The organism is Nibrella viscosa, from assembly GCF_039541875.1.
GTDB classification, from domain to species: domain Bacteria; phylum Bacteroidota; class Bacteroidia; order Cytophagales; family Spirosomataceae; genus Nibrella; species Nibrella viscosa.
Genome location: NZ_BAABHB010000014.1, coordinates 57,672 through 115,342, shown reverse-complemented (window position 1 = coordinate 115,342; position 57,671 = coordinate 57,672). Strand labels below are relative to the sequence as shown.

Annotated in this window: 47 protein-coding genes (2 of these 47 cut by a window edge); 30 read left to right on the top strand and 17 right to left on the bottom strand. The window is 53.1% G+C overall.

Annotation, left to right across the window (positions count from 1 at the left end):
* The 12 genes from ABD931_RS24430 to ABD931_RS24375 form a co-directional block, all read left to right on the top strand.
* Positions 1–245, top strand: partial view of a tyrosine-type recombinase/integrase gene (locus tag ABD931_RS24430; protein ID WP_345270645.1) — the 3' portion only. 883 nt of this gene lie to the left of the window's left edge; 245 of the gene's 1,128 nt are visible here — the last part of the coding sequence; the start codon falls outside the window, past its left edge; it ends in the stop codon at positions 243–245.
* Positions 246–303: 58 nt separating this feature from the next.
* Positions 304–576 carry a hypothetical protein gene (locus ABD931_RS24425; protein ID WP_345270644.1) on the top strand — a complete coding sequence of 91 codons (273 nt, stop codon included), beginning with the start codon at positions 304–306 and terminating at the stop codon, positions 574–576.
* A 40-nt stretch (positions 577–616) separates the two neighbouring features.
* A complete protein-coding gene (locus ABD931_RS24420; protein WP_345270643.1) occupies positions 617–985 on the top strand; it encodes a hypothetical protein in 369 nt (122 codons plus the stop codon).
* A gap of 17 nt (positions 986–1,002) precedes the next feature.
* On the top strand, positions 1,003–1,704 hold the full coding sequence (locus ABD931_RS24415; RefSeq protein WP_345270642.1) for a hypothetical protein: 702 nt from the start codon (positions 1,003–1,005) through the stop codon (positions 1,702–1,704).
* Positions 1,705–1,809: 105 nt separating this feature from the next.
* Positions 1,810–2,193 (top strand): helix-turn-helix domain-containing protein, encoded by a 384-nt coding sequence (locus tag ABD931_RS24410; protein ID WP_345270641.1) that lies wholly within the window; start codon positions 1,810–1,812, stop codon positions 2,191–2,193.
* Entirely contained in the window at positions 2,190–2,645 is a 456-nt protein-coding gene (locus tag ABD931_RS24405) for a VRR-NUC domain-containing protein (protein ID WP_345270640.1), read from the top strand. Before ABD931_RS24410 ends, ABD931_RS24405 begins: the two co-directional genes overlap by 4 nt.
* A complete protein-coding gene (locus ABD931_RS24400; protein ID WP_345270639.1) occupies positions 2,629–2,898 on the top strand; it encodes a hypothetical protein in 270 nt (89 codons plus the stop codon). Before ABD931_RS24405 ends, ABD931_RS24400 begins: the two co-directional genes overlap by 17 nt.
* A gap of 38 nt (positions 2,899–2,936) precedes the next feature.
* Positions 2,937–4,157, top strand: coding sequence for an AAA family ATPase (locus tag ABD931_RS24395; RefSeq protein ID WP_345270638.1), 1,221 nt, complete (start codon positions 2,937–2,939; stop codon positions 4,155–4,157).
* 104 nt (positions 4,158–4,261) lie between these two features.
* A complete protein-coding gene (locus tag ABD931_RS24390; protein WP_345270637.1) occupies positions 4,262–5,410 on the top strand; it encodes a BT4734/BF3469 family protein in 1,149 nt (382 codons plus the stop codon).
* A 499-nt stretch (positions 5,411–5,909) separates the two neighbouring features.
* Entirely contained in the window at positions 5,910–6,215 is a 306-nt protein-coding gene (locus tag ABD931_RS24385; RefSeq protein ID WP_345270636.1) for a hypothetical protein, read from the top strand.
* Positions 6,191–6,745: a hypothetical protein gene (locus ABD931_RS24380; RefSeq protein ID WP_345270635.1), complete on the top strand. Its 555-nt coding sequence runs from the start codon at positions 6,191–6,193 to the stop codon at positions 6,743–6,745. The genes ABD931_RS24385 and ABD931_RS24380 overlap by 25 nt, the downstream gene beginning before the upstream one ends.
* Before the next feature lie 1,275 nt (positions 6,746–8,020).
* Positions 8,021–8,548: a hypothetical protein gene (locus tag ABD931_RS24375; RefSeq protein ID WP_345270634.1), complete on the top strand. Its 528-nt coding sequence runs from the start codon at positions 8,021–8,023 to the stop codon at positions 8,546–8,548.
* Between the two features lie 63 nt (positions 8,549–8,611).
* On the opposite strand, the gene ABD931_RS24370 is transcribed toward ABD931_RS24375, so the two are convergent.
* A complete protein-coding gene (locus ABD931_RS24370) occupies positions 8,612–10,732 on the bottom strand; it encodes a prolyl oligopeptidase family serine peptidase (protein WP_370469350.1) in 2,121 nt (706 codons plus the stop codon).
* Positions 10,733–10,878: 146 nt separating this feature from the next.
* Here ABD931_RS24370 and ABD931_RS24365 point away from each other — a divergent pair, with 146 nt between their 5' ends.
* Positions 10,879–14,133, top strand: a complete 3,255-nt coding sequence (locus tag ABD931_RS24365) for a ligand-binding sensor domain-containing protein (RefSeq protein ID WP_345270633.1) — start codon at positions 10,879–10,881, stop codon at positions 14,131–14,133.
* Here ABD931_RS24365 and ABD931_RS24360 read toward each other — a convergent pair.
* A complete protein-coding gene (locus tag ABD931_RS24360; RefSeq protein WP_345270632.1) occupies positions 14,097–15,146 on the bottom strand; it encodes a 2Fe-2S iron-sulfur cluster-binding protein in 1,050 nt (349 codons plus the stop codon). The two genes, ABD931_RS24365 and ABD931_RS24360, sit on opposite strands and share 37 nt — an antisense overlap.
* Positions 15,147–15,162: 16 nt before the next feature.
* Here ABD931_RS24360 and ABD931_RS24355 point away from each other — a divergent pair, with 16 nt between their 5' ends.
* Complete coding sequence (locus tag ABD931_RS24355) at positions 15,163–17,073, top strand: hypothetical protein (RefSeq protein WP_345270631.1); 1,911 nt, start codon at positions 15,163–15,165, stop codon at positions 17,071–17,073.
* A gap of 27 nt (positions 17,074–17,100) precedes the next feature.
* Here the strand turns inward: ABD931_RS24355 and ABD931_RS24350 are convergent, their stop codons facing one another.
* Both ABD931_RS24350 and ABD931_RS24345 read right to left on the bottom strand, forming a co-directional pair.
* A complete protein-coding gene (locus tag ABD931_RS24350; RefSeq protein ID WP_345270630.1) occupies positions 17,101–18,093 on the bottom strand; it encodes a c-type cytochrome in 993 nt (330 codons plus the stop codon).
* Between the two features lie 257 nt (positions 18,094–18,350).
* On the bottom strand, positions 18,351–20,855 hold the full coding sequence (locus ABD931_RS24345; protein ID WP_345270629.1) for a heavy metal translocating P-type ATPase: 2,505 nt from the start codon (positions 20,853–20,855) through the stop codon (positions 18,351–18,353).
* A gap of 153 nt (positions 20,856–21,008) precedes the next feature.
* Between ABD931_RS24345 and hemN the strand changes: the two genes are divergently transcribed.
* The gene (gene hemN / locus ABD931_RS24340; protein ID WP_345270628.1) at positions 21,009–22,373 is read left to right on the top strand and encodes an oxygen-independent coproporphyrinogen III oxidase; all 1,365 of its coding nucleotides are present in this window, start codon (positions 21,009–21,011) and stop codon (positions 22,371–22,373) included.
* A gap of 27 nt (positions 22,374–22,400) precedes the next feature.
* Here the strand turns inward: hemN and ABD931_RS24335 are convergent, their stop codons facing one another.
* Positions 22,401–24,362, bottom strand: coding sequence for a glycoside hydrolase family 97 protein (locus ABD931_RS24335; protein ID WP_345270627.1), 1,962 nt, complete (start codon positions 24,360–24,362; stop codon positions 22,401–22,403).
* A gap of 261 nt (positions 24,363–24,623) precedes the next feature.
* On the opposite strand from ABD931_RS24335, the gene ABD931_RS24330 reads away from it, so the two are divergent.
* From ABD931_RS24330 to lpdA, 4 genes are all read left to right on the top strand, one after another.
* On the top strand, positions 24,624–27,398 hold the full coding sequence (locus ABD931_RS24330) for a 2-oxoglutarate dehydrogenase E1 component (protein WP_345270626.1): 2,775 nt from the start codon (positions 24,624–24,626) through the stop codon (positions 27,396–27,398).
* A 114-nt stretch (positions 27,399–27,512) separates the two neighbouring features.
* The gene (odhB, locus tag ABD931_RS24325; protein ID WP_345270625.1) at positions 27,513–29,153 is read left to right on the top strand and encodes a 2-oxoglutarate dehydrogenase complex dihydrolipoyllysine-residue succinyltransferase; all 1,641 of its coding nucleotides are present in this window, start codon (positions 27,513–27,515) and stop codon (positions 29,151–29,153) included.
* A gap of 220 nt (positions 29,154–29,373) precedes the next feature.
* Positions 29,374–30,993 (top strand): hypothetical protein, encoded by a 1,620-nt coding sequence (locus ABD931_RS24320; protein WP_345270624.1) that lies wholly within the window; start codon positions 29,374–29,376, stop codon positions 30,991–30,993.
* A 114-nt stretch (positions 30,994–31,107) separates the two neighbouring features.
* Positions 31,108–32,508, top strand: coding sequence for a dihydrolipoyl dehydrogenase (lpdA, locus tag ABD931_RS24315; RefSeq protein WP_345270623.1), 1,401 nt, complete (start codon positions 31,108–31,110; stop codon positions 32,506–32,508).
* A gap of 80 nt (positions 32,509–32,588) precedes the next feature.
* Here the strand turns inward: lpdA and ABD931_RS24310 are convergent, their stop codons facing one another.
* Positions 32,589–33,278, bottom strand: coding sequence for a YceI family protein (locus ABD931_RS24310; RefSeq protein WP_345270622.1), 690 nt, complete (start codon positions 33,276–33,278; stop codon positions 32,589–32,591).
* Between the two features lie 54 nt (positions 33,279–33,332).
* Positions 33,333–36,011 carry a TonB-dependent receptor gene (locus ABD931_RS24305; RefSeq protein WP_345270621.1) on the bottom strand — a complete coding sequence of 893 codons (2,679 nt, stop codon included), beginning with the start codon at positions 36,009–36,011 and terminating at the stop codon, positions 33,333–33,335.
* A gap of 684 nt (positions 36,012–36,695) precedes the next feature.
* Between ABD931_RS24305 and ABD931_RS24300 the strand changes: the two genes are divergently transcribed.
* The 3 genes from ABD931_RS24300 (at position 36,696) to ABD931_RS24290 (ending at position 39,076) form a co-directional block, all read left to right on the top strand.
* Positions 36,696–37,766, top strand: coding sequence for a sensor histidine kinase (locus ABD931_RS24300; RefSeq protein ID WP_345270620.1), 1,071 nt, complete (start codon positions 36,696–36,698; stop codon positions 37,764–37,766).
* Complete coding sequence (locus ABD931_RS24295; RefSeq protein ID WP_345270619.1) at positions 37,763–38,509, top strand: LytR/AlgR family response regulator transcription factor; 747 nt, start codon at positions 37,763–37,765, stop codon at positions 38,507–38,509. Before ABD931_RS24300 ends, ABD931_RS24295 begins: the two co-directional genes overlap by 4 nt.
* Positions 38,510–38,608: 99 nt before the next feature.
* A complete protein-coding gene (locus tag ABD931_RS24290) occupies positions 38,609–39,076 on the top strand; it encodes a heme-binding domain-containing protein (protein ID WP_345270618.1) in 468 nt (155 codons plus the stop codon).
* 206 nt (positions 39,077–39,282) lie between these two features.
* Here the strand turns inward: ABD931_RS24290 and ABD931_RS24285 are convergent, their stop codons facing one another.
* The 4 genes from ABD931_RS24285 to ABD931_RS24270 form a co-directional block, all read right to left on the bottom strand.
* Positions 39,283–39,705, bottom strand: coding sequence for a Rieske 2Fe-2S domain-containing protein (locus tag ABD931_RS24285; protein WP_345270617.1), 423 nt, complete (start codon positions 39,703–39,705; stop codon positions 39,283–39,285).
* Between the two features lie 184 nt (positions 39,706–39,889).
* Positions 39,890–41,326, bottom strand: coding sequence for a S41 family peptidase (locus tag ABD931_RS24280; protein WP_345270616.1), 1,437 nt, complete (start codon positions 41,324–41,326; stop codon positions 39,890–39,892).
* Positions 41,327–41,450: 124 nt separating this feature from the next.
* On the bottom strand, positions 41,451–42,272 hold the full coding sequence (locus tag ABD931_RS24275; RefSeq protein ID WP_345270615.1) for a PepSY-like domain-containing protein: 822 nt from the start codon (positions 42,270–42,272) through the stop codon (positions 41,451–41,453).
* Between the two features lie 137 nt (positions 42,273–42,409).
* A complete protein-coding gene (locus ABD931_RS24270) occupies positions 42,410–43,201 on the bottom strand; it encodes an SGNH/GDSL hydrolase family protein (protein WP_345270614.1) in 792 nt (263 codons plus the stop codon).
* A gap of 212 nt (positions 43,202–43,413) precedes the next feature.
* On the opposite strand from ABD931_RS24270, the gene ABD931_RS24265 reads away from it, so the two are divergent.
* The 4 genes from ABD931_RS24265 to ABD931_RS24250 all read left to right on the top strand — a co-directional run bounded on the left by ABD931_RS24265 (position 43,414) and on the right by ABD931_RS24250 (position 48,480).
* On the top strand, positions 43,414–44,022 hold the full coding sequence (locus ABD931_RS24265) for an RNA polymerase sigma factor (protein WP_345270613.1): 609 nt from the start codon (positions 43,414–43,416) through the stop codon (positions 44,020–44,022).
* Positions 44,009–45,595 (top strand): hypothetical protein, encoded by a 1,587-nt coding sequence (locus ABD931_RS24260; protein ID WP_345270612.1) that lies wholly within the window; start codon positions 44,009–44,011, stop codon positions 45,593–45,595. The genes ABD931_RS24265 and ABD931_RS24260 overlap by 14 nt, the downstream gene beginning before the upstream one ends.
* A 154-nt stretch (positions 45,596–45,749) precedes the next feature.
* On the top strand, positions 45,750–48,200 hold the full coding sequence (locus ABD931_RS24255) for a S9 family peptidase (protein ID WP_345270611.1): 2,451 nt from the start codon (positions 45,750–45,752) through the stop codon (positions 48,198–48,200).
* Positions 48,201–48,297: 97 nt separating this feature from the next.
* A complete protein-coding gene (locus ABD931_RS24250; RefSeq protein WP_345270610.1) occupies positions 48,298–48,480 on the top strand; it encodes a hypothetical protein in 183 nt (60 codons plus the stop codon).
* Positions 48,481–48,541: 61 nt separating this feature from the next.
* On the opposite strand, the gene ABD931_RS24245 is transcribed toward ABD931_RS24250, so the two are convergent.
* A complete protein-coding gene (locus ABD931_RS24245; RefSeq protein WP_345270609.1) occupies positions 48,542–48,751 on the bottom strand; it encodes a hypothetical protein in 210 nt (69 codons plus the stop codon).
* Between the two features lie 178 nt (positions 48,752–48,929).
* Between ABD931_RS24245 and moaD the strand changes: the two genes are divergently transcribed.
* Together moaD and ABD931_RS24235 are read left to right on the top strand one after the other, a co-directional pair.
* Positions 48,930–49,178: a molybdopterin converting factor subunit 1 gene (gene moaD / locus ABD931_RS24240; RefSeq protein ID WP_345270608.1), complete on the top strand. Its 249-nt coding sequence runs from the start codon at positions 48,930–48,932 to the stop codon at positions 49,176–49,178.
* A 7-nt stretch (positions 49,179–49,185) separates the two neighbouring features.
* A complete protein-coding gene (locus ABD931_RS24235; protein ID WP_345270607.1) occupies positions 49,186–49,596 on the top strand; it encodes a molybdenum cofactor biosynthesis protein MoaE in 411 nt (136 codons plus the stop codon).
* Here the strand turns inward: ABD931_RS24235 and ABD931_RS24230 are convergent.
* Genes ABD931_RS24230 through ABD931_RS24210 form a run of 5 tightly spaced genes read right to left on the bottom strand, consistent with a single transcriptional unit; the run spans position 49,580 to position 56,050 of the window.
* Positions 49,580–51,418, bottom strand: coding sequence for a D-apionate lactonase family protein (locus ABD931_RS24230; RefSeq protein WP_345270606.1), 1,839 nt, complete (start codon positions 51,416–51,418; stop codon positions 49,580–49,582). The genes ABD931_RS24235 and ABD931_RS24230 overlap by 17 nt on opposite strands.
* Positions 51,419–51,448: 30 nt before the next feature.
* Positions 51,449–52,489, bottom strand: coding sequence for a substrate-binding domain-containing protein (locus ABD931_RS24225; protein ID WP_345270605.1), 1,041 nt, complete (start codon positions 52,487–52,489; stop codon positions 51,449–51,451).
* A 14-nt stretch (positions 52,490–52,503) separates the two neighbouring features.
* Positions 52,504–53,511 carry an ABC transporter permease gene (locus tag ABD931_RS24220; protein WP_345270604.1) on the bottom strand — a complete coding sequence of 336 codons (1,008 nt, stop codon included), beginning with the start codon at positions 53,509–53,511 and terminating at the stop codon, positions 52,504–52,506.
* A gap of 20 nt (positions 53,512–53,531) precedes the next feature.
* Positions 53,532–55,013 (bottom strand): sugar ABC transporter ATP-binding protein, encoded by a 1,482-nt coding sequence (locus ABD931_RS24215; protein WP_345270603.1) that lies wholly within the window; start codon positions 55,011–55,013, stop codon positions 53,532–53,534.
* Positions 55,010–56,050, bottom strand: a complete 1,041-nt coding sequence (locus ABD931_RS24210; protein WP_345270602.1) for a Gfo/Idh/MocA family protein — start codon at positions 56,048–56,050, stop codon at positions 55,010–55,012. Before ABD931_RS24210 ends, ABD931_RS24215 begins: the two co-directional genes overlap by 4 nt.
* A 151-nt stretch (positions 56,051–56,201) precedes the next feature.
* Here ABD931_RS24210 and ABD931_RS24205 point away from each other — a divergent pair, with 151 nt between their 5' ends.
* Both ABD931_RS24205 and ABD931_RS24200 read left to right on the top strand, forming a co-directional pair.
* Positions 56,202–57,215 carry a GntR family transcriptional regulator gene (locus tag ABD931_RS24205; RefSeq protein WP_345270601.1) on the top strand — a complete coding sequence of 338 codons (1,014 nt, stop codon included), beginning with the start codon at positions 56,202–56,204 and terminating at the stop codon, positions 57,213–57,215.
* On the top strand, positions 57,212–57,671 hold the 5' portion of the coding sequence (locus ABD931_RS24200) for a sugar phosphate isomerase/epimerase family protein (RefSeq protein ID WP_345270600.1). It continues 383 nt past the right edge of the window; 460 of the gene's 843 nt are visible here — the first part of the coding sequence; its start codon is at positions 57,212–57,214; its stop codon lies beyond the right edge, outside the window. Before ABD931_RS24205 ends, ABD931_RS24200 begins: the two co-directional genes overlap by 4 nt.

Below are 57,671 nucleotides of genomic sequence, written 5' to 3'. Positions count from 1 at the left end.
TGGCTTATTCGGCCTGGCAGAACCAGAAGCTACAAACGTGGGCGTTTATGGCAGGCATTCACCGGCCTATTACCTTTCATGCGTTCCGGCATACGTTCGCTACGCTTCAGCTTCAGCAGGGAACCGACATCTACACCATATCCAAGCTACTTGGACACCGCGACTTAGCCACTACGCAGATTTACGCTAAGATCGTAGATCAGCAAAAGCGGGACGCTGTAAACCGGCTAAAGATTGACCTGTAAGGGATACGTACTCTATACCCCTCCTTCACTGCTTTCTAACTGTAAACCCCTTCAGATTATGTCACCTGAAAAAGCACTCATTGCCCAACTGCAAAGGGAAAACGAAAACCTCAAAGCAGCGATACAAAAACAGACGGATTACAAAGAAGTCAGAACCCGAGACGAACGGATAGATTTTCTTGAATGGCGGGATGAACTGCTAAACACCCACATTGAAGAGGTCAGAAAACTACGCGCTGAACTAAAACAGGCAGAGGGCCAAAGGAACAGGTTAGAACAAGCCCTTTACGCCCTGATGAGCAGCACCGAAATAGAAAACCGCTTCAACTAACCTCCTTATTAATTATTCACCTTTCAAACTGTCTATAGCTATGAATCAAGTACCTGTTTACGAAAACCTGTTAGCATTCAACCGCAAGCCCGAAAAGCGGCAAATCCTAAGCGTTAAGCTGTACTATCAAGACGGTACGGAGGATGAGCTAAACGTATCAAGCCCGCTGATTACAAACGGCGAAGATTTAGAACGGCAGTACTCGCACATTAAGCAGTACTTAGACGCTTCAGCAAAAGACCTGCAACTATTGGCCTACCATGCAAAGATGATGAGCTATGACGGTACGGACTTCAGACCAATAGGCAGCTATCGTATGATGTATTTTGGCATTAACGGTGAACCGATGGAGGTAAGGCCAGTAAGCGAAGAGGCAAAGGCCGCGCAAGCCCGTTTGTATGGTTATTAATTCTAACATCTGGAGCAATGGAACCGAACAACGGACCTATACTTAGCCCTAATCAGATTGACAAGTTTTACCGCGAGCTTCTGGAACATCCAGATTTAGTATACGAGCTATCACCCTATCATCTATCAAAAATAAAGGAACACGCTAATAGCGTATGTAAAGATATTCATTCTGACGCGTGTAAGCTTGTTACTGCTAATCCTAATTGGCTTTACCCGCCTGAATGTATCAGCCGAATAACATATTGGATGCAAACCTTTCCAGATTACACGGAGGCAAAAACCGTCCTGGGCATTATTGAAAACACGAGGAAAGCCCCTCAGCCGATCAGCCAGCCGCAAGAGCCGACACCCACCGCAGCCAGTGAGCAGAACGGCAAAGCAGACCAGCCGCCAACCTCAGCCATATTCGTAAAAGAAGCCAGAGACGAAATTTATAAAGCCTTACTGCCTTACGTTGATGAGGCCGAACGCCCTGCTTTAAACGAACTCTTAGCAGGCAAGTCGATAGCCGCAAAAATACAGGTAAACACCCGCGCCAAAACGTTCTGTACCATCTTCAAAATAGCCCACAACACAGGCAAGGTAAACCGCGAAAAGAGAAAGCTAAACGACTGGCTTTGCAGGTGGTTTAACTGCCTTGATAAAAACGACCAGCTAGCACCGCTTAACCCTAAAACCGTAAAAGAATACCTGAAAGGAGCCGATACACCCGAATAAGACCTATACCCGCCTTATACCTGTCTGATACCTTTTTGAGTTTTGGGTATTGAATGGTAATCTTTTGTTTCTAGTCTTTTGCGTCGGTACTAACGAACACCGACGATGCTAGTAGACTTTCAAAAACTCGCAGAAGATGTCAGCGGCATAAAGGATATGCTACTGACGCTTACCGCCCGCCTGGACAGCCAACAACCAGCCACCGCCCCGCCCGCTGATGAGATATTCACCGTAGGACAGGCCGCAAAGTTCTTAGACCTGACCACCGCAACAGTTTACGGCCTGGTTTGGGAAAGAAAGATACCCTTTGCCAAACAGGGCAAGCGGCTTTATTTCAGCCGACAGGAGTTAACCGAGTGGGTACGATCAGGCAGGCAGAAAACCTCAGCCGAACTAACCCAGGAAGCCCGCCAACTAATTGAACACCGGCAGAGCCGTAGAACCCGTTCCAAAGAAGCAAAGAGCAAAGGAGGGCTTACTACGGCATGACCCCGCTGCAACACCTCTGCCAGCTAAAGCAGAACCACCAGAAACGACGTTACCCCAACGTACCCGACCACGCCCGCCCAAAGCCTAAATACTCCGATAAAACGGCTAATTCGTTGACCGTTTGCGTAGTGGACTGGCTACAGCTAAACGGCCATTTTGCCAGCCGGTTATCTTCAACCGGAACCTACCGGAACGACCTGCAAAAGTTCGTAGCGTCTCAGCAGCGCAGCGGCCTACCTGATGTTTTGGCCGTTGTTGCTGGAGCCGCCGTATTTGTCGAGATCAAGGCCGGGAAAGACCGGCTTAGCTCAGTTCAGAAAGAAGTTATCGACGAACTGAAACAGGCCGGAGCTAGGGTTTACGTTGCCTCCAGCTTTGATGCTTTTTACGCCTGGTATCAACATGAGTTTACCCCCACCTCAACCAATCCCGCCTATGTTTCTAGAGCTTAACGAAGAGCAGGCCCGCGCCCTGTTTCATATCCTATGTACGGCAAAACGGGTGTATATGGATGAAGTAGAGGCCGGTAAAAAGGGCTTTGACTGGTACGACCCAAACGTAGGACTGCATAACTGCCAATTTCTGATTGCCGCTGTAATGGAATATTTCAGCCAGTTACCCGACCCCGCAGACCGTACGGAGATCCCCCCACAGTCTTACACTATTACTAACCCCAAATCCCAAAACGAAAGGAGGCCCGTATGAGCAGCTTTGCAGCATTACCCACCGAACCCCCTGGAGCTTTGGAACAATCCAAAGGTACGAAACAACCGGCCATGTTCAGCATGACGGATGAGCAGCTAGCCGCAACCGGAAACCTTGACCTTGCAGCCCTGGAGCCGGAGCCAAAGAGCAGTTCAGACCCCGAGCGAGAAAACCACCTGAACCACCTGTTACAGCGGGAACAGCTACTTAGTGAAGCCGCAACAAAGCCCGTTGTCTTTAGCCCGCCAATTATCAGCAGAGCAGATGCCGGCATTATTGGCCGGTCCACGCTCAACATTATTCAGGGTGCATACGGTAGCCACAAATCCCGACTGGCTGAACTCATTGCCGCGCTGATGCTGACTAGCAATCAGGCAAACGACCCGCAATTCCTGGAGTTCAAACGGGTAGCCCTGGAACGCTTTTGCGTCTGCTACATTGACACCGAACGAAACCAGAGCGAGGAACTACCTTTTGCCATTCAGGGTATCAAACTAAAGGCAGGTTACAGCCTGGCAGACAAGCCCGCTGACTTTCGATTCACCAGCATTAAAGATATTGACCGGAAAGCCCGCTTTGATGCCATAGAATCGTTTATCAGCCACGTTCGGCAGCAAACACGCTTACACCTCTTCTGTTTAATTGACGTTGTTACCGATGCCGTAGGAGACTTTAACGACGCGAAAGAATCAATGCGTTTGTACGACTTCTTAGGCAATCTTTCCGACCACTACGACGCTACATTCCTTTTGGTTATTCACCAGAACCCAGGAACCGAAAAAGCCAGAGGCCACACCGGAACCGAAGCCGCCAATAAAGCCAGTACCGTTATGCAAATTGGTTTTGAGAGAGACGGCAGCGGCAACGAGACCAACCTGATACGGCTGAAATTCCTGAAGCTACGACGCGGTAAAAGGCCAGAGCCGGTTTATCTGCAATACTCCGAAGAGGCTAAAGGGTTAGTTCTGGCAGACACCGAACAGATAGCGGCTCATGTCAATTACCGCAAGCACAAAGCCGACTACGAAGATGTAGCCGACCGCCTGACCAGCCTGCTATCAGAGGGACCATTACCCAAAAGTGAGGTATGGAATATCCTTACAACGGAGTTCGGAGCCAAAAACGCTACCATTCGGGAAAGGCTAAAAACAGTCATGGAAGAACAGCCGCCAATGTACGATGAAGAGGACCGCGCCGTTCGATTGACCGACTACAAAGAAGGCCGAAACCAATTTTTCAAACTGACTCCGATTGAGTAGTACAATACTGCCAACTGCTAAACCCCCTATATGGCTTTTGGCAGTTGGCAGTATCAAATCATTATGCCAAAATCCATTTAGCACCATTTTTAGCAGTTAGCAGTATGGAGACTGACGTTTTGCGCCCCACCCTGTTAGATGTGCCAATCAGCTTTTTTGAATATGATCACCAGCGCAGCAGCTTTGCTAATGTACCGGCTCAGCAGACCACCTTACGCCGGATGGCAGCAACCAAGTATTACCGCAGTCAGATTGAAGCTATACGCGCTGAAGAGGATGAGAAAGAGCAGAAGGAGCTAAAGAAGCAACTGCCAGCCTTTACGCCCGTTGCCCTGCTACACCACCGGAAAAAAGACACCAGCTTTGATGAGAAGATACGGCAGCAATGGCCGCTGTTAATGGGAGACATTGACGCAAAGGACAACCCCGGAATTGATATGGCTGAACTTAAACAGCACCTTACCCGCTTGCCTTACGTGCTGCTTTGTGCCTACTCAGTACGCGGTGGACTTTGGTTTGTAGTGCGTCTGCCTGATGGTCAGACACCCGAAACCCTAGAAGCTCATTTCCGCTACCTGCAAAAGCTGTTTAGTAGCTTCTTTGGTATTACGCTGGATAGCAGCAAAGGAGGCAATCCTACACATTTACGCTTTGTCAGCTACGATGCCGCGCCGTACCTCAACGATAGTGCTACGGCAATGGCCGGAACCTACACCCCGCCAAAGCCGCAGCCTAAAGCCGCCCGTACTTACTCCTACACCCGAACCCAGGCAGAGCAGGACAGCGAACTACTAACCCGCCTGGTTCGCTTTGCAGAAGCCGCGCCCGATGGACAGCGACATGAGATACTGCTAAAGGCCGCAACCGTTGCCGGTGGGTTTATCGCAGCGGGACGGATGGATGAGCAGACCGCCGTATATGGATTAGAGACCGTAGCGAGTGAATGGCCGAACTTTAGCAAGTCTCAGAAAACCATACGAGACGGCATACGCTACGGTAAGCTTAAGCCTATCTATCCTGAATACCGGGAACCGCGCCAATACGCGCCCGCGCCGATCAGCAGACCAGCGGTCAACCGTTCAAAGGCAGAGGCACTGAATTACGAGGTAGCCGACACCTACCCGCCTGAATGGGACGAACCTGGCCAGCCTACACACCGGCTTGTACCAAGCCCGCGCCGGAGCCAGATAGCCGAACTATTGGGCATTCCCGCTGATAAGGTGAAGCTATGGAGCCTTGCCCCGATCAGCTAAAGGGGAGGGGCGCGGTCGAAATCTTCACGTTTTTCCGTTTTCCCTAGCCGCTGCCCAACCAAAAAAACACCGTGTCAAAATTCAGGCAGAAAAAATAACGCCTGTTTTCCCTGATTTTGGCCGTTTCTGATGAGTATAGGCCGTTTTCTGTAGCAAAAAGCCTATAAAAAACGCTCAAAAATGGCCGTTTTTTGCCTGTTTTTGGCTCATTTCAGGCCATTTTTAGCCCTAAAAGCAGCCAAAAACAGCCATTCAGCACCCATTCAGCCGGTATTCGTGCCTGTTTTTGGCAGTATGACACAGCCACTTTTCTTTCTTTCCAGAGCGTAAAGCCGGGTGTCCTCTTTTTTTAGGGTGTCAAGCGTCGAGTTTTGACGCGGATTTTTTTTGAGGCATACAGCGGCTTCAGAATTGGTAGCCGCTGGAGATGCAAACACCCGCCCCCTTTGCCTAAGTAAGTAGGGCTTTGTACTTTGTGTAGCACACAACCTGTAAGCTGATGGGACTAGAGATTAGGAACGGCAGACCCTATTATTACCGCAAGGTCCGAAGAGACGGTAAAGTTACCTCTGAGTATGTAGGCAGCGGAACAACCGCCGAATATGCCGCCCTTTTAGATGAGAGGGATTATTACGATAGAGAAGAACAACGGCAGCAGGACCGACAGCAGCGAGAAGCCGACCGGACAGCCGATCTGGAGTTGCTAAATCTGGAACGCACCTTAAACGAGTTATTCACCGCCGTAGCCGTAGCAAGTGGCTACCACAAAGTAAAACGACAATGGAGAAAGAAGCGCCAGAAGTAAACCCACCGGCTCAGATTGATGAGCAGCAGGTAGCAGAACGGTTTTACGACCTGATGAGCCAATGTAATAATCCTGAAAAGCCGGACAAAAAAGCCCGAAAGGAGCTAAACAGGTTGATCACTGATGGAGGTATAGCAGCGAAGATAATGAGGCAACAGCAAGGTCTTTACACCTACACTCTAAACCAGCGGATAGACAAATACGGCGGAACTGATGCCTTTAGAGAGTTACTACTATTCAAATGCAATGACCTGAGGGATAAGCTAGGCTATCAGGCCGCTAACGAGCTTGAACGGCTTGCTATTGGGCAGGTTGTTCTTTGTTGGCTAAACCTTCACCTAACCGAGCTAGGCTATAGCGATGCCTTTTCACGGTCCCTTACCTTGACACTGGGTATCTACTGGGAGAAGCGGTTAACAATGGCTAGTAAACGCTATAACAAGGCACTGGAGACGCTTTCTAAAATGCGTAAGATGAAACTAACCGTTCAGATCAACAACGCCCAAAACCAGATAGTAAACAACGCCTGATAGCATCCAAAACAATACTGCCAACTGCTAAAACCTATATAGGCCCGTTGGCAGTTGGCAGTATCAAAACAGCCTTACTCCTGGTAGATCAGGCAGCACAATAGAACCGGCTCACAAGGCCGGTTTTTTGTCGTATGAAAGAGTTTTTGGAGTCAGTCATACCGGCTGCTAAACTCAACTTGAATTTTATAGCTAAACTAAAGTTTAGTTTAGCGGCAATAGAGGGCTAAAAGCAGACCCACCCGTTTATAATGAGTATCAGACCACCCGACCCACCAGCCAGAGCAGCAAGCATTCAGCAATCAGGCAGGCAACGTAAGGAGTTAGTAAGCGGAGGTAATTTAGCGGCTTCATACACTGGAGACGCTGACACCTGGCAGCGGTCACAACCTCAGCAAAAAGCCAAAAAAGCCGGTGGTTTGTTGCTTTACGTGAACTATTTGTACCCTAATTTTCGTGTACCTCTGTAAAGCTAAGATTAACAGCTAGTTACGACAGTACTACAGTTTATTCAGGCGAAGCCACAAAACAAACAGGTAGCCGGTCATTAACAAAAACCCTATACCACGTAAAAAGCCCCTTTTTGGGGCTTTTTACGTGGTATAGGACCTCATTATTAATTTTCAGGCATAATGTACCGGGCCAGTACCGCCAAGCCTAAAATCAAAGCGTTAAACGCAGCAATAACACCAAGTAGCCGTATTTCTTTTTTGGCAAACGATAATTGACCAAGTGTTTGGTACAGATTGTACCAGACGATACAAAAACCGAGTAGCAATATATTAACAATAAACGCTACCAGTAACATACAGAATTTTTTGCGAAAAAAACGAAAATTCCTGTATAACCACAGCTTTTACTACAAGACCGGTCGACAAGTGCCCTAAGCGGCAAAACAAAACCCGGCATTAAATGCCGGGCCTGTCTCGATTTTGTATTCTATTCCAGTTAGAAAATGACCACAATATACACAACCATAAGCATTTCACCAAACATAAGAGGTTGTAACCTGTCCGGCGCGGCTCTGATACCCCAATGTATCACTTATTAAAATTTATCAATTTGTTGATTTTATGTAAAACATGGCATTACTTGCAATAAGCTATTATAAAACAGCCGGTTATCTACTTACTCAACATACAGGGCCCACCCTTTCCGCTGTTTTCGTGCGGCATTTTATGACCGATTACTAACTGAGGGGATTCTACGCTTGTATCCTCATATTACTTACTTCTACTTTGCATTAAGTTTTAACTATCAACCTTACAAATCACCATGAAAAAGTTTTTCTCTATTGCTCTTTTTAGTTTATCGCTGCTGGTAGCTACCCAATCTTTTGGTCAATATCAGAAAGGAGATAAGTTACTGAATGCCGGCATTGGCCTTAGTAGCTACTATGGCGGTGGACTACCCATTGGCGGTTCGCTTGAGTTTGGGGTAACCGATCAGATCAGCGCCGGCGTTTCTTTTGATTTCGCAACCTGGGGGTATAATTTTGGTGGCTACAGATGGCGATATACATTTCTGTATCCGGGTGTGCGGGGCTCCTACCACGTTAATGAATTGCTGAACCTCAACAATGATAAGCTGGACCTGTATGGTGGCTTGTTTCTGGGCTATGTTATCTCAAGCTACAGCGACAACAGTGGTTTTAGCGGCTCATATTACAACCCCTATGGCAGCACAGTTCGCCTAGGTGCCCACATTGGCGGACGTTATTATTTCAATAACAACGTTGGCGGATTCGCTGAATTAGGCTATGGTGTATCGGCTCTGAAAGTAGGCGTGGCTTTCAAATTCTGATAAAACAACGCACAAAACAGCAGGGGCTGACCGGCACGCCGGTCAGCCCCTGCTGTTTATACCTCACTTACTTGCCTCTTCCGAAAGGCTCTTCACCCCCATATTCCACAGAATGAACGAGTAGATATCGGCCACCTGTTCGATATTCTTTTTGGTGTTGCTGGCGCCGTGGCCTGAGTTGGTATCGATCCGGATCAGCACCGGGTTGGGTCCTTTGTATTTTTCCTGTAGCGTAGCCGCGTACTTAAAGGAGTGCGCCGGCACCACCCGGTCGTCGTGGTCGGCGGTGGTAATTAGCGTAGCCGGGTAGTTAATGCCTTCCCGGATGTTGTGAATCGGCGAGTAGGCGTACAGGGCTTTGAACTCCTCGGCATTGTCGCTGCTGCCGTAATCCGACACCCAACCCCAGCCGACGGTAAATTTATGGAAGCGCAACATATCCATTACGCCCACCTGCGGAATGGCTACTTTAAACAGGTCGGGACGCTGATTTATAACCGCACCTACCAGCAACCCACCGTTTGAACCACCCCGCAGGGCTAGTTTCTGCGGAGACGTATATTTCTGTGCAATCAGGTATTCGGCTGCGGCAATACAATCATCAAATACATTCTGCTTTTTCAGCTTCATTCCCTGCTTGTGCCAGTCTTCTCCGTATTCCCCACCCCCTCTCAGGTTAACCTGCGCATATAGCCCCCCCTGCTCCAGAAAAGGAATCAGCAGCGCGCTGAACGCAGGCGGCAAACTGACATTGAAACCGCCGTAACCGTACAGCAGTGTGGGATTGCTGCCGTCGAGCCGAATTCCCTTCCGAAACGTCACAAACATAGGTACCCGGGTACCATTCTTGCTGGTGAAAAACAACTGTTTGGTTTCATAATCGGTTGGTGTGAAATTGACCACCGGCTCACGAAAGACCGTAGTTTTCCGGGTGGCTATATCATAGCGGTAGATTGTCGGCGGGAACGTGAACGAGGTAAAGGTGTAGAACACAAACGTATCGTCTTTTTCACCGCCAAAGCCGGCCGCTGAGCCAATGCCCGGTAATACTACTTCGTTTTCGAGACGACCGCTGAGGTCGTATACATAAACCCGGGATGTTACATCTTTTTGGTACTCGACAAACAATTTACCTCCGGCGGTGCTGAGGCTCTCCAGTTTTTCCGGCTTCTCAGGTACCAAATCACGCATAGTACCCGTACTGGGCTCCACCAGCGAAACTTTATAATTAGGTGCCCCATTGTTGTGGTATACCAAGAGCCGGTCGCCAATATTATCCACTACGGAATAATTGTAAGCAAATCCGTCAAACAGCTTTTTAACAGAAGAATTACCGGCCTGGGCGTCCTGGTACCAGATTTCGGCACCGTCAGTACCTTCCGAGATGTTCAGAATTAAAAAACGCTCATCTTCAGTTGTCTGTGGAAAAAAGTACCGCAACGGATGTGCCTTGTCTTCATAAAACAGCTTATCCTGCTCCTGCGGGGTACCAATTCGGTGATAATATACTTTTTGGTATTCATTCTTAGCCGCCAATTCACTACCCAGCGGTTTCTCGTACCGACTGTAGTAAAATCCGTTACCCTGCCAGGCCGCTCCCGTAAACTTCACCCACTCCAGTTTATCAGTGATAGGTTTCAGGGTTTGCATATCCATGACATAGATTTCCTGCCAATCGGAGCCGGCTTTCGACAGTGCGTAGGCTGCATACCGGCCATTCTTCGACAAGTTAAACGACATCAGGCGGGTCGTACCGTCGGCCGATAGCTTATTAGGATCGATCACCACTTCGGGGGTACCCTCCAGCCCCTTTTGCCGGTACAGCACCGACTGGTTCTGCAAGCCATCGTTTTTGGAGAAATAAAACCAGTCGCCTTTACGGGACGGGGCCGAATATTTGGGGTAGTTAAACACCTCTTCCAGCCGGTTCTGCAACTGCTTCCGGTACGGAATCTGCTCCAGATAGCCGGAGGTGACCTGATTCTGAGCGTTTACCCACCTGGTGGTTTCAGCAGAGCGATCGTCTTCGAGCCAGCGGTACGGATCGGCCACTTTGGTGCCGTGGTACTCATCGACCTGGTCGGTTTTGCGGGTTTGCGGATAAGAAAGCGGCCCATTGGGTTGGGCGCATGTAACGGAAGCACTCATTAGTAAGGCAGCAGAGATGACGTTTTGTAAATGCATAGGTTAGGTTTCAGAGCCTTGTAACCTCCGAAATTACCAGTCTATAGAGGTATAAGGAAATTTTTAAATTAAAATTCCTCAAAGGCTGCTAAGAAGCGCAAACATTTTGTATAATTCCATTTCTGAAGCGTATCGCCTGCATTCTGATGATGCCCCATATCCCTTACCGGCTGCTTGTTAGTGTAGTAATGCTGTACCTATGGAGCGGGCGGATACAGGCACAGCCGTTTCGGGTCGACCATATCGGGGTGGATGACGGGCTGACCCAGGGATCGGTGTATTATATGCTGAACGACAGCCGTGGTTTTCTGTGGTTTGGCACCCAGGACGGGCTGAATCGCTACGACGGGCATCGCTTCCGGACCTACCGGCCCAACCGAAACGTAGAAGAGACCATCTGGGGTAATAATATCTTCGGTATTGTTGAAGATCCGGCCGGGAACCTCTGGATCGGTACCAATGAGGGTCTGAACCGCTATAATCGCCGAAGTGATAATTTCAGCAGTTTTCACTATCTGCAGGACGATGGTAAACCGGTACCCAACCGCACGCTGCCCTTCTACGTTGACCAGCGGGAACTGCTGTACCTCAGCGATCAGGAAGGGCTCGTGTCGTTCGATCTGCGAACCGAAACCAAGACCCGGCTTGAGCCATCGCTGAAACCGCCGAAAGAATATGACCTGCAGAGTTCAACGCTGCGGACACCCGCCGGCGACATCTGGCTTCACGCTCCAAAAGGCCTGATTCGTTACAATCTCCGGGAGAGAAAAATCTACCACTATTTCAGCGACCAACCCGACAATCAGGTTGGTAAGGCGCAGGCGGTATTTGCCTTTCATATCGATACCAACGATATAGCCTGGCTCGGCACCAACATTGGCCTGGTCCGCCTGGATTACCGGCATCTCCGCTTTCAGGTCTTTGTTCCCAGGCCGAACCAGCCATCAGAACCGGTATACAGCATCGATGAAGACAAACAGGGGCTGCTCTGGCTCGGCACGCAGCACAGTGGGGTGCTGTATTTCAACAAAAACACCCGTCAATTCAGTCAGATCAACGATTTTACCGATGGCGACAAACGGCTGACCGACTTCATCATCAAGAAAGTATATGTTGATGACCGTGACATAGTCTGGGCCAACGTTGACCCCAACGGCATCGCCAAAATTGTGCATGAACCGTTTCTGCTCGGCGGTATGGTTAAAAAAGCGTATACCGGCGACCTGGCCTATAATCAGCAACTGGACGGCTATACGGTCCGCGGCATGGTCGAAGAAATTCCCGGTGATCTTGTCTGGATTGGCACTGAGCTGGGCATCAATGTGCTGGACCGCCGAAGCAACCGGATAATCAGGCGGTATCTGCACGGTGCCGGCCCAGGTTTTCTGCCCAAAGACCGGCCGGTAAAGCACTTGTATCGCGACCCGCAGGGCCGTCTCTGGGTGGGCACTACCTATGGGGTACTGCTGTTTAACCCGGCCCGTCAGACGTTTGAGCCGTATGATTTCCCCAACGAAAACAAAAGCCTGGTGGCAATCAATTATGTCCGGAACATGGTCAGCACCGACGCCAATACGCTGATTACGGCGACCGAAGACGGCTTATACCAGTTAGACATACCAACCCGGTCGTGGCAGGTGCTGCCGGCCCTGCACGAACGCAACATCTTTAGCCTGATGTTTCTTCCGAAGACACGCCGGCTTTGGGTGGGCACTCAGTTACATGGGGTGTTCTGTTTTCAGCTTCCGCCACCGGGATCTCCTCCCACAACCCCCTGGCCGGTACTTCTCCGGGAACTGGAAGGCTATACAGTTTTGCATATGTACAACGATACTGCCCGGCAGGCACTCTGGCTGGCTACTGATCGGGGGCTGGCTACAATGCCCTGGAACCAGAAACCAACCCAGCCAAAGCAACTTAAACTGTATACCGACCGGGATGGCCTGGCCAATTCATTTGTGTACTGTGTGCTGCCCGACACGGACCAGAATCTGTGGCTAAGTACGAACCGGGGGCTTGCCCGGTTCGATCCGGCGAGAGAGCGTTTTAAAAATTTCGACCTGTCTGATGGCCTCCAGGGGTATGAGTTCAACGGGAACGCCTATCTGCGAACGAAGGACGGGGAGCTTTTTTTCGGGGGCGTCAACGGGTTCAACCGCTTCCGGCCGGAACGGTACCAGAGCAGTACGTTCAAACCATCGGTTCATATCTACGATCTGAAAATTAACGAAGAGCCGTTCCGGACCGACACCTACGTAGGCGAAACCTCAGCCATTGAGCTACCCTACTCCGACAACACGCTGTCGCTGGAATTTGCCGCTATCGACTACATCAGTAACGGCCGGAATCAGTACCAGTACCAGCTCGAGGGATACGATAAATACTGGGTGGCCGCCGGCGAGAAAAACTACGTACGCTACGCCAACCTGCCGCCCGATAGGTACACCTTTAAAGTAAAGGCCGCCAACAAAGACAACCTGTGGAGTGATCAATTACAGACACTGGTCATTACCATCCACAGCCCCTGGTGGCGCACCCCGCCTTTTCTGCTGCTGATGGCCATTCTGCTTGGCGTGCTGGCTTACGTCTGGATTCGCCGGCGGGAAAATACTATTCGGGAGCAGCAGGCCGAGCGCATCCGACTTGCCTACAGCATTCAGGAGCAGGTGAAAAAAGATATTGCCCGTGACCTGCACGACGAAATTGGCACCCGGCTGGCTACCCTGAAGCTGTATATCTCGCAGATGAGTCAATACCTTACCGACAATACCGATACCCGCACCATCCGGGAAAATATGGTCGGGCTTATCAATGATACCATCAGCGATGTACGAAATCTGCTCCGGAAGTTAAACCCCCGAACACTTGAACAGTACGGCTATGTAGCGGCTATGGAAGAACTCCTGAACCGGATCAACGCCACCGAAGAGATCCGGGCACACCTGACCCTGAACGAAGCCCCCGACCGAATGCCGGCCGAGGTTGAACGCATGCTGTACCGCATAACTCAGGAACTGATCAGCAATACCCTGAAACACGCCAACGCGACCCGTATAGACATTAGGTTTTCGGCCACCGACAACCGGCTGGTGCTGGAGTACCGGGACAATGGCGTCGGCTTCGATTACCAGCACACCCGCCAGGGACTCGGTATTGGCAATATCGAAAGCCGGGTCGCCATTATCGGTGGCCGCATCACCTGGCATAATACAACTGACACCAGCCCAGCAATGGGGCCGGGCCACGAAAGGCCGGGCCACGAACGGCCGGGCCACGAAAGGCCGGGCCACGAACGGCGGGAGCCCGACACCGGTACCCGCGTAACGATCGACCTTCCCTGGAATCCGCAGGATGACCAGCCTACTCATACCTCAATCACCACGCCTTCACTTTCCGGGTAACCGGTGCAGGTGAGCACCCAGCCTTCGGCCAGATCGTGCGCCGTCAGCACGTCGTTGATGGTCATGTATACCCGCCCCCCTAGGCACCGGGCCGCGCAGGACGAGCATCGCCCACCCCGGCAGCTATACGGCAGCGCAATGCCGTGGTCAAGGGCAGCCTGTAGTATGTTTTTGTAGGCCGGCACATCTATATCGTAGGCCTGCCCCCGGTAACGCAGCAGCACCCGATGGTCGTGGCTCAACTCAGGGGGTGGCGATAAGGTCACGGGTTCGATAACGAAGTTCTCGCGTCGGAGCTGCTCGGGCCGGAAACCACTGAAAAGCAGTGTAAACTGCACCATTCGCATATAATCGCCGGGGCCGCATACGTAGAACAGACAATCCTGCCGGTTGCCCCTGGTCAGGTCCGGCAGCATCTGCTCCAGACGGGTATTATTGAGCCGCCCCCGCAGCCCGGTCCAGTCGTCCGACGGCTGGCTTAGCAGATGCCACAGCCGAAAACGGTCCGGGTATTGCTGCAGCAATTGAGCAAGAGCCTCCCGGAAGATAATAGCCGACTCCCGGGTATTACTATACAGCAGCGTCACCGAGCTTTGCGGCTCCTGGTGCAAAACCTGCTTCAGCAGGCCGAACAACGGGGAGATGCCACTGCCGGCACCCAGCAAAATGAGGTTGCGCCGGTGCTTTGGGCCGGTCTCCAGGGTAAACCGGCCAGCCGGTGGTAGCGCAGGCAGAGTATCGCCAACGCGCAGGTGATCGAGCAGGTAGCGGGATATTTCGCCGTTTATTACCCGTTTGATGGTCACCTGCCAGTACGGATCAACACCGGGGGTAGAACTGAGGGAATAGGAGCGCCGTACCTCGTGACCGTCGCGGTTGAGGATAAACGTAAGAAACTGCCCGGCCCGGTAAGGCGGAACCGGGCCATCGACCGGCTGGAGCCGGAAGCTTTTAGCATCGGCGGTTTCAGGAATAATTTCAATAACACGCAGGTAGAAGAAATCTTCGTTCATCCTGTTTCTTACTTTTGTGACGCTCATTACTGGACCGCCGAAGCGGTTGCATGACGATATGTGTGGCCTGATTGTTTACATGAGACAGATTACCAACCTGCTGCCAATTCTTTTGTTTGCGGAACTCCTTTGGGTGCTTACCGCCGGAAGTATCCCGGCAGCCCCATTCACTACGCCCAACTACCCACATCCCTCCAATACACCTGTCAGCCGCCGGGATACCCTGCCGAATAATGGCACACCCGGCGATACCGGGCAGCGAGTACAACCCACCATCCAGACAGTGGGTCTGTCGAAACTGGCCGTATGCCCCGGTACGTTGATTTCGGTAGCGTATACGACCAACGGCGACTTCCGGGCAGATAATGGATTTGTGGTTCAGCTGGTCGATGCCGAGAACAATTTTATTAACCTGAACGAACCAGCCAAAGCCAACCCGCTGCTGGTGACCATCCCCGCCAACAAAGCGCCCGATCACCGCTACCAGATTCGGGTTGTATCGACGAGCCCCGCCGTTTATGGCTCTGTGCATCCCATCCGGATTCTGCCACCACCCACGGCCCGCGTCGAAATGCCCGATGGCGGTACCGCCACCACCATCATGCCCGGCCAGTCGACTACCCTTCAGGTAGCGCTGAGCGGGGCCGGCCCCTGGTCGTTTGTGCTGTCGGATAGTACGCAGGTAATTAATACGCTGGAGTCACCTTACCGCCTGATGGTGGCTCCGGCCACACCCACAGCGTATAACATTATCCGCGTCAGCAACGCCTGTGCAACCGGTACCGCAACCGGCACCGTGATTGTTAACGTCAGCGAAAACCCGGCCCCGGCCCTGACGCTGAAAGCCCCCGGTGGCGGGTATAAGGTCTGCACGGGTACACCGTTCCAGATGGCGTTCAACGCTACCGGACGTTATACGACCGGCAACGAGTTTGTGGCCCAGATTGAAGGCGATACCGGAAGCTGGACAAACCTGCCCGGCCAGGCAGCCGGCAGCCCACTCACCACGCGCCTGCCCTACGGCATTACGCCCGGTAAAACCTACCGGATACGGGTTGTATCTACCTACCCTACTATTACCAGCGACATTGCCCAGGTAACCGTATCCACCCAGGCAACAGCCATCCTGCGGCCAGACTCCATCCGGATCGAAGACGGCAAAAGTACCGACCTGACCATCGACTTCAGCGGCAACGGCCCCTGGTTCGTCCTGCTGTCCGACGGCACCTACGAGAACGGAATTACCAAAACCCCGCATAAAGTCAGAGTAACGCCGGCCAACCCTACCGGCTATAGTATTACCTCAGCGGGGGGCGCCTGCGGGGTGGGCGAGTTCAGGGGCCGGGCCTTTGTACAGGTCAACGTACCGCCTTCCACCATTACCACCGGCAATCTGAGCAACCGGACCCTGTGCTACGGCAGCGAGATAACCGTTCCGTTTACGAGTACCGGCCGCTTTTATGCCGGCAACAAATGGATTGTCCAGGCCGGCGACTCTACCGGCCGGTTTGTCAGCCTGGCCACCACATACAAGGATGGGGTATTAAAAGCTACAATCAACCCGGCTTTTCTGCGGGATACCGTCAACACGATCCGGCTGCGGGTTATCGCCACCAGCCCGGCCGTCAACGGCACAGAAACAAGCCTGACCGTGCTGGCACCCAATACCGGGCAGGCGCTGGTGATGGGCGAAGCCGCCATCCGGCCCGGTCAGACGGCGCGGGTGCGGGTGCAGTTTAAAAATGGGCTGCCACCCTGGTCGTTCACCCTGTCTGACGGTACAAAGGTCAGCGGAACGTTTATCAACCCATTTGTCCTGACAGTAGCCCCGGTTACTACTACGGAATACAAAATCACATCCCTCAGTAGTTCCTGCGGTAGCGGTATAGCCCAGGGGAAAGCCGTTGTAACGGTAGATACCAACTAAAAAGGTGGGCACCGGCCCACCTTTTGCTTATTTCAACGCCACCGGGTGATCGTCGACCACAAACTTGTCTATCTTATGCGCTACAGGTCTCAGGCTCATCAGATACGAGTAAATGGCCCCTAAATCTTCGTCGGTCATTCCGCTATAAAAGGCCCAGGGCATACTGGTATTAAACTGGTTTTCGCCGACAGCCGTTTTCTTCTCCGCTTCAAAGGTCGCATTGGCAAATTTTTCGATAAAATGCTGGCGGGTCCATTTGCCAATACCCGTCTCCGGATCGGGAGTGATATTGGCCGAAAACGCTACCCCACCCGTTGCCTGTTTAAACGGCATACCACCCGTAAATTCAGTGCCCGCTATCGGAGCACCTTTTTCGTCGCGCTGCACATGACAGTGCGTACAGCCGGCAATATTGACCAGATAGCGCCCATAGCCCAGTTCATTGGACTGATCGGGCTTTTTGGTAAACTTCGCCTGTTTAGGAAAGGTGTTGATAAGCAGGTTCATCGGGAAGTCCCAGTCTGGTTTCTCGTAGGCTTGTCCGGCCGGCGGCAGTGTACGCAAATAGGCAATTACCGCTTTTATATCCTCGGGGTCAGCCTGCCCAAAGGCTTCGTACGGCATAAGCGGAAACAGGGCCGAGCCATCTTTGCGAACGCCGGAGGTAATGGCCCGAAACAGCTCTCCATCGGTCCACTTTCCAACGCCGATTGGCGTGATATTCGGCACCGCAGCATTTTTGGGGTAAGCCGGATCATTCACTGTATAGCCCGTTCCCAGCGGCCCTTTTACCGGATGCAGAAACGTTTTGTCATCGGTTACCGAATGGCAATCCATACAACCCATCACATGATGGGTCAGGTATTTCCCGCGGGCGACCCGTTCAGGCGTTAGTTCCACCTTCATATCCGGAGCCCGATCAACAGCGGGCAGCACAAAACGCAAATAAGCCAGCACACCACCAGCCGCAACAACCCCAATCAGCAGAACGATTCCCAGGATTCTGTATAGTTTTCGCATATGACAAAACGGTTATTTGTAAATCCTAAACAAACCGGGAAGTCGCATCAACTACTAAACACTGCTACTAATTGTACGGACCTGCATACTGCTTACAAACTGATTATTATTGCTACCTATGTTATTAACGCAACTACCGGAACAACACTAAAATTACCGGTTAAAATACAATTTCCAAGAAGATACCGAATTATATTATTGTATACACAAAAAAGAGCCGGATTCATATCCGGCTCGCAGGTAGTAACCAGATGTAATCAGTGCGGGAACAGCTGTGCGCCTTTCCAGCGCATGCCCAGCGTGGCGATAAACACCATAGTGGCGGAGCTGAGCGGCATCAGAATGGCGGCTACTACCGGCGACAGATTACCCGTGACGGCAAAAGAGAGACCGATGCAGTTGTAGATGAGCGACACCGCAAAGCTGAAGCGTATCAGCCGCATTCCGAACTGGCTGTAGGTCAGAAAATCGGGCAGGCGACGCAGCGCACCGGCTTCCAGAATGGCGTCGCTCGACGGGGTAAACTGAATGGTATTGTCCGTCACGGCAATGCCCACATCAGCCTGTTTCAGGGCTCCGGCATCGTTCAGACCATCGCCGACCATCAGCACCCGGCGACCTTTGGCCTGTAGCGAGCGAATCATATCCAGTTTCTGCTGCGGGTGGCAGTCGAACACCATCTGCTCTTTGCCGGAAAACCACGCCTGTAGGTCCTTGCCGGCCGGGCTGCGCAGAATAGCGTCGTTATCACCAGAGAGCAGGTAGAGGGTGTGGTTTGCCTGTAGGCTCGCCAGCATGGTACTAATACCGGCGCGGAACTGGTTGGGAAACCGGAAACAGCCCCGGTAGATATGGTCGATGCTCACGTGTACCACGGAGCCTTCAACCTCATTAGCCTCATTCCCGGGTGAGGGGTGCACAAACGACCGGGCGCCGATCTTAACAAATTGTCCGTACACCAGGCCTTTGATACCCTGGCCGGTTACTTCTGTAAAGTTCTCCACCGGCAGCGTCAGGGCATCGGCCAGGTGCGCAAACAGCTTCCGGCTGAATGGGTGCGCCGACTGCTGTACCAGCGAAGCCACCAGCGAGCGTTCCATTTCATCGAGCGGTACGCTGAAATCTTCAACCGGCCGGGTAGCCATAGCAGAAGTCAGGGTACCCGTTTTATCGAACACAATGGTATCGCAGGCGGCCATCTGCTCCAGCACATCGGCATTTTTGAGGTAAAATTGCTGCTTTCCAAAGATTCGTATGCCATTGCCCAGCACGAAGGGATACGACAGCGACAGCACACACGGACAGGCCACAATCAGAATAGCGGTGAAGGCATTAACCGCTTTGGCCGCATCGGTCAGGTACCAGTAGGTGCCAACCAGAAACGCCAGCGTCAGCACGGTAACGGTAAAATATTTGCCCACTGCATCGGCAAAGGTGCGGATACGGCTTTGGGCTCCTTTCCGGAAGGCATCGTTGTTCCACAATTGCGTCAGGTAACTCTGAGACACCTCCCGCACCACTTCAAGTTCGATAGCTTCGCCAAGCTGCTTACCACCGGCATATAGTAGCGTACCCGGCTTCTTACTTTCCGGCTCCGACTCACCCGTCACAAAGCTATAGTCAATCGTCGCACTCCCCTTGTATAGAATACCATCCGCCGGAATCAGCTCCTGGTTCCGAATGCGTATCCGGTCGCCTTTCTTTAGCGACGCCACCGGCACGGATTCTTCGAGCAGGGGGCAGGGGGCAGGGGGTAATAGCTCTGCTAACTCGGCCCCCACGCCCCTTCCCCCAAGCCCCAAGCCCCCTGCCCCCTGCCCCCTGCCCCGTGCAGGCACCAGCCGCGTAGCCGCCAGCGGGAAGTAGGATTTGTAATCGCGCTCGAAGGACATAAAGTCGTAGGTGCGCTGCTGAAACCATTTACCAATCAGCAGGAAGAAAATCAGCCCCGTGACGGAATCAGAATAGCCGGCCCCGGTTTGTGTCAGTACTTCGTAAATAGTTCGGCTGTAGGCGGTGAGGATACCGACCAGAATGGGCAGATCAATGTTGATCATCTTCCGGCGGAGGGCTGCCCAGACGGATTCAAAATAGCCCCATCCCGAATAAAAGATTACCGGCGTGGCCAGCAGCAGGTTCAGGTAGCCGAACAGCTTTTTGAAGGAAGGGTCGTCCAGCCCCAGGTACTCCGGGAAACTGAACAGCATGATGTTACCCGCGCAGAAACCCGCCACGGCCAGCTTGTACAGCAGCGGCCGGTACGATGGCGTCTCGGTCTCCTTCACCACATCGTTCAGGCTTATCAGCGGCTCGTAGCCTAGCGAGGTCAGCATTTCGGCTACCTGCCGCAGGCTGATGTCTTTCTGGAGGAAGGTAACGTGAACGTGCTTTTTTAGAAAATCGACCCGCGAGGTCTGAATGGCCGGGCTGATTCGGTACAGGTGCTCCAGCAGGTACAGACAGGAACTACAGTGGATAGACGGCACATAAAAAGTCACGTTAGACACCGCACCGTCGGTAAATTCAAGCAGTTGGCTGATGATATCGGGATGATCCAGAAACTCCAGCCGCGCAATTCGGGGCGCTTGACCGGGGGCCGGCATCAGTTCATAATACTGGCAGAGTTGATTGGCATTCAGGACTTCGTACACGGCCTTGCAGCCGTCGCAGCAAAACGCTTTTTTGTCAAACACGATAGGTTGTTCGGGGCAGTCGTTACCGCAGTGAAAGCAAGTCGTTTGGGTTAATGTCGCCGTACTCATGAGGAGAAATTTTGTGCAAGTTCGCCGGATGCCCGCCCGCAACGCATGACGATAATCAGCCGCATAGCTGATACTTGTTAGACCCGATGCGGAACAATGTCAGGGTATAGCGGAGAGCTAAGCGGCAACTTTGCGGGGAGAACAGCCAATCGTATGAACACATCGCTTATTCAGAAGTACAACGTACCTGGCCCGCGCTACACCAGCTATCCCACCGTACCCTTCTGGGACAATACCACCTTCAGTGAAGCCGCCTGGATCACCAGCCTGCAACGGGCCTTCCGAAGCACCAACGGCACGCATGGCGTCAGCCTGTATATACACCTGCCCTACTGCGAGAGTCTGTGTACGTTTTGCGGCTGCAACAAGCGCATCACCCGCAATCATGCCGTAGAAGAACCGTATATCGACGCCCTGATTCGGGAGTGGATGCTGTATTGCGACCTGCTGCCGGAGCGACCGCGCCTTGCCTACCTGCACCTGGGCGGAGGTACCCCCAGCTTCTTTAAACCGCAGAGTCTGGACAAGCTGATGAAAGGTCTGTTCCTCTTTGCCGATCAGGCCGATACCATCGAATACGGCTGGGAAGGTCACCCTAACAACACCACCCGCGAGCACCTGCAAACGTTATACGATCATGGTTTCCGCCGGGTAAGTTTTGGGGTGCAGGATTATGATCCGGTGGTGCAGAAGGCCATTCACCGTTTCCAGCCGTTCCGGAATGTACAGAACGTAACCGAATGGGCGCGGAAAATTGGGTATACCTCTGTCAGCCACGATTTGGTGTTCGGTCTGCCCTTTCAGCGCCCGGAATCCATCCGGGACACGGTAGCCAAAACGCTGGCGCTTCGCCCCGACCGCATCGCCTTTTACTCCTACGCCCATGTGCCCTGGATCAAGGGCAACGGGCAGCGCGGGTTCCGCGACGAAGACCTCCCCTCGGGCGAAGGCAAGCGCACCCTCTACGAAGTTGGTCTGGCCCTGCTGGAAGCCGGCGGTTACCACGAAATTGGCATGGACCATTTTGCCATGCCCCACGACTCGATGTATAAAGCCATGCAGACCGGCGCTCTGCACCGGAACTTCATGGGCTACACCACCACCCGCACCCAGGTCCTGCTGGGGTTGGGTGCCTCCTCCATCGGTGATGTCTGGACGGCCTTTGCCCAGAACGAAAAAGATGTAGACACCTACATGGCCCGTGTTCAGGCCGGCGAACTGCCCCTCACCCGTGGTCATGTGCTCAACCCCGAAGATCAGTGGGTACGGCGGCAGATCCTGACCATCATGTGCTGCTACGGCACCCAATGGGAATTATCTGACTGGACACCGGCCGAGTGGGAGGAGTTAGCGTTAAAGCTGGAAGGTTTCCGGCAGGACGGCCTTATCGTGTACGACGAACAGGCATTGCGTGTCCTGCCCGCCGGTATGCCCTTCCTCCGCAACATCTGCATGGCCTTCGACAAGCGCCTGCACCGCTCCCAGACCCGCGAGCGGCTGTTCTCGCAGACGGTGTAATGTCTCGGCCAGCAGAGATGCTGACCTCTACTTTGTAAACCTGGCCACCCATCCCCCACCAGCCGCCATCGGAATGGCAACAGTCTCACCTTTACGGACGGTTTTGACCTCACGGACGTAATCACTGCCGACACGTTCGGCGTTGGGGCCATCGCGGAAGACTTCTATCTGGTAAGTACCATCGCCCAGAAAATCGAGTTTGAGGGAGAGGTCACGGGCGGTCCAGTCGGTCATGGAGCCGACATACCAGGCATCGCCCTTGCGCCGGGCAATGGTCACGTAATCGGCCACTTTGCTGTCCAGGGGTACGGTTTCGTCCCAGGTCACGGGTACAGCAGCCAGAAACTTCAGGACGTCAGGCTCGCGCTCATAGGCCGTTGGTGCATCGGCCAGCATCTGCAGGGGCGCGTGGTAGACCACAAACATGGCTAACTGATGCGCCCTTGTGCCCTGGCTCATCGGCTGCTCAAAAATCATCCGCCAGTTCTCTTTGTTCATGTTCGTCATGGCTCCCGGCGTATAATCCATCGAACCCGCCAGCATCCGGATAAACGGCAGTGTGACATCATGCTCCGGCGTAATGCCCTGCGGGTTGAACTTGTTCCACTCCAGCCCCTTCACACTTTCCCGGTTGATGTTATTGGGAAATGTACGCTGCAGCCCGGTAGGCTTGTAAGCTCCATGGTAGTTTACCAGCATCTTCCGTTTGGCCGCTTCGCGCAGCAGCCGCTCGTAGAAATTGACCACCACCTGATCGTCACGGTCCATAAAGTCTACTTTTACCCCAGCAATGCCCCATTTGGCAAACTGGTCGAGGGCCGGCTGCATCTGCCGGTCCAGCGTGTGCCAGACGCACCACAGAATCAGCCCAACGTTTTTCTGTCTGGCGTAGCGGACCACCTCGTCCATGTCCAGTTTATTGGCCGGCTTCAGCAGGTCAAACTGATCCGACCAACCTTCATCCAGGTTTACGTATTCAATGCCGTTGCGGGCGGCAAAGTCAATAAAGTATTTGTACGTCTCAGTGTTAAACCCGGCCTTGAACGGAACGCCCGTAAGGTTATTGGCGCTCCACCAGTCCCAGGCCACCTTGCCGGGCTTCACCCATGACACATCGCCCAGTTTGTTTTCCGATGCCAGCAGGTAAACGAGCTGGTTATTCAGCAGGTCTTTGTCGGTCTGCGCCACCGCCATCACCCGCCAGGGAAAAGCCCGCATACCAATCGTTTGGGCCAGATAAGGCTCCCGCTCCCGCACCAGCATATTGAACTTACTATGCCCGCCCTGCTCCACTACCTTCGGGTAGGCCGGCAGCAGCCCCATCAAGGTGCTGGTCTGCGTCGAATCCCGCTTCAGGTACAGGCCGGGGTAATCCAGCAGGTCAGACTCCAGAAAGGCCAATCGTACGCCATTAGGTACTTCCGCCAGAATCGGCAGACTGCTCTGCTGCGTTTGCTGCGACAGCGGTTTATACACATAATTTGACTCAAACGAACTCAAAAATTCGCTGGGGTGAAAATAGGCCGGCCAATCACCCGCCAGCCGGTACTGTACCTCCTCGTTCTGCACCCGGATGGAGTCCCGCAGGTTGGTCGCAAAGCGGTACGCCACCCCTTCGTTATACGCCCGGAAAATAATGGCGAAGTTTTCCCGGAAATCCAGCCGTAACTCATTGAATTGCTCCGGAATAGTCTGGCTGATGCCGTAGGGCGGGGTCACTGTCCGGTTGGCGCTGGCTAGCGTTTGCTTCCGAAACGTACTGTTGCGGCCAAGCGTACGGCCGTCGGCCAGGGTCATTGATAGTGTTGAAGGCTGGAGCAGATCAATGCCGTTATGGCTGACGCGGTAACGAACCTGATTACCCACCTCCACCGTTATATGCAGTTGCTGATTCGGGGATTGAAGCTGGAATGTCCGGTCGGCGGCCGGAACGGAAAAGGCAATGAGCCAGCATCCGAGAAAAGTTAGCACATTCATGCGATGGCGCATAAGAGCAGAAAAATGAAAAATAGTGTAGACAGGCAAATTAAATAGGCCTGCCTTTGTTCTTACTATAGCGTGTTCCGATCAAAAAGTCAGATAGATGCCGGTCTTACCCGCTGTCCGGTGAATACAAAGCAAATCTTGTATTGGTCAAAGGGACAATGGCTTTCATTAGACAAGGTATTGGATAAAAACAGGAAAAATAATGTATGTCCTTCGGTAATCATCTTATAACTTTGTCGGTTAAACAACGCGACGTGTCTTTTTATGGATAAGTACTCGTATATAGCTAATTCTGACGCGGCTTACATTGACCAATTGTACCAATCCTACAAACAGGATCCTGGTTCGGTGGATGAAAGCTGGCAGAAATTTTTTGAAGGCTTTGAGTTCTCTCAAACCTATAGTGAATCGACCAGCAGTAACGGAAACGGCGCACCGGCACCGACCAATGGAGTAGCGGCTGTTAAAGGGGTGCCGGCCGAGGTTGATAAAAACCACGTCGATAAAGAACTCCGGGTTCGTAATCTGATTCTGGGGTACCGGTCAAGAGGCCACCTGCTTTCCCAAACCAACCCCATCCGGAAACGGAAAGACCGCCAGCCGCTGCTCGACCTGAGCGATTTTGGCTTGTCGGACGCCGATCTGGATACTGTGTTTGAATGTGGTAATGAGTTGAAAATGGGGCCGTCTACACTGCGAGCCATCCTGAGTAAGCTCAACAAGGTATACACCGGCCGCATCGGCTTCGAGTATATGTACATCCGGGAGCCGGCCATTCTGGAGTGGTTCAAGGCTAAAATCGAGCGCGAACTGCCGGAGTATAAGCCGTCGCACGACGAAAAAACCAGGATTTTGTCGAAACTGAACGAAGCTGTTGTTTTCGAGAACTTCCTGCATACCAAGTATCTGGGTCAGAAGCGGTTCTCTCTGGAAGGTGGCGAAACGACCATTCCAGCGCTAGACGCCATGATTACCGCAGCCGCCGACCTGGGCGTGGAAGAAATCATGATCGGCATGGCGCACCGGGGCCGCCTGAATGTGCTGGCTAATATTTTGGGTAAAACCTACGATGCCATCTTCAACGAATTTGAAGGCAACCTGCCCGAAGAGGTCTACGGCGATGGTGATGTTAAATACCATATCGGTTACTCCAGCCAGGTTGAAACACCCAACGGCAAGCAGGTAAACCTGAAACTAGCTCCGAACCCCTCACACCTGGAGGCCGTGAACCCGGTAGTTGAAGGTTTTGTGCGGGCGCGTGCCGACGGCCTGTTCAACAGCGACTACGATAAGGTAATGCCCGTGCTGATTCACGGTGACGCGGCCGTGGCCGGTCAGGGAATCGTGTATGAGGTAACCCAGATGTCAAAACTGGCAGGTTATCATACCGGTGGTACCTTCCACTTTGTGATTAATAACCAGGTTGGCTTCACAACTGATTTTGAAGACGCCCGCTCGTCGATCTACTGCACCGACGTTGCCAAGATCATTGATGCACCGGTGCTGCACGTCAACGGCGACGATCCGGAGGCTGTGGTTTTCTGCATGAAGCTGGCGGTTGAATTCCGGGAGAAGTTCAACCGGGATATCTTTGTGGATATGGTTTGCTACCGCCGGCACGGCCACAACGAGTCGGATGAGCCGAAGTTTACGCAGCCAACCATGTATACGGCTATTGCCAAGCACCAGAACCCGCGTGAAATCTACAACCGGGCACTGATTGAGCGGGGTGATGTAGACGCTGAGCTGGCCAGTCAGATGGATACAGCCTTTAAATCCAGCCTTCAGGAACGGCTCGATATGGTGAAGCAGAAAGCACTACCGTACAAGTACCCGAAGATGGAGCAGGAGTGGCGCAGCCTTCGCCGGTCGAAGCCCGAGGATTTCGACCAGTCGCCGGAAACCGGTGTACCGCAGGAGCAGCTCGAAAAAATCGGGCAGGCGCTGGTAAAGATTCCGGAAGGCTTCAAACCTATTAAGCAGATTGATAAACTGCTGAAAGACCGGCAGCAAATGCTGTTTGAGACCCGTCAGGTAAACTGGGGTACCGCCGAACTGCTGGCCTACGGGTCTATTATCACCGAAGACAAGATCGTCCGGTTGAGCGGGCAGGATGTGCAGCGCGGAACGTTCTCGCACCGCCACGCCGTCCTGCACGACAGTGAGACCAACGAATCCTATAATAGCCTGAACCACATCCAGGAACACCAGCAGACGTTCAGGGTATACAACTCCCTGCTGTCGGAATACGGCGTACTGGGCTTTGAGTTCGGGTACGCCCTCGCCAACCCGAATGCGCTGGTGATCTGGGAGGCCCAGTTTGGTGATTTTGCCAATGGCGCTCAGGTCATGATCGACCAGTTTATATCCTGCTGCGAAACCAAGTGGAACCGCATGAACGGTGTCGTGCTGCTGCTGCCCCACGGCTACGAAGGTCAGGGACCGGAGCACTCCAACGCCCGTCCGGAGCGATTCCTGCAATTATCGGCCGAATACAACTGGGTGGTGGCCAACGTAACGACGCCGGCCAACCTGTTCCATCTGCTGCGCCGGCAACTGGCATGGCCGTTCCGCAAGCCGCTGGTCGTGATGTCGCCGAAGTCATTGCTGCGTCACCCGCAGGTAATCTCTCCGCTGGATGAACTGGTCAACGGCCGCTTCCGGGAAGTAATTGGGGATAGCTATGCTGAGGCTAAAAAGGTAAAACGGGTACTGCTTTGCACCGGTAAGATTTACTACGAACTGCTGGAAAGGCAACAGGCCGACAAGCGCGACGACGTAGCCGTTGTGCGTCTCGAGCAGTTGCACCCGCTACCCAAGAAGCAGTTAGCGGAGTTTTTGGGGCAATACAAGAAGGCCGACATTGTATGGGTACAGGAAGAACCGGAGAACATGGGCTACTGGACCTACATGCTGCGGGTGCTGCCGGATGTAAAGATGCGGGTTATCTCCCGCGAAGCCTCGGCCTCACCGGCAACTGGTTACTCCAAAGTCCATGCTAAAGAGCAGGCTGAACTTATCCAGAAAGCGTTTGAATAAATGAAACAGGTTTGAAGTTTGAGGTTTGACGTTTGACGTTGCTCCGCTTATTCAACCACTGGGCAACTCAAGTAAACGTCAAACGTCAAACCTCAACCCTCAAACTCCAAAAGAATGGCTGTCGAAATGAAAGTACCCCCGGTAGGGGAGTCAATCACCGAAGTAACGGTCGGAACCTGGTACAAGAAAGAAGGCGATACAGTGAAGATGGATGAGGTTCTCTGCGGCCTCGATTCGGATAAAGCAACGTTTGAGCTCACCGCCGAAGCCGACGGTGTCCTGCACATTCTGGCGCAGGAAGGCGATGTGCTGCCCATCGGAGCGGCTATCTGCTCCATCGACTCCAACGGAGCCGCCAACGGGGCGGCACCAGCTCCGGCCGCCCAGCGTACGTCGCCCCCTCCGGGTGCGACTACCCAACCTGCCGAAGCACAACCCCAGGCTGCCAAACCAACCATGCAGGCCGTAGCCGAACCCGCTACCGCACCAGCACCGGCTGCGTCGACTATCGAAATGAAAGTACCCTCGGTGGGCGAATCCATCACGGAGGTAACCGTTGCATCCTGGAATAAGAAAGACGGCGATCAGGTACAGCTCGACGAAGTGCTGTGCGAACTGGAATCCGACAAAGCAACATTTGAGCTACCCGCCGAAGCCGCCGGCACCCTGCGCATTGTGGCCCAGGCCGGCGAAACACTGCCCATCGGAGCCGTCATTGCCCGCATTGAAACCGGTGCTGTCGCTGCTCAGCCGGCAGCACCGCAACCATCGGCACCAGCCCAGCCTGCACAACCCACCGAAGCGCCCACCAACGGCCAGGGCAGTTATGCAGCCAGCCACCCGTCACCGGCAGCGGCCAAAATACTCTCCGAAAAAGGCGTTGACCCGCAGCAGGTACAAGGCACCGGCGTCGGGGGCCGCATTACTAAGGAGGATGCCGTTAGTGCACAAGCTGCTGCCAAACCGGCACCCGCACAACCCGCTCCATCTCCTCAGCCTGCCGCTAAGCCGGCCACTCCTGCTCCGGCCGCATCGGCACCCGCGCCATCCGGCGACCGCAGCCAGCGCCGGGAGAAGATGACATCCCTGCGCAAAACCATTGCGCGTCGTCTGGTGGCGGTGAAGAACGAAACGGCCATGCTCACTACTTTTAACGAGGTAGACATGAAGCCGATTATGGACCTGAGGGCCAAGTACAAAGACAAGTTTAAAGACAAACACGCCGTGGGGCTGGGCTTTATGTCCTTCTTCACCCGGGCCATTTGTATTGCGCTGAAGGAGTTCCCGGCCGTAAACGCCATGATCGACGGCGACTCCATTGTGTATAACGACTATTGTGATATTTCCATCGCTGTGTCTACGGAGCGCGGTCTGGTGGTGCCGGTCATCCGAAACGCCGAGCAGATGAGCTTCCCCCAGATCGAGAAAGAAATTATCCGTCTGGCTGGTCTGGCTCGTGATAATAAGCTGACTATTGATCAGATGCAGGGCGGTACCTTCACGATTACCAACGGTGGTATCTTCGGCTCCATGCTCTCAACGCCGATCATCAACGCCCCGCAATCGGCTATTCTCGGTATGCATAATATCGTGGAGCGGCCGGTAGTGGTAAACGGTGAAATTGTAGTCCGGCCGATTATGTATGTGGCCCTCTCATATGACCACCGGATTATTGACGGTAAAGAATCGGTCAGTTTCCTGGTACGCGTAAAACAACTGCTGGAAGACCCAACCCGGATTTTGCTGGACGTATAGTGTCTGGATGCTGTCGGCAATGGGTAAAGTAGCATATGGCAACCTGGTTCGCAATAATTGACGAATTGGGTTGCCATATTATTTTGGTAAAAAGCCACAATTACAGGTACTTAGCAGAAAGTTAAAGAATTTATAACCAATGATTCTGATGAACTTCTCTACGCTAAATCGCCTATCTGTTCTGCTATTGGTTGCTACTGTAGCTCTGTTTGTTGGCCTAATGGGTAGTTATATACTCAATGTGCCGCGAGATGATGATTTTCCCTGCTTTTACCTGTTCGCCCAGCAGTTTAAAGCAAACGCCAGTCTGGATTTAATTTTTGAATCGTATTCCGACCACCGCATTGCGCTTGTGCGCATTTTGGTTCTGTTGTCCGAATACTTGTTTGGCAGCATTCAACTTCAGTGGCTGGGTTACCTTGGTTTGTTAATGATACCCGCCACGCTCTGGATTTTTGTTTCGTTTTTCCGGAGAGAAAACCTGGCCCCCGTTTATCTCCTCCCTATTTTTTTCTGGATTCTCCAGCCGCAGTATCACGAAACGGTTACGTGGGCGCAAAGCCTTTTTTGCCAGGTTCCTAGTGTATTGTTAACCGGTTGGGCCGTGTATGCGGCCCTTTATCAACCAACCATTACCCGCAAGGCAGGTACTTCGGGCTTGCTATGCACCATAGCAACGCTATCGTACGGCAGTGGTCTGTTTGCCTGGCTGCCGGTAGGCCTAATCTGGCTGCTGGAACGTCGGTGGAAGCTCGCCATAACCTGGTTTCTGCTGACCGGCCTTTTGTTTGTCATTTACTTCCAGGGGCATAAGCGGGCCGAATACCTGCACCCGCTTTCCTTAGCTTTTCTGGCCGATAATTATCCGTACGTGATCAAAGGCTTTTTTGCGTTTGTTGGGGCCTTCGTCAGCGGTAGCCTGAACGTCACAAAATGGAGCGTTCTGGTAGGTATTAGCATCACCAGTGTATTTTTAATAAGTGCCTGGCGGTTGTTTACCAAATGGCCGGTCAGGCAGTCAGAAAAGCCTCTGCTGGGGTTGCTGACGCTGTTGGGATATATCCTCATGATTGGTTTTGTTACCGCTGTTGGGCGTGTGTATGGAAAGGACGGTATCTGGACCGTTATGGTTGGGCGTTACCGGTTCTTTACCGTCTGCGCTATTTCCCTTGCGTACGCGATCCAGGTGCTGTTAAGCTCACGCTACAGGCGGGCTGTTCTCGGGATTGGCCTGGTTTGGGGGCTCGCCTTCAATGTGTGGAGTTACATTAGTTATCTGCCGGAGTTAAACGCCAACTATAAAAACTCCGCCACGAGCATTGCCAACTGGCAGTATAATCATTCAGGGCTACTGTACTGGAATCAGGCGGAAGGCGATTCTATCCTGACTCAGTCGATCAGGCATTCGGAATATGACTTTCCCAAAAACCTGTATCATGTCAAACTAATCAACTCGCTACAGCACAGTATCTTTCCGGCAAACACCGGTGATACAAACAGTATGCATATCGATCAGCAAACAATTGTTCGCCAATTCGGGACAACTATGTTTCCCGAAGATGTTTTTACCTTTCGCAATCAAACCTTTGCAGCCTCTCAGCAATATGAGAATGGGTTTTACTTGGTTTTAAAGCAAAATAAAAACACATTTTTAATACCAACTACGCCCCTGACTGACTTTGGACAGAACCTATTTGCGGCAAAATCGGGTTTTTCAGCTACTGTGCGATCTCCTTTGTATAAACCGGGGGTGTATAGGGTATATATGTTGCAGATTAGTTCCGGGCAAAGGAAGTTGATCCCGACCGGCCGATCTATCACCATTCGAAGCTTCTCGTAGCAAAGCGCACTAATCAAGTACCAACATTATGCATACTCAACCGAAAAGCTCTTTTCAAATAGGCGCTTACCAGACAGGTCTCTGTTATATATTTGCACGGCAAAATAAATTTCTATGAATTACGATGTAATTGTGATCGGCTCCGGCCCGGGCGGCTATGTGGCGGCAATCCGTTGCGCCCAGTTAGGCATGAAAACAGCCATTGTCGAGAAATATAAAACCCTGGGTGGTACCTGCCTCAATGTGGGCTGTATTCCGTCTAAAGCCCTGCTCGACTCGTCGGAGCATTTTTTTAACGCGGCTCATACCTTTGCCGAACACGGTATCCAACTGGCAGATCTGAAAGTAGACCTCCCGCAGATGATTAAGCGGAAGCAGGGCGTTGTTGACGCCAACGTGCAGGGTGTGCAGTTCCTGATGAAAAAGAACAAAATCGACGTTCATCAGGGATTGGGGTCGTTTATCGATGCCCACACATTAACGGTAAAAAAAGACGACGGCAGCGATGAGCAGATTACGGCAAAGAATTTTATTATCGCTACCGGCTCAAAACCCATGTCGTTTCCGTCGATGCAGATCGACAAAAAGCGCATTATCAGCTCCACCGAAGCCCTGACGCTGACCGAAGTACCCAGGCACCTCATCATTATCGGGGCCGGCGTTATCGGGGCTGAGTTAGGTTCTGTATACGCTCGCATCGGCGCTAAAGTCTCTTTTGTCGAGTATGCCGATTCCATGATCCCGACAATGGATAAGACAATGGGTAAAGAACTACAGCGGGCGGTAAAAAAGCTTGGTGCAGACTTTTATTTCAACCATAAGGTGACCAGCGTTGTCAACAAAGGCGACGAGGTCGAGGTAATTGCCGATACGCCTAAAGGCGAGCAGATTACCCTCACCGGCGATTACTGCCTGGTATCTGTCGGTCGCCGGCCTTACACTGACGGGCTGAACCTGGAAGCCGCCGGTCTGAGTACCAGCCAGAAAGGCCAAATTGAGGTAGACGACCACCTGCAGACCAAGGTTCCTCATATCTACGCCATCGGTGACGTGATCCGGGGAGCCATGCTGGCCCACAAAGCCGAAGAAGAAGGTGTGTTTGTGGCCGAAACCATTGCCGGTCAGAAGCCGCATATTAACTATCGGCTCATTCCGGGTGTGGTTTACACCTGGCCCGAAGTGGCTAGTGTGGGCTATACCGAAGAAGAAGTCAAGAAAGAAGGCATTCCGTACAAAGTCGGCTCATTTCCGTTCAAGGCCTTAGGCCGCGCCCGCGCCAGTATGGACCTGGACGGGCTGGTGAAAGTGCTGGCGCACAAGGAAACCGATGAGATCCTGGGTGTTCACATCATCGGAGCCCGGGCCGCTGATATGATTGCCGAGGCTGTGGTAGCGATGGAATACCGGGCGTCTGCCGAAGATGTAGCCCGGATGTCGCACGCCCACCCGACCTACACCGAAGCTATGAAAGAAGCGTGTCTGGCCGCTACCGAAAATCGCGCCATCCACGTGTAAAACGTATAATTCAACGCGCCGTCTATCCACAAAAAAGCCCGTCAGCATTAGCTGGCGGGCTTTTCAATAATTCAGGAAATTTACTTGGTTTTTTCGGCCATCGCCTTGTCACCCTTGTTGGCCACCAGCTTGATGTCCAGCGTAAAGGTATCGTCGATAATCTTATCTGCTGCCGTACCGATAATAGCTGCCCGATATTTGATGTCGTAATCAATCCGGTTGATCTCCGCCTTACCTGAAGCGTCTACCGCATTGGCCGATACAATGACCGTGGCCGGGAAGGTGATCGATTTGGTGGTGCCTTTAATACTCAGGTCACCTGTCACATTGTAGTTCGGCTCCCCAGCTTTGGCGCTCGCAATAGGCGTTGCTTTAGTAATCTTGAAGGTAGAGGTTGGGTTTTTCTCTACCGAGAAGAAATCCTCTGATTTCAGGTGATCGGTCAGTCGCTTGTTCATACCGGCATTCGTAATATCAGTATCTACTATCGTAGTCATGTCCATAACGAAATTACCACCGGTCAGTTTGTTACCATCAACCGTGAGTTGGCCTTTGGCCAGTTTCACGTTTCCGGTATGCTCCCCACCTACCTTCTTGGCGTTCCACGTCAGCACACTCTGCTCCGTGTCTACGGTATACGTCACCGCTTTGGCAGCAGGCTTACCGGCTTTCTTCTCAGAACCATTGTCCAGGTTATAATGTGCCATCAGGGGCGTACTGGTAAGCAGTACGGCGGCCATCAGGCCGGCAACAAGTTGGTTGGTTTTCATACTAAAACTAAGATCGTTTGGGTTACTGGTTATTAAAGACAAATGTACGCAAATTTACTGGCGTGGGCCACGGCCACCACCCGGTGCACCGCCACCGCCTTGCTGCTGTGGCTGCTGTGCGCCCCCGTTGTCGTTGTCACCGCCCTGCTTCACGTCGTCATTGTTGACCGACTTCCGCCGACGGCCAAAGCCCTGCCCATCGAAGCTCATCTTACCCAGCCGATAACTAAACGTTGCCCGCACCCCGGCATTGTACATGCTCATGACCGACGACTGGCTCAGGACCGGTGTGTTGAACTCAGACCGAATTCTGAACGGATGGTTGAAGAAGTTCTCTGCCGCTACCCCTATGCTGCCCCGCTTGTTTTTAAAATCTTTCTTTACCCCCAGGTTATAGAAGGCAAACGAGCCCTGATACCCCTGAAGCTGCACCTGCCGGCCACGCCCTCCGCCAAAGCCCTGAATACCCCAGCCGTTTTTCAGCGTAACGCTGGTAAACAACCGGCCACCTACTACCCAACCGGAGTTGGAAGCCCCATAGATAGAGTTACCGTTGTTGGTCAGGAACGTATGGTATAGATCGATACCACCACCAATCTGCCAGCGGGAGAACAGCGTAGCGTTGGCAAACAGGTTTGCACCATACGCATTTTCCTTACCAATGTTCTGGAACGTAGTCCGGATTACATTCTGGAAGGTAGGGTTGAGCGGGTCGCCAATGCTCTGCCGGAGGGTATCCCGAATACTCGTAATTGAGTTGTTAGTCTGGCGGGCAAACAGCGTAGCGTTGATGTAGAACGCCTTGATGGCTCCGCTCATTCCCAGTTCAAAGTTATCCGTTAATTCCGGTGCCAGGTAAGGGTTCCCCTGGCTGATGTTGTTCGGGTTAGCTGCGTTAACGTTCGGGTTCAGAAACTGGATACCCGGCCGCTGCAACCGGCGATTATAGCCTACCTTGATGCTTTTACCCCCTTTCAGGCCCTTTGAAATGTTGATGCTCGGCACCAGGTTACCGTAGTCGGGAATTTTGTCGAGCTGTCCGCCTTCGGCATTGCTGAACCGGGCATCAATCATGGTGTACTCGTAACGGGCACCGGCCTTGATGGTATACTTGCTTTTGGTCGAGTAGGTGTAGGAGAGGTACGAGGCCATTACGTTCTGTCCATAATCCAGGGTGTTGGCCGGGCGGGTGTTATCCAGCTGGTAAGCGGCATTCGGTCCATCGGCAAAGAAGTACCGGAAGTCGCTGTTCACCTGCCGGAAGATGCCTTTACCACCAAACTCCAGCATCTGATTCTTTTTAATAGGCGTCTGGTAGTCGATTTGCAAGGTCGATTCCTGATTGTAGCTCAGGTTCTCGTTGCGTTGCCGGGCCGTAATAGTGTGCAGGTCGGTGCTGCTAAGCAGGTCTGCCACAAAGTTATTGGTGCGGTTGTTGCGGCTGTACAAACCCAGCACACTCAGTTCCTGCTGCGGCTTGTAGGTACGGGTGTAGGCAATGTTGGCGTCAACCGTTCCCGACAGGTCTTTGGTGTCTACGTCGCGGGCATTGATGGTCGGCACGGCCACATTGGGCAGGAAAGTCCGCGTGAGCAGGTTATCCTGGCTGTTAACCATGTTCCGGATACCGTAACGCAGGCTGGCGGTCAGCGAAGTATTCTGGTTGATATCGTAGTCCCAGCCAAACTGATAGTTCCCAAACATACCCTGGTTGCGGGTATCTGACGACTGTATGGTAGTAATCCGGCCATTTGCCGAAGCGGTCTGCTGAGTGTTCTCAAAAGCGCCCCGTACATTATACATAGCCCGGCCGAAACCGCCGAGGTTGAAACCCATTTTGCCGTTGCGGTAGCTGCCGTTTAGGGCCAGGTTGGAGCTCCGGTTACCGGTACCCAAATCGAGGTTCAGGGTAGCCCCCTGCAGGGTGTTTTTCTTGGTAACGATATTAATGATTCCCGCTGACCCTTCGGCGTCGTACTTGGCCGATGGAGAGGTGATTACCTCTACGGTCTTAATCATATCTGCCGGGATCTGCTTCAGGGCGTCGGCCACGCTGCTGGCAACAATCGTTGAAGGCTTGTTGTTGATGAGAACCCGCACGTTCTGGCTGCCACGCAGGGAGAGGTTACCGTCCAGGTCGACCGACAGCATTGGTACTTTACGCATCACGTCGGTGGCATCGCCCCCCTTGTTGGTAATATCTTTTTCGGCGTTATATACCAGCCGGTCTACTTTTTCTTCGATCATAGCCGCCTGACCCGTTACGGTTACTTCCTGAAGCGTACGGACATCGGCTTCCAGTTTCACAAGGCCCAGGTTAATATCCGTGCCTTTTTCTATTTTAACCGCGTCGACATCCTTGTTTTTGTACCCCATGAAGGAGATTTGCAGCTTATAGCTGCCTGGGGCAATTTTGGTGATGGAGAACCGGCCTTTTTCGTCGCTCGTGGTACCGTCAATGGGCTTTCCGGTTTGTACATTAATCAGGGCAACGGTAGCATACTCGACGGGTTTGTTGGTCGATTCATCCATGAGCAAGCCGCTGATTTTACCGTTGCCACGGGGCGTATTATCGGTAGCGGTGCCGGGTATGTTGGTATTCTGCCGGTCCTGCCGGTTGCCACCCGGGTTGCCAAAGCCACCAGGGCCGCCGGGTCCACCCATCGGAAACTGGCTGTACGCGGGTGCTACCAGACTGGTCAGTAAGAGTGCGGATAAGAAGATTTTATTCATGTTGTTTGTGCTATTTCAGACTATGCTCCAAAACAACAACCTTTCGCGCGTTCTAAAAAACAGAATAGACCAGCTACCGGCGAACGTCGACTATCAGGCGTTTTTCACCGATTAATCCAAAACAGGCTTATACGCCCGCTGCGGGATTGTGAGTCTGTAGGTAAAATCAGGGGAATTGTCGGCAGAATTGCCCAAACTGTCGATTACACAGAAAGAAGTTGCCAAACGGCCGTATGATTGCACCTGTTTTCTGATCCCTGCGATACCAAACAGACTAACAGACTGTCTGCCGTAAAAATTTTCTGCATACTGCAACAGCGCTGCACCCTATAGCGTACGGATTTGAAGATTAGAGTAAAGGAAAAAGATGGATTGCGGACAGCCTGGCTTCATTGAAGCCAGGCTGTTTTTTGTTGTCTTCCGCTTCGAAGGCAACCCCCATCAGAGCCGGACGCTGAATTATTAGCTAATTCCTAATCTGTAGGCCAAAATTGGTATTCGGTCGGGATAATCCGGCTACCGGTCGATTGAGCCGGTTTTTGAAAAATAGCCTGCGTAAACTTGTATTGGTAATCCTGCCTGAAGACGTAGTTGGCCTCAAAGCCGTACTAAATTTTCGGCGAAAAAGCATACTTTTCACCAACTTAGTAGTATCGACTTAACCCGGTACTCAACAAAAGCCGCATGACGTCCTTCTCTCTGCGCCAACACGTACCCTGGCTGATTCACATTCTCGGCTGGATTCTGCTGGGCTTTTCGCTGTTTATGTTTCAGCCGCTGACGTGGCAGGTAGATCTCCCCTACCAGTTCTGGGAAAAACAGATCATCTTCTTCGGTCTGCTGGTAGGTCTGTACTATCTAAATGCTCAGGTCTGGGTACCCAAATTGCTCTTTCAGAACCGGATCAGCCTGTTTGTAGGGCTTGTTCTACTCTCCATTGCGGTCATGGTGTTCCTGAGCAAACAAATAGAAATGTGGCTGAACCTACCCGAACTCATGCACCGGGCCTTTCATCCGGAGGGTGGCCCCCGTGTCCAGCGCAAGGGGGTCCGGATCGATATGTTCATGCTGATGACGACCGCCCTGGTATTAGGCATCAGCACCAGTATCCGGGCGGTGCAGAAGTGGCAAAAAGACGCGCAGCTCCGACAGGAACTCGAACAGGCGAAGGTGAGTACCGAATTGTCGTTCCTGAAAGCTCAGATCAACCCTCACTTTTTCTTCAATACGCTCAATAATATTTACGCGCTGACGCTGATCGACGCTGATATGGCCCGTGAAGCCCTGCACAAGCTGTCACGCATGATGCGGTACGTGCTCTACGAAACGCAGAACGGCACCACACTACTCAGCAAGGAAATCGATTTTGTGGAGGATTATATGCAATTGATGCAGTTGCGGCTAACAGAAAAAGTAAACGTTCAGTTTGATAAACCGAGCCCAATCCGCGATGTACCCGTGGCCCCCATGCTACTACTGCCTTTTGTAGAGAATGCGTTTAAGCATGGCGTTAGCGCCCTGCACTCAAGCCGGATTTACGTTGGCATTAAACAATATAATGGCACGTTGGATATGGAAGTCCGGAATACGGTATTCACCGAAAAAACCCTGTCGCTGGATCAGGGTAGCGGCATCGGTCTGGCTAATACCCGCCGGCGGCTTGACCTGCTGTACCCGGATAATTATACGCTTACTGTCACCGAAAAAAACCCGGACAACGAATACGCCGTTCACCTATCTTTGCATCTGTCATGATGTTGAACTGTATCGCTGTCGACGATGAACCGCTGGCGCTGGGCCTGGTTTGCGCGTTCATCAACAAAACGCCGTTTCTTCAGTTAGTCGGCCGGTACTCCAGCGCCGTAGAAGCCCTGCACGGACTGAGTCAGCAGCCGGTAGACCTGCTTTTTCTGGATATTCAGATGCCGGACCTCACCGGCATCGAACTAGCCAGAGTGCTGGACAGCAACTCCGGACAACGCCCGCCCCGCATTATTTTTACCACCGCCTTCAACCATTTCGCCCTGGAAGGTTATAAGGTCGATGCAATCGATTATCTGCTGAAACCCTTCAATTACGAAGAGTTTCTGCGAGCCTCCACGAAAGCCAAAGCGTACTTTGAACTGGTACAACGGGCAACTCCCGCCCAGATACCAACGGTAGTAGCGGAGCCCGAAGACGATTACCTGTTTTTGAAAGTAGAATACCAACTGGTGCGGGTTGCTTTCGACGATATCCTGTACATCGAGGGGCTGAAAGACTACGTGAAGGTCCATCTGCAAAATGACTCCAAACCTATTCTATCACTAACCAGCCTGAAGGCGCTGGAAGAGAAACTCCCCACCCGGCGGTTTATGCGCGTACACCGGTCGTTTATTGTAGCGCTGGAAAAAATTGAAGCTATCACCCGAAACTCCATTCAGATTGGTCCGGTCACCATTCCCGTCAGCGATCAGTATAAAGACACGTTTAACCAGTTCCTGAGCCGCTGGACGTAAAGGCATTGGTTTAATCTGATGGATTCCGTAAACTTGCACCAGCGGCCGGTTTCAGCGAAAGAAGCCGGTTTTTTACCCTGTCCGTAACTTTATTGTCCCATGAAAACCAAAATAGCCATTGGCCTGCTTGTCGTGCTGGTGCTCATCCAGTTTATCCGGCCGGACCTGAACCAGGGCGAAGCGGCTACCCCGCAGGATATTACTCATGCGGTTCAGGTTCCCGACGATGTGATGCTAACCCTGAAAACGTCCTGCTACGACTGCCACTCCAATCATACCAATTACCCCTGGTACGCCAGCATAAACCCGGTCGGGATGTGGTTGGGGCATCATATTGAGGAAGGAAAAGAGGAACTGAACTTCTCGACCTTTGCCCAGTACCCGAAGAAAAAGCAAGACCACAAGCTGGAAGAAATCGGCGAAGAACTGGAAGAAGGCCACATGCCGCTACCCGCTTATACGCTGATCCATACCGACACTAAATTAAGTGAGCAACAGGTAAAGCGCGTTGTTGAATGGGTGAACGCAGAACGGCAAAAACTCGGCGTAGCTTCAGAAGCGCACTGACTCATTTTCTCAGATTCAACTTCCAACCTGCTTTGATAAAGCAAGCCCTCACAGCCCCAAAGCAACGCCTGTAGAACACAACTACCATCCCACGCCTTTCAGACCTGGCAGAGCTAGAGCGCTGTTTGGCAAACGCTGGATGAATTCAGGAGTTGAAACCCTGCCGATGCCAGTCCCAGGCTATTGGAGCATCAGCCGGTCTCTTTTTACGAAAACACGCGCAAGGCCGTGCCGTTCAAGGCGGTTTTAAACACGCGCAGGCCCCGACTGCCTAAGCTGTTCAGCCCTTTCCCGGTGGTGTCGAACCGTGCCCCGTGTACGGTACAGACGAATGTATTATCATCAAAAATTACCGCTTGATTTTTTTCGTGGCTGCATATATGGGTGGCTGCTACAAAGCTGCCGTGCATGGTCCGGGCGACCACTACGCCATTGCTGATGACATACCCATTGCCTCTTCGCAAAGCGGCATTGGCAGGGTCCAGTAAATCAAGAATAAAATCGACAGGGCCATTGGTCACCGGACCAGGTATCACCTCCGTATCCCGTTGGCAGGATGTGAGCAGCACCCACAAGGCACTCCCGCTGAAACCCAGAGACTTAAGAAACGCAGCCCTATTCATAGTCATAAACAAATTCTATTTCCTGATACGCAGCCCTTTATAAAACTGTTGCAGGGCAGACCGAAACTTCAGCAAAGAAAAAAGACATCAGTGAGCCCCTGATGCCTTTCTGCTACTATCCACACCTGCGCCGGCAGACGCACCGGCGCAGGTGAAGAAAACCACAAATTAACACGAATGAAAGAAGGTCTTACAGACTGAGTTTCCGCGACCGGATAAACATATTACTGCCACCAGCCTTCCGCTGAATGGAAGAGCCGATGGAGGATAGCGGGTTCTTCTCTCCCACTCCACGACGAGCACCGGCGTTACCCGTAATCTGGTATAAAGCCTCGTTGAGCATTACTTCTTTCACGTCTCCTAAAGGCTGCAAACTGATGGGCTCTTCAATGTCAATCGTGGGTTTAAAACCGGCCGAGTAGTCCGACTGTCCCTGACTATTGTACGACTTGAAGACAATGGGTTGCATACCCCACTTGATTTTGCCGGTATCGTCGGTAATGGTAATGGATCCCACATTTTTGCCGTACGTGGTGGTACCAATCGTAATCACGGGCATATAAGGGCGCAGACCGTTGATGATCAGTTCGCTGGCGGAGGCTGTCCGGTCGGTGGTTAGCACGTACAGGCGCTGGAGATTGCCGCCAATGTTCTGCGATTTGCTCATAAAACGCTGCAGGAAAAAATCACTGCCGTATTGTTTCTGTAATAGAGGAGTCAGCGTCGTGTTCCATTCCTCGCGGAAGTATACTTTACTGGCATCAACGCCTTTACCGATCAGGCTGGCGAGGTTGGCCGACGACGCGGTGTAGCCGCCCGGGTTATAGCGCAGGTCAAGTACCAGTTCATTGATACCCTGTGCCTTGAACCGGCTGAAAATCTGGTCCAGTTGGTTATCATACTCGCTGCCGTTGCTGCCGTTCGGAGCCGGTACAAACTGGTTATACACCAGATAACCTATTTTCTTATCGCCCCTTACGTAGACCGAATCAAGAAATACCGGATTCTCCTGGAATACCGTCGCCGTAACCGACTTGATTACATCGGTGTCTATAATCAATTGGTTACTCACCTGCGCCAGCCCGAAGCTAAACGTCGTATTGTCGAACAGCAACGAAGCATAATTGGAGCGGTTCAGCGTCTGGCCGTTCACCTTTGAGATAATATCACCCCGTTTTATACCGGCTTTTTCGGCGGGCGAACCAGGAAGTACATACAGCACCTGGGCAATCACATCGTTGGAGCCGGCCGAGCGCAGGTACAGATTGTATTCCATACCGGTGGTCCTGGTTTCGCCACTCAGGGCGGCTGTTAAGTCCTCGGCGCTTTCTTCAATCCAGGAAAAACGGTCACCGTCGGGCCGCAGGGTGGCATCGTAGGGATACAGCAGGGATTCAAAGAAAGCGCCTGGCTTCAGGGTCTTGTCGGTGTTTGCCGGTATTTTGGTGTTCCAGTAGTAAACCTCCTGCATGTTTTCCAGAATCCAGTCATTCACTACTTTATTCTCTGCCGATGTATCCGTCGAGGGAGAAACCACATCTGTTTCCTTTTTGCAGGACATAAGCCACAGGCCGGCAGCCAGCAAAAGATACCAACTGCCCCAGTCAAAGTTTACTCTAGTTTTCATATCGTTTATATAGACTACAATTCTAAACGGGTGTTGAGTTAATAGATTGGACAAGCAGGGGTAAAGGAGGAAAGAAATAAGGGAGGAAAGGGGTGGACGATACATCCACCCCTATTTGTACAGCTTACTTTTTAGTAAGTGCCTTCTCGAAGGTACCATCGGCGGCAAACAGCAGGGCTACGTGCTGGTTATCGCTGGTTTGGATCAGCACGGTAAATTTACCGTTGGTCTTGCTTTTGGCCGCCCGTTTAATCTTGGCATTGGCATAGGTAGTGCTTATGTAGCTGGTGGTTGCCTGGGGCAGGTCGGCTACGGCTACTTCGGCCCAATCGCCCCGTTTGCCATTGCCACCCGGCCCTTTGGGGCCACCTTTCATCTCCATAACTTGCTTAAAGTTGCCGTTTGCGTCGAAAAGCAGGGCTTTCGGCGTATTATCCTGCACCAGCATGACTACAATATTACCATCCTTGTCTTTAGCGGCTCCCTTAATTTCGGCACCGGCATAATTGCTGTTGGTGTAAGTGGTAACCGCAGACGGCAGGGTAGCCACATCAATTTTGGTCATATCCCCTCTGGGGCCACCGGGACCTTTGCACTCAAAAGTCATCTCCTGTTTAAACGCGTTGTTGCTGTCGAACAGGATTGCTTTCGGGGTATTGGCCAGGGCAATCATCACCACCAAGTTACCGTCGGCATCTTTACCGGCATGTTTAATTTCGGCACCGGCATAGTTGGCGGCAATGTACGCCAGCACATCGGCGGATATGGCGCTTACCTCCACTTTGGTGAGTTTTACCCGGCCACCGCCGTTAGTCAGACTCGCGGCTAACCGGGCGCTGCTGGCTTCGACAACCGCATTCGTAGCGTCTACCTGCTGGTTTTGGTTACAGCCGTACAGGCCGAAACCGGTTGCGGCCACCAGGGCCATCATAACTAGTTTTTTCATGGTTTTGTAAATGATAATTGTTGTAAAGGTTGTTTTGGGGTTCTTCAAAAGCCGAAGACATAGTTTTCCCGTCGGGCGCAATACCTGTGTATCCGAACAGTAATGAGTATGACTCCGTATACTCTGAAGCGTAGAGGTTAGGGCATACGGTGGCCGTTGAAGCGATCGGGATATTTGAACTGGTCGGGCAGCACAATCGGCTCGGCCCGGTAGAAATCGAAGAGCCGGCTGCCGATCAGTTCGTGGCCCACGGCATTAAGATGCGCCGGGTCATCGGTAATAAAAAACTCTTCTTTGGGCTGAATCAGCATGTGCGTATCAAAAACGCTGAACTCCTGCTGGGTAGCTTCCCGGATAAACAGCTCCCGCCCCCGATTGCGTAACCACCGGCTCACCGGCTCCCGATGCGGCAGGGGAGTGAGCAAAATTACCTTGTGGCGGTGAGCCCGCAGTGATTTCAGGATGTTCCGCAGAGTACTGTTTACCTCGTTCAGCCGCGCCAGCGCTCCAAAACCGGCAATGCCCTTCAGCAAAGCAAGTTTGAGGCCGGCTGAAAGCCAGTTGCCTGCTTCTGAAAAGCTTTGGCGCTGAGCTATCGGACCCAGATTACGCAGGGCATTAATATCGGCCGGCACAGCAATAACAAGCTCCGTTCTCGTCTGCCAACGTTTTAAAAGGGTAGTGAATGACAGGGAATGCGTCAATTCATGATGGCCGGCCTGCAGCAAAATTACGTCGTACTGGTTCAGGGGCAGTTTCGGCAACAGATACCGGACACCCTGTAGGCTGACCGGAGCGTAGTAGTCTGCCTTTACGCGCTGACCGCTTTGCTCGAGCCGCCGGATAAACTGGTCGACAAAGCTCTGACCGGCCGCAAGCCCGTAGCCATACGTCTGACAACTACCGATGACCAAAAGGTGTATATTCATGATGATTTGGCAACTAAACATCGAAAGCTGTTTGCCTTCATTCGTTATTACGCAGAGCGGCTCAGGTCCGTTGCAGTTCAGCCAAAAATTTTCATAAATAAGCAAAGCCCTGAAAAAGCAGTTAAAATTGAGTAGCGTATGCAACGAATAGCAGAGTAGCTGCGTATTGAGCTAAGTATAGGTCTATCATCCCTTTAACTGTCAAGGCTCTTGTGTTTAAGAAGCGCCCCACCTTCGTCGAAAATGATCTGCTGAGTGTTATCGACGCATGCCGCGCCAACAACGCCCAAGCTCAGCGGGTGCTGTTTAAGCAGTTCTACGGGTATGCCAAAAGCATTTGTCTGCGCTATTCCTCCAGTATTGAAGAAGCGGAGGATGTGCTCAACGAAAGCTTTCTGAAGGTGTTTCAGCGCCTGGACACCTACGATGCATCATACCCGTTTAAAGCCTGGCTCCGGACCATTCTGATCAATACGGCAATCAGCTACTACCGGAAGTACCATAAGCTGGAAACCGGCCCCGCGCCCGATCCGGACATGAATGTTCCTTTTGAGGACGATGTCATCGACCGTATTGCCGCCGACGAAATTCTGGCGCTGGTTCAGGAGCTGCCGTCAGCCTACCGCACGGTGTTTTCCATGCACGTAGTCGACGGTTACAGCCTTCGCGAAATTGCCGACATGCTGCAAAACAACGAGGCTACCGTTCGCTCGCATTTTCTGCGGGCCCGTCAGCGTCTGCAACAGGCAATAAAAACCGCATATCCACATCTTTTCCCAACAGATCCTCCGATCGCTGTCCGTTACCATGAAAACCGATAAGTTTGACGACTCCATCCGCCGAAAGCTCGAAAGCATAGAGCCTGCTTTTCGGGAGAAAGACTGGAACCAGATGCAGGCTTACATGCACCAGCATGCGCCTGGGTCGGCCCTGCCTGGTGCCGCCCGCTGGGTGGTTCCCAGTGCTGCGGCTGCGGCTATCGTCACCCTGCTGGTGACCACAATCTGGCAGTACCGCACTAACCAGGAACTTCGCCAGTCGGTCACCAGCCTGAACCAATCCCTGACCGAGATGCAGGAACTGCACGCCGATCTGCAAAACCGGGTCGACACGGTATATATTACAAAGTATGTACCAGCCCCGGCTATACAGCGGGCGTCGGAGGCTTATGCCTCCCGCGACAACCGTAGGGAAGCGGAGCTGCCAACCCGACCGGCCCTTCGTACAATGGACGCCGGAGATGATCGTACCGGCGAACAAGCCGACCTGATAACATCGCGGCCGAACCGCACTGGCAATGTCCCTTCAGGCGACAATACTGATATAATACGCACAACACCTGATGGTGCGCCAACTATGCCATTTCCCAACAACCCGATTGGCGCGGAGCATACAGACCGGAGACGCCCAGCCTCTGCGGACGTTGAGCCGGGTGGCACGCCTGATACTGGTGCCGGTCGCGCAACAGACATACCTGACCGCACCGACCGGTATAGCCGCACCGACAGCCGGGCGCAAAGCCGGAAATCCGGCACCACTGATAACAACCGGCCGTATCTGGCCAGCGGCCAGCCGACCACAGACCGGCAGCTATCGGCTACCAGTCAACCGGCTGCGGGTACTTTGCCGACCACAGATCGTGTAGCGGAGTTTGCCTGGCTGAACGTACAACCGCTCAATAGCCGGAGCATTATAGTTGACTCCGCTTACTACCGGGAGCGCTTCGACCGCCGGTCCCGTAAAATACGGAGTCTGCTGCCGGTACCAAAGTATGCCCCGGCAGAAGCGGTAGCGGCCGAACCCAGTACTGACGTTAAACTCCGCATCGGCGGCAGCACTGCCCTGGGGGTTGGTCAGTGGAGTGGTGGGCTGTACGGTGAAGCTTTATTTGGGCAGCACGTGACCTTGGGCATTGGCCTGACCCGGCTGAATATTGCGGGTGGAAAATTCCTCACCGATATACAGTTCAATAACGATAAGAAGCGGGATTTCCGCCGGGAATATGCCAACGGCATTGACCCGCGTCACGAGATTCTGAACATCAACCAGCACAGCATCACCTGGCAGGTTCCGGTAAACCTGGGTTATCGCGTTCCGTTGCTGAACGGCCTGGCTCTTACGCCAACGGTTGGCATGAGTTTAAGCCTGAACGCCAAAGAAGTTATTGCCTTTACGTACCGTCGGGCTCCGGGTGAGTTCAACGAGGTACAACTGCATGCCAACCGCCCGACCCAGTGGTTCAATAGCTGGACGCTTGCTGTGGCTGCCGAAAAGCAGTGGAAAAACCTGGTATTTCAGGCCAGTCCGTACTACAGCAAGCCCTTTACCAACACGCCGTTGGGCCTGACTTCTTCGGCAGCCGGTCTGCGGGTGCGGGTACTGTATCAATTCTAGGAAAGCTACTATATAACCGATAACCGGCTCCGGAAACGTATCACGCGTTCTCCGGAGCCGGTTGTTTTTGGATAACCGGCACGAAAACACCGGAATTTCTGTTTTTTGCCTAAATTCATTGTCCCAAACTAACCTATCTGTTCGTCAACCTATAATGAAGCAACCCGTTCTGGTGCTGTGCAGCCTGCTTACCCTATCTGCCTGGGCGCAGCCTACCGCTCCGAAGCCCACCACCGCCCGACCTACTCTGACGGTCGACAAAATCATGCAGGATCCGAAAAGCTGGATTGGTACCGCTCCCAGCAATCCGTTCTGGTCCGAAGATGCTAAAACCATATACTTTAGCTGGAACCCCGAAAGAGCCAAAGCCGACTCGCTGTACAAAATTGCGCTGACTGCCGACCGTATACCCACTAAAGTACAACGATCCGAGCGGCTAGCTCTTCCTCCGGCCAGTGCTGGAACCTACAACCGGGCCAAAACCCAGCGCTTGTACGAAAAACAAGGGGATTTGTTCTGGCTCGATACCCGCACCGGCAAGGTTCGTCAGCTGACGAATACTGTCGACCGCGAAAGCAATCCGACATTCAGCGGAGATGAGCAAAGTGTCGTTTTTGTCCGCGCCGGCAATGTATTTCGGATGAGTCTGGCCTTGGGCGAGGTAACGCAGCTGACCAATTTCGACGCAGGCAGCAAGAAAGCCGAGAGCAAACCCAGCGAACAGGACACCTGGCTCAAGCGCGACCAGCTCTCGCTGTTTGAGGTGCTGAAAGAGCGCAAAGAGAAAAAGGACGAAGGCGATAAAATTACCAAAGCCGAAAAGCCGCAGCAACCAAAGCCGTTTTATACGGATGGCCGGGCTGTGACCAACCAGACACTGAGCCATGATGGCCGGTTTGTGACCTTCAACCTGGTAAAAACCGCCAAAGACGCCAAGACCGCCATTGTGCCTAGCTACGTTACGGAGTCTGGTTTTACCGAAGATTTGCAGGCCCGCACCAAAGTAGGTGCCCCGGCCTCATCATACGAATTCTTTGTGTACGATGTGCAGAAGGATACGGCCATTGCCGTCAGTACCAAAGACATTCCGGGCATTAAAGACCTGTCCGATTACCAGAAAACCTCAAAAGGCCTGATTGCCAGCACCGACCCCAAACCCGGTCTGGCCGATACTACCAAACTGGCCAGCCTGATTGCCAAACCTGCGGACCGCAAAGTAATAGTGCTGGGGCCGACCTGGTCAGAAGACGGCCGATACGGCGTGGTGGTTGTTCGGGCGCTGGATAACAAAGATCGCTGGCTGATGTTGCTCGACCCGGCTACGCGTAAGCTGAACCTCCTCGACCGGCAGCGCGACGAAGCCTGGGTGAGTGGTCCTGGTATAGCCAGTTATTTCGGAGCAGGCACCCTGGGCTGGGTCGATAACCAGACGCTGTACTACCAGTCAGAAGCAGATGGGTACTCACACTTATATACTGTTAACGTAGCGACCGGTGAGAAAAAGCAGTTGACCAAAGGCAAGTTTGAGGTGCAGCAGGTGCAGTTGTCGAAAGACAAGAAGTACTTCTTCCTGAGCACTAACGAAGTGCATCCCGGCGAGCAGCACTTCTACCGCATGGCGGCCAACGGAGGGGAACGGGTAAAACTCACCACCATGACCGGAGCCAATGACGTAACCCTCTCGCCTGACGAAACGAAGCTGATTATCCGGCATTCATATAGCAACCAGCCGTGGGAGCTATACTACGCCGAACTCAAAACCGATAAGAAAGGCAACGTACAGGCCACGCAGCCGGTGAAGCTAACCAACTCACTGACCGACGAGTTCAAAGCCTACCCCTGGCGCGACCCGGCCGTGGTGACTATCAAAGCCCGCGATGGAGCCGATGTGTATGGGCGGCTATACAAACCGGCTAATCCGAACGGCAAAGCAGTCATCTTTGTCCACGGTGCCGGCTATCTGCAAAACGCGCATAAATGGTGGAGCCAGTACTTTCGCGAGTATATGTTCCACAACCTGCTGGCCGATAAGGGCTATACCGTGCTTGATATCGACTACCGGGCCAGTGCCGGCTACGGCCGCGACTGGCGGACGGGTATTTACCGGCACATGGGCGGCAAAGACCTCACCGATCATGTCGATGCTGCTCAGTGGCTGGTACAGAACCACGGTGTCGACGCTAAACGCATCGGTATCTACGGCGGCTCTTACGGTGGCTTTATCACCTTGATGGCCATGTTTACTCAGCCGGGTGTGTTTGCCGCCGGTGCCGCCCTGCGCCCGGTAACGGACTGGGCCGCCTACAACCACCCCTACACCTCGGCCATTCTGAACGAGCCGCAGGCAGATTCGCTGGCGTACCGGCGCAGCTCACCCATTTACTTCGCCGACGGGCTGAAGGGGCACCTGCTCATCTGCCACGGCATGGTGGATGTGAATGTGCACTACCAGGATGTGGTGCGGCTGGCGCAGCGGCTGATCGAGCTGAAAAAGGATAACTGGGAACTGGCTTCGTACCCGCTGGAAGACCACGGCTTTGTGGAGCCAACAAGCTGGACAGATGAGTATAAACGCATCTTAAAGCTGTTTGAAGAACGCTTATAACCGGAACGGCCTTCGCAGGGTCCGTTCCGGTTTTCAAACAAATTGCCGGAAAATGAGTTATAAACGGTAAAAAGCAACGTTATTAACTCAAACGGTTATGAGAAATTTACTAGTGCTGGCGTCGGCCATGGTCATTGCCTGGGTGTACGGCACAGCGGAAGAACACAACGAGGAGGATTTCGCCCAACCAAAGCGCAAACCAAACAAGTCCGGTAAGTCCGGCCGTAATCCAAAGAACACAGTAGAAGACTGGGAACCAGAACTTCAGAATAGTCTGTAAGTCATACGCTTTATCCAACTGATACATGCGCTACCATCTGCCGGTCAGGTGGTAGCGTTTTTTATAAGCCCACGTCTTTAGGGTGAATGCCCGTATCCCGCGCTGAGGCCCGGAAGATAGCCAGCACCTCCTGGTAACTAAACAGCCGACCGGCAATATAATCCTGCTCCTCCGGGTCGGCAAACGCCTGTTTCTCCTCCAAATCCCGGATATTGGCGTGGACGGTAATCAACACGTCCTGAAAAAATTCGGTAAACTGCGCGATATTCATAGCAGCAAGTAAACGAACTCCGCCTGGAAAAAGCAACGCCTACCGGGCAAATTGCGTTAATGGCTCAACCACGCAAATTGATTAGGAATCGGTTATCCGCGTCTTTTTTCGTAAGTTGCGTATCCGAATTTTCCCTATATACGTTAATACTCTGGCGAACGTGTGCTTATTTTAACTTATGGCTAAGAAGATTTCTGTACTCCTGTTCGGCATTACCCGCGACATTGTGGGGCAGGATTCGGTGATGTGTGCATTACCGCAGGGTAGCCGCGTGGGCGATTTATTGGATACGCTAAAGCAGCAATACCCCCGGCTGGGTGACATCCGCTCGTTGCTGGTGGCCGTCAACAGTGAATACGCTGAAGCCGATACTATATTAAGTTCCAAAGATGAAGTAGCCCTGATTCCTCCCGTCAGCGGAGGATAATCCGACTATGATTGCCATTACAACCGACCCCATCGACTACAGCTCGGCTTACCGGTATTTGCAGACCGGTGAAGCCGGAGCGATTGATTTTTTCTTCGGCATTGTTCGTAACAAGACCAGCGAGCAGGCCGTCGACCGCCTTGAGTATGAAGCCTACGACAACATGGCTATCAAGGAAATGCAGAAGATTGCTGATGAAGCCTGCCGTCGCTGGAATGTCCTGAACTACGTCATCGTTCACCGAAAAGGTACCCTACTCATCGGCGAGATTGCCGTGCTCATCGGCGTAGCCACCCCCCACCGCGCCGATGCCTTTGATGCCTGCCGCTACATCATTGACACCATCAAGCAAACAGTCCCCATCTGGAAAAAAGAAGTGTTTAAAAACGGCGAGGTCTGGGTTAACGCGCACCCGTAGTGCTTTGCAGGAGCGCTACGCTAAAGGCCGACAAAGCTAGGCTATCAACATGCTGGTAACCGGCCACCTCCTCCCACCCTTCTGGCCCTAATTGGGAAAATTGACCATTGACAGGCGAAGAGAGCTGTACCTCCTGAGGCACGTTCGTATGGTTTGCCAGTAGCAGCAGCAATTCGCGCCCCCTGAGCAGATGCAGGGCGGATACCTCCAGCGGGTCATTTACCTGTACCAATCCGATCCGCTCCGGCGCAAACTCAGCAATTTTCTGAAAGAGGTGGTAAACCGGAAACAGCCGGTTGGTTGTCAATATGCCTCGCAACCCAACGGTTTCGTAGTAGGTTATGTCCGAAGCGCCGGCTGAGGCTAAGGCATTCAGGCTGCCCAGTGTCCAGCCGGCCAGAAACAAGCTGGGTTGTCGGGGGTCGGTCTGCTGTTCCGGAGAAATAAAGCGGTTATCGGGATTGGTGGCGTAGGGATTATAACGCTTCCGCAAGGTAACAGGCGATACCCATACCGGTTTGTCAGGGTATACCCGGCTGGCCGTCGTTACCGTATCCGCCTGAGCCGGCAGCGCTTCGGTGAGCGACCGCAAGTCGAAAGCGTGTTCCTGCGGCTGTACGGCATAGCTCACGGCATCGGCCGCCATACCATCCACCGCATTTCGGTTCAGTTCAGCAAAGTTGGTGAACGTTCCAGCTACCAACCGGCAGGCCGGTAAGTGCCGACGAAGTTGCGGCAATACAGTTTGTAGGAGTACTGGTGTGGTTACCGGCTGCCCTCCCTGAAAAAGGAACAGGGCTTCGGGTGGTTGAGGCAGCGTACTCAACAGGTCAAGTAAAGCGGCCACCTGTAGCTCCGGGTTTACGCCAAAGTGGCAGCCGATGGCCAGCGGTAATCCGAGTGCCTTTGCCTGGTGGCCCGCCTGTCGGAGCGTATCGGCCCAATCGGGCTTAGTCAGCCAGACCTCTACCCGGCCGTGGGAGAATGGTAACGCCCGAATCTTTTCGGCTAATTGCAACTCCTCCGTTGTCAACGTTAGACAGGTACCAATACGCGGCATCGGCCGGCTCTCTTCCAAAAAGGTAAGCGTAACCGTTTTTTCGGATGCGGAACGGCTCGTAGGGCTGCCAATCAGGCTAACGGTGATTCGCTGCTCTATGTCGGTACCGGCGGGCACCTCCACCGGGAAAGGCAGGTGCAGCGGAGTGCTGTAAGTTTTGAACGAGCCGTCGGTCCAGTTGCGCTGGTCTTCGGTCTCAAATACTTCGCCCTCAAACTCTACCCGAACAGAATACCCCTCCCCCATCGACCACGTCATAGCGAGGATATCCAGAAACGACTGATGGGGACTGACGTACTCCGGGAAAACGGCGGAAGATGTTGACTCGTCAGGATGGGTAATTGTACACGGTTTCCCGGCGATGCCGCTGATGGGGTGGTGTACACATAATCCGATGCGGTTCCGCCGAAAGGTATTTCGGGCCAGTCCCTTAAATGTAAACAGAATGGTTCCCGCGCCATCACCGGTAATGGTTATCCGGCAATCCAGTTGAACACCTGCATCATCAATCCCCCAATCGTAGCTGACGGCAAATCCTTCTGTCTGTTGGTCAATACGCTCGTTCCGGATAACGCCTTTGGCTGTTCCCCAATTGGCATCCCGGACCGTCGGGTAAATCATCCGCACAATTTCTGCTCCGCCTACCCGCAGGTAGCGTAGCACGCCATTTTCATACTGGCAATTCACCGGCCCGGCGGTTAGCGTGTGCGCCTTCGGCAAAGAGTCGGATGAGCCGTAGAGGAAGATGGGGTTATAGGGCATAAGGCTGGGGTTTATTACCCACAAACTCCTTCAGGGGGTTGGGGGTCCAGAGGGTGTAAGAAACTGATTCACATTCTCCTTTGTAATCCGCAGCAGCCCGGTATTAACCGTATTGGGCACGTTACTGATTCCGGCCATAGTGTCGTTGCCCGACAACTTATTGGTGCGGTGGACCATATCGTACAGAAACTGCGCACCATACCAGGTAAACAGCTCCCGCTTTTGCCCGGCCAGCATCTGAATGACGCCCTCCTTTACCAGACGGAGGTGTTCGGGCTCCCAGTCCACGGTCGTAATCTTTACTTTACCGGCCTTACCGGCTTCTTTCACCGCGAGCGCAATACCGGGTCCTGAGTTGGAGTCGAACCCGCAGATACCGGCTATATCCGGATGAGCGGCCAGCAGGTCGGCGGTGATGCGAGCGGCTGTTTCTACGTTGGCCTTATCATCAAACTTACCGACGACTTCAATATTCGGGTAGCGCTTAAACACGTCCAGCATTCCCCGGAAACCGTCTTCCATATTGTTCAGTCCCAGAATACCCATGTAAGCAACTTTGCCTTTCCCGCCGATGAGCCGGGCCACTTCTTCGCCCTGCATCCGGCCAATTTCGTACCAGTTGGTACCCAGAAAGGCATGCCGCCGGGAGTTCGGAATATCGGAATCATACACGACCGTGGGAATACCGGCCGCTACGGCCTTGTCAATGGCCTGGGCAATGGCGGGGTCGGTGCCGTTGATGAGCAGACCGGTCGGGCGGGTGCCGATTACCTCCTCAATGGTGTTAATCTGGGCGGGAACGTCCCAGTCGGCCGGACCGAGGATGCTGGTTTTGACCCCCATTTGTTTGCCCCAGCGTTTAAAGGCGGCCTGGTCGTGGTTAACGTACATGGGCATACCAACGGCCGTCGTCACCATGACGTACTCTTCATTAGTCCGTGCTTCTTCGCTTTCGTCACTGGTTTGTAGTGCCAGTTGCGTTACCCCTGTCTGGTCGCGGGGCGGCAATTCGCAGCCGGCCAGCGCGGTAAGCAGAATACCCAGGAGAAATCGGGTTTGGATTAACTGCATAGCGTTATTGGCTCTTATTGGTCAACACCTACTCCCTCCGGTGAAGGTTTATTACTAAATTTTCGGGCAAGCCCCTGCCGCCCGGCGCTACGTCGCTGCAACGCAAGGTCAATCCAGACGGCGATAATCAGTATTAGTCCCAAAATTATTTCCTGCCAGTAACCCGACACCCGCGCAATGACCATGATGTTGGCTACCAGGCCCATGAACAAAGCACCCAGCAAGGCACCCGGAATCTTACCAACGCCACCCGTCAGACTGGCTCCGCCGAGAATGACAGCCGTAATCACCCGCAACTCCATACCCCGGCCCAGTGTGGATAGCGCGGCTCCTAAACGCGAAGTCAGCAAAAGACCCGCCACACCCGCCAGCGTAGCCGATAGCATAAAGGCGTAAAGTTTCATCCGCCGGACCCGGATACCCGATAGCTCGGCGGCCTGCTCGTTGCCGCCGATGTAGTAGTAACGTCGGAAGAAAACGGTGCGGTTGACCAGAAACGTAAAAGCTGCTACCACCAGCCCCATATACCAGACCGGCATCTGCACCCCCAGTAGTTTTGATTGTCCGATGGCGTTGTACCAGTACGGCAGGTTCTGAATACCGGCCCCGGCCACCATCAGAGCGCCCCCGCGCACGATGCCCATCATGGCCAGCGTCTGTATGAGCGGGTTAATGCCCTGGTAAGCAATCAGGTAACCGTTGATCCAGCCAATCAGCACGGCGCTGCCCAGCCCCATCAGCATAGCCACCGGCACCGGCACGTCATAATACACCATCAGGTGCGCCGACAAGCCACCCGCAAACGCCACCACCGACCCAACCGACAAATCGAACACGCCAGCTATCAGGAGCAGCATCATGCCCACGGCAACAATGGCGTCAATCGATAAATTGAGCAGCAGTTGCCGGAAATTCTCGAAAGTGGGAAACGTAGCCGGGAACACGGCGGCACTGACGAGGCAGAGCAGCAGCGTGGTCAGCGTTAAGGTGTACACCCGGTCCCGCAGTATCTGGTTAAGCATAGGGTTTAGAAATAGTCGGTTTATGCATTAGCGGCCAGCGCCATAATGGTTTCTTCGGTAGCGGTATCGCCTACGAGTTCTCCCGCCAGGGTGCCCTGGCGGATAACCAGTATCCGGTCGGCCAGGGCCAGCAGTTCGGGCAGTTCGCTGGAGATAAGCAAAATGCCCTTGCCCTCAGCCGCCAGACCGCGCAGCAGCGTATGGATTTCGGCTTTGGCCCCTACGTCGATGCCGTGCGTGGGCTCGTCTACAATCAGTACGTCCGGGTTCGCCAGCAGCCAGCGGGCCAATACAGCTTTCTGCTGATTCCCGCCACTCAACAGCCCGGCCCGCTGCATAACCGAAGGCGTTGCCATGCGTAGCTGCGCCCGAAAACGTTCGGCTAGCTGCCGGGCCTTGCCGATGCCGTACCAGCCACCGGTTTGTGCGGCCGGCAGATCAGCCGCCAGTACGTTTTCCATGACCGACATGTTCAGAAATACCCCCTGCGTTTTTCGCTCCTCCGGTACGTATCCGATACCGGCCGTCACCGCATCGGCCGGGTGCCGAATGGCACATAGTTTGTTATGTACATACACCTCCCCACTAATCAAAGTATCAATACCGAAAATGGCGCGGGCAATTTCCGTCCGGCCGGCCCCGACCAGCCCCGCCAGCCCGAGTATTTCGCCCCGGTGCAGCGTAAAGCTGATGTCTGCAAACCGGCCGCCGGTCAGATTTCGCACGGTCAGCAGGGGCTCACCGGTACGGGAGGAAGCGGTCCGGGCAAATTCGATATCCCGCCCGACCATCAGCCGAATCAGGTCATTGGCGGTGACGTCGGCTACGGGGCGGGTGGTCTGGTAGCGGCCGTCTTTGAGTACCGTCACCCGGTCGGCAATGGTAAAAATTTCGTTCAGTCGGTGCGAGATGTAGACAATGCCTTTGCCATCGTCTTTTAGCTGTTGAATAATGGCAAACAGCGTATCCGTCTCCTGCCGGGTAATCGATGCCGTTGGCTCATCCAGAATCAGGATACGCGGGTCCTGCGCCAGCGCCTTGGCAATCTCCACCATCTGCCGCTGCCCCGGCGACAGTTCGCCTACCAGACTCTGGGGACGAATGTGCCTCAATTGTAGTTTATCCAGCAGCGCCTGTGTCTGGGCATAAAGCTGACTGTACCAGATAAAACCCAGTTTACCACGTGGCTGCCGGTTGGCAAAGATGTTTTCGGCAACCGACAGGGTGTTGATGACGCTCAACTGCTGGTACACAATGGCAATACCCAGCCGCGAGGCTTCGGCCGGGCCGCTGATTTCCACTGCCAAGCTATCCAGTAACACCTGACCGGCATCGGGCTCGAGGTTACCCGTCAGGATGTTCATCAGCGTCGATTTGCCCGCTCCGTTTTCTCCGCACAGCGCGTGAACTTCCCCCGCCCGCAGGTCAAAGTCAACGCCTTCCAGCGCCTTCACACCCGGAAATGATTTGCTGATGCCACGGAGTTGCAGGATAGGGTTCATCGGCCGAAGGAAGAAACGGTGATTACCGAGTTGGTACGGGCAGATTCGTAGGCGGCATACACCAGCCGGACGGTTTCGAGGTTATCGCCCCCTGTCGTCTCGGCGGCACCCTGCCCCTGCAAGGCCGATAGGATATTCCGGTTACAATCGACAATAGACGCGTGAACGACCGCATAAGCCCGGTCGAGCCAGGGGTACATCACCGGCGACGCCGTTTGGGTGTCGGTGCCGCTGCGGGTAGTTATGTTTAAGACGAAATCGTGCGTAAGTCGCACAGACCCCAGACTACCTTCCACCAGCGCCAGCGTTTGTGGAAAGGCTTCTTTTTCCAGAATGGACGCATACGACATCTCTGCCTGGCAGATAATACCGTTCTGCATGGTCATAGCCACAATAGCCACGTCTTCGCCTTTGATGCGCAGATTCACGCGGGTCGTCTGGCAATACAGGGTGTTTACTTCCCCGAACAGAAACCGGCAGACATCCAGAATGTGTGAGCCAATATCCGTCAGAATAAACTGCTCCAGTTCCGCCAGAAAGGGCTGGTTGTCGAACACCGCAAAGCCGGAGCAAAAACTGATTTGTGCCTTGAATACCTCACCAATTACGCCGGAGTCGATAACTGCTTTCAGCTTTCGGATAGACGATTGCCAGCGAAAGTTCTCATGCACAAAGAACTGCACGCCCGCCTGCCGGCAGGTATCCACCATGCGCTGCGCCGTTTCCAGATTTGGACCCATCGGCTTCTGACAAATAACGTTCAGCCCGGCGGCAGCCGCTTTTTCGGTGAAGAGCGCGTGGGTATCTACGTCCGTAATAATATCCACAAAATCCAGTTCGCCGGCATGGTTGCGGAGCAGTTCGTCGGCATCGTCATACACATGAGGCACTCCAAACTGCTCCGCCACCTGCCCGGCGCGGGTGCGGGTCCGGTTATACACGGCTACCAGTTCAACACTGTCCAGTTCACGCCAGCCGGCAATCTGATAGGTTGACCAGAAGCCGGTACCCAGCACCGCAAATCGCAAATTTTTCATAAAGGTTTAGGAACAGTCTGCACAGAATTTTACTACCTTCACCAGCCGAAACTCTACTGTACTCTACTGCTTTATTTCACCACAAAGCTAAACAAGAGCTACTCATTTCAAAGATAGTTGTAAGATTTTCTTTGTAAGGTGCTATATTTTTATGCGCGACCTGATTCAAATAGCCACTGCCTCCAGTCGGCCCAAATACCGGCAGATTGTCGATGAGGTCCTGGCATTTATTGAAAAAGGGACCTTGCAGCAGGGGCAGCAGCTCCCCTCCATCAGCGAATTAGCCGGGTGGCAGGGCGTTGCCAAAGTAACGGTTGCCAAAGCGTATGAAGAACTCCGGCAGCGCGGGGCTATTCTGTCGCAGCACGGCAAAGGCTTTTACGTAGCCCGTACCGACATCCGCTCGTCGCTCAATGTCTTCGTGCTGTTCGATACGCTGAATGCTTACAAGGAAGTATTGTACCACTCGCTGAAAGAAGCCTTGCCGCCCGATACCCGGCTAAGCCTGTTCTTTCACCATTACGATGTGGAGCAGTTTGAACGGCTGATTCAGAATAGTCTCGGCCTGTACAATTATTACGTTATCATGCCGCACTTCAACGAAGATATGTCGGCGATTGTGCGGTTGATTCCTACCGATAAACTGCTTGTTATCGACAAGGCTATACCGACGCTTCAGGGCGAGTACGCGGCCGTGTACCAGGACTTCCGGCGGGATATTTTTGAAGGGTTACAAGCCGCAGAACCGCGGTTACAGCAGTATAAAAAGCTAACGCTGGTGCTGTCGCAGGACCATTTTCAGTTTGTACCGGACGAAATTACCCATGGATTTTACGACTATGCCCGGCAGACCAATATACCCTGTGCCGTTGTGGATCGGTTCGATACCACACTACTCAGTTCTGGCGAAGCCTACCTCTTGTTTGCCGACTGGGATTTAATTACGTTTATCAAAGCCGTGCGGGAAAAAGGCTGGAAACTGGGCAACGAAATCGGGCTGATTTCGTACGATGACACACCGATGAAAGAGATTCTGGAGAATGGCATTACCGTCATTTCTACAGATTTTGCCCTGATGGGCCGCACCGCCGGCGAATGTATGCTGAACAAAACCACCGAACAACTACCAAATCCGTCCCGAATGATTCTTCGGGCTACCCTATGATGACATTAGGAATCGGCACCTACACCTACGGCTGGGCCATCGGCGTACCGGACATGCAGTACCCCCGTAAAATGCTGGAACACCAACTGCTGGCCAAAACTAAAGCGTTCGGCCTGTCGCTGGTGCAGATTGGCGATAATCTGCCGCTCCACACCTTTGCCGAAGAGCGACTGGATTATCTGTACCGGCTCAGCCGGAGTATGAGCATCGAACTGGAAGTTGGTGCCCGCGGCCTCACCCCCGATTACCTGCACCGGTATATCGACATTGCCGCTTTTCTGAAGGCTCGTATTCTCCGCTTTGTGATTGACCAACCCGGCTACGAGCCTCCGGTACCGGACATTGTCAGTATCATTCAGGAGGCAAACTCCTCGCTCAAACGGCAGGGCGTCACGCTCGCGCTTGAAAACCACGACCGGCTGAAGGCCCGGCAGTTTCGCGAGATTATCGAGAAAG

Excerpts from the sequence above, each read along its gene's own strand:
- hemN (WP_345270628.1), top strand. The coding sequence starts at position 21,009 with ATGAACACATCGCTTATTCAGAAGTACAACGTACCTGGCCCGCGCTAC.
- ABD931_RS24290 (WP_345270618.1), top strand. The coding sequence starts at position 38,609 with ATGAAAACCAAAATAGCCATTGGCCTGCTTGTCGTGCTGGTGCTCATC.
- ABD931_RS24360 (WP_345270632.1), bottom strand. The coding sequence starts at position 15,146 with ATGAACGAAGATTTCTTCTACCTGCGTGTTATTGAAATTATTCCTGAA.
- ABD931_RS24375 (WP_345270634.1), top strand. The coding sequence starts at position 8,021 with ATGAAAAAGTTTTTCTCTATTGCTCTTTTTAGTTTATCGCTGCTGGTA.
- ABD931_RS24420 (WP_345270643.1), top strand. The coding sequence starts at position 617 with ATGAATCAAGTACCTGTTTACGAAAACCTGTTAGCATTCAACCGCAAG.
- ABD931_RS24425 (WP_345270644.1), top strand. The coding sequence starts at position 304 with ATGTCACCTGAAAAAGCACTCATTGCCCAACTGCAAAGGGAAAACGAA.
- moaD (WP_345270608.1), top strand. The coding sequence starts at position 48,930 with ATGGCTAAGAAGATTTCTGTACTCCTGTTCGGCATTACCCGCGACATT.
- ABD931_RS24350 (WP_345270630.1), bottom strand. The coding sequence starts at position 18,093 with ATGCGAAAACTATACAGAATCCTGGGAATCGTTCTGCTGATTGGGGTT.
- ABD931_RS24410 (WP_345270641.1), top strand. The coding sequence starts at position 1,810 with ATGCTAGTAGACTTTCAAAAACTCGCAGAAGATGTCAGCGGCATAAAG.
- ABD931_RS24310 (WP_345270622.1), bottom strand. The coding sequence starts at position 33,278 with ATGAAAACCAACCAACTTGTTGCCGGCCTGATGGCCGCCGTACTGCTT.
- ABD931_RS24215 (WP_345270603.1), bottom strand. The coding sequence starts at position 55,013 with ATGAACCCTATCCTGCAACTCCGTGGCATCAGCAAATCATTTCCGGGT.
- ABD931_RS24345 (WP_345270629.1), bottom strand. The coding sequence starts at position 20,855 with ATGAGTACGGCGACATTAACCCAAACGACTTGCTTTCACTGCGGTAAC.
- ABD931_RS24230 (WP_345270606.1), bottom strand. The coding sequence starts at position 51,418 with ATGCCCTATAACCCCATCTTCCTCTACGGCTCATCCGACTCTTTGCCG.
- ABD931_RS24245 (WP_345270609.1), bottom strand. The coding sequence starts at position 48,751 with ATGAATATCGCGCAGTTTACCGAATTTTTTCAGGACGTGTTGATTACC.
- ABD931_RS24210 (WP_345270602.1), bottom strand. The coding sequence starts at position 56,050 with ATGAAAAATTTGCGATTTGCGGTGCTGGGTACCGGCTTCTGGTCAACC.
- lpdA (WP_345270623.1), top strand. The coding sequence starts at position 31,108 with ATGAATTACGATGTAATTGTGATCGGCTCCGGCCCGGGCGGCTATGTG.
- ABD931_RS24415 (WP_345270642.1), top strand. The coding sequence starts at position 1,003 with ATGGAACCGAACAACGGACCTATACTTAGCCCTAATCAGATTGACAAG.
- ABD931_RS24260 (WP_345270612.1), top strand. The coding sequence starts at position 44,009 with ATGAAAACCGATAAGTTTGACGACTCCATCCGCCGAAAGCTCGAAAGC.
- ABD931_RS24205 (WP_345270601.1), top strand. The coding sequence starts at position 56,202 with ATGCGCGACCTGATTCAAATAGCCACTGCCTCCAGTCGGCCCAAATAC.
- ABD931_RS24300 (WP_345270620.1), top strand. The coding sequence starts at position 36,696 with ATGACGTCCTTCTCTCTGCGCCAACACGTACCCTGGCTGATTCACATT.
- ABD931_RS24330 (WP_345270626.1), top strand. The coding sequence starts at position 24,624 with ATGGATAAGTACTCGTATATAGCTAATTCTGACGCGGCTTACATTGAC.
- ABD931_RS24285 (WP_345270617.1), bottom strand. The coding sequence starts at position 39,705 with ATGACTATGAATAGGGCTGCGTTTCTTAAGTCTCTGGGTTTCAGCGGG.
- ABD931_RS24390 (WP_345270637.1), top strand. The coding sequence starts at position 4,262 with ATGGAGACTGACGTTTTGCGCCCCACCCTGTTAGATGTGCCAATCAGC.
- ABD931_RS24405 (WP_345270640.1), top strand. The coding sequence starts at position 2,190 with ATGACCCCGCTGCAACACCTCTGCCAGCTAAAGCAGAACCACCAGAAA.
- ABD931_RS24275 (WP_345270615.1), bottom strand. The coding sequence starts at position 42,272 with ATGAAAAAACTAGTTATGATGGCCCTGGTGGCCGCAACCGGTTTCGGC.
- ABD931_RS24320 (WP_345270624.1), top strand. The coding sequence starts at position 29,374 with ATGGGTAGTTATATACTCAATGTGCCGCGAGATGATGATTTTCCCTGC.
- ABD931_RS24220 (WP_345270604.1), bottom strand. The coding sequence starts at position 53,511 with ATGCTTAACCAGATACTGCGGGACCGGGTGTACACCTTAACGCTGACC.
- ABD931_RS24380 (WP_345270635.1), top strand. The coding sequence starts at position 6,191 with ATGGAGAAAGAAGCGCCAGAAGTAAACCCACCGGCTCAGATTGATGAG.
- ABD931_RS24305 (WP_345270621.1), bottom strand. The coding sequence starts at position 36,011 with ATGAATAAAATCTTCTTATCCGCACTCTTACTGACCAGTCTGGTAGCA.
- odhB (WP_345270625.1), top strand. The coding sequence starts at position 27,513 with ATGGCTGTCGAAATGAAAGTACCCCCGGTAGGGGAGTCAATCACCGAA.
- ABD931_RS24270 (WP_345270614.1), bottom strand. The coding sequence starts at position 43,201 with ATGAATATACACCTTTTGGTCATCGGTAGTTGTCAGACGTATGGCTAC.
- ABD931_RS24250 (WP_345270610.1), top strand. The coding sequence starts at position 48,298 with ATGAGAAATTTACTAGTGCTGGCGTCGGCCATGGTCATTGCCTGGGTG.
- ABD931_RS24335 (WP_345270627.1), bottom strand. The coding sequence starts at position 24,362 with ATGCGCCATCGCATGAATGTGCTAACTTTTCTCGGATGCTGGCTCATT.
- ABD931_RS24255 (WP_345270611.1), top strand. The coding sequence starts at position 45,750 with ATGAAGCAACCCGTTCTGGTGCTGTGCAGCCTGCTTACCCTATCTGCC.
- ABD931_RS24225 (WP_345270605.1), bottom strand. The coding sequence starts at position 52,489 with ATGCAGTTAATCCAAACCCGATTTCTCCTGGGTATTCTGCTTACCGCG.
- ABD931_RS24365 (WP_345270633.1), top strand. The coding sequence starts at position 10,879 with ATGATGCCCCATATCCCTTACCGGCTGCTTGTTAGTGTAGTAATGCTG.
- ABD931_RS24370 (WP_370469350.1), bottom strand. The coding sequence starts at position 10,732 with ATGCATTTACAAAACGTCATCTCTGCTGCCTTACTAATGAGTGCTTCC.
- ABD931_RS24385 (WP_345270636.1), top strand. The coding sequence starts at position 5,910 with ATGGGACTAGAGATTAGGAACGGCAGACCCTATTATTACCGCAAGGTC.
- ABD931_RS24400 (WP_345270639.1), top strand. The coding sequence starts at position 2,629 with ATGTTTCTAGAGCTTAACGAAGAGCAGGCCCGCGCCCTGTTTCATATC.
- ABD931_RS24295 (WP_345270619.1), top strand. The coding sequence starts at position 37,763 with ATGATGTTGAACTGTATCGCTGTCGACGATGAACCGCTGGCGCTGGGC.
- ABD931_RS24235 (WP_345270607.1), top strand. The coding sequence starts at position 49,186 with ATGATTGCCATTACAACCGACCCCATCGACTACAGCTCGGCTTACCGG.
- ABD931_RS24280 (WP_345270616.1), bottom strand. The coding sequence starts at position 41,326 with ATGAAAACTAGAGTAAACTTTGACTGGGGCAGTTGGTATCTTTTGCTG.